The 56,327-nt window shown below is 68.4% G+C and carries 57 protein-coding genes and 1 tRNA gene (2 of these 58 cut by a window edge); 37 read left to right on the top strand and 21 right to left on the bottom strand.

Going from position 1 to position 56,327, the window contains the following annotated elements; translation table 11 throughout:
* From VGC47_06790 to VGC47_06775, 4 genes are all read left to right on the top strand, one after another.
* Positions 1-521, top strand: the final stretch of a protein-coding gene (locus VGC47_06790; protein HEX9855002.1) for a phosphotransferase family protein. 529 nt of this gene lie to the left of the window's left edge; only the last 521 of its 1,050 coding nucleotides appear in the window; its start codon lies off the left edge, out of view; its stop codon occupies positions 519-521.
* A 57-nt stretch (positions 522-578) separates the two neighbouring features.
* A complete protein-coding gene (locus VGC47_06785; protein HEX9855001.1) occupies positions 579-1,064 on the top strand; it encodes a flavin reductase family protein in 486 nt (161 codons plus the stop codon).
* A 47-nt stretch (positions 1,065-1,111) separates the two neighbouring features.
* On the top strand, positions 1,112-1,609 hold the full coding sequence (locus VGC47_06780) for a hypothetical protein (protein HEX9855000.1): 498 nt from the start codon (positions 1,112-1,114) through the stop codon (positions 1,607-1,609).
* Positions 1,610-1,840: 231 nt separating this feature from the next.
* Positions 1,841-2,905 carry a bifunctional 3-deoxy-7-phosphoheptulonate synthase/chorismate mutase gene (locus VGC47_06775; GenBank protein HEX9854999.1) on the top strand — a complete coding sequence of 355 codons (1,065 nt, stop codon included), beginning with the start codon at positions 1,841-1,843 and terminating at the stop codon, positions 2,903-2,905.
* 20 nt (positions 2,906-2,925) lie between these two features.
* Here the strand turns inward: VGC47_06775 and VGC47_06770 are convergent, their stop codons facing one another.
* The gene (locus VGC47_06770; GenBank protein HEX9854998.1) at positions 2,926-3,525 is read right to left on the bottom strand and encodes a DNA-3-methyladenine glycosylase I; all 600 of its coding nucleotides are present in this window, start codon (positions 3,523-3,525) and stop codon (positions 2,926-2,928) included.
* Positions 3,518-4,531, bottom strand: a complete 1,014-nt coding sequence (locus tag VGC47_06765) for an NAD(P)H-dependent glycerol-3-phosphate dehydrogenase (protein HEX9854997.1) — start codon at positions 4,529-4,531, stop codon at positions 3,518-3,520. Before VGC47_06765 ends, VGC47_06770 begins: the two co-directional genes overlap by 8 nt.
* Before the next feature lie 121 nt (positions 4,532-4,652).
* Between VGC47_06765 and VGC47_06760 the strand changes: the two genes are divergently transcribed.
* Positions 4,653-5,015, top strand: a complete 363-nt coding sequence (locus tag VGC47_06760) for a hypothetical protein (protein ID HEX9854996.1) — start codon at positions 4,653-4,655, stop codon at positions 5,013-5,015.
* 84 nt (positions 5,016-5,099) lie between these two features.
* Positions 5,100-6,404, top strand: coding sequence for a hypothetical protein (locus tag VGC47_06755; protein HEX9854995.1), 1,305 nt, complete (start codon positions 5,100-5,102; stop codon positions 6,402-6,404).
* A gap of 15 nt (positions 6,405-6,419) precedes the next feature.
* Here the strand turns inward: VGC47_06755 and hflX are convergent, their stop codons facing one another.
* Positions 6,420-7,736: a GTPase HflX gene (hflX, locus tag VGC47_06750; protein ID HEX9854994.1), complete on the bottom strand. Its 1,317-nt coding sequence runs from the start codon at positions 7,734-7,736 to the stop codon at positions 6,420-6,422.
* A gap of 187 nt (positions 7,737-7,923) precedes the next feature.
* On the opposite strand from hflX, the gene VGC47_06745 reads away from it, so the two are divergent.
* The 6 genes from VGC47_06745 to VGC47_06720 all read left to right on the top strand — a co-directional run bounded on the left by VGC47_06745 (position 7,924) and on the right by VGC47_06720 (position 14,633).
* Positions 7,924-9,324: an ABC transporter substrate-binding protein gene (locus VGC47_06745; GenBank protein HEX9854993.1), complete on the top strand. Its 1,401-nt coding sequence runs from the start codon at positions 7,924-7,926 to the stop codon at positions 9,322-9,324.
* A gap of 85 nt (positions 9,325-9,409) precedes the next feature.
* Positions 9,410-10,690, top strand: coding sequence for a branched-chain amino acid ABC transporter permease (locus tag VGC47_06740; protein HEX9854992.1), 1,281 nt, complete (start codon positions 9,410-9,412; stop codon positions 10,688-10,690).
* Entirely contained in the window at positions 10,690-12,519 is a 1,830-nt protein-coding gene (locus tag VGC47_06735) for a leucine/isoleucine/valine transporter permease subunit (GenBank protein HEX9854991.1), read from the top strand. The genes VGC47_06740 and VGC47_06735 overlap by 1 nt, the downstream gene beginning before the upstream one ends.
* A complete protein-coding gene (locus VGC47_06730; protein HEX9854990.1) occupies positions 12,519-13,331 on the top strand; it encodes an ABC transporter ATP-binding protein in 813 nt (270 codons plus the stop codon). The genes VGC47_06735 and VGC47_06730 overlap by 1 nt, the downstream gene beginning before the upstream one ends.
* 2 nt (positions 13,332-13,333) lie before the next feature.
* On the top strand, positions 13,334-14,065 hold the full coding sequence (locus VGC47_06725) for an ABC transporter ATP-binding protein (GenBank protein HEX9854989.1): 732 nt from the start codon (positions 13,334-13,336) through the stop codon (positions 14,063-14,065).
* A gap of 133 nt (positions 14,066-14,198) precedes the next feature.
* Positions 14,199-14,633, top strand: a complete 435-nt coding sequence (locus VGC47_06720) for a CBS domain-containing protein (GenBank protein ID HEX9854988.1) — start codon at positions 14,199-14,201, stop codon at positions 14,631-14,633.
* Between the two features lie 49 nt (positions 14,634-14,682).
* Here VGC47_06720 and VGC47_06715 read toward each other — a convergent pair whose 3' ends face one another.
* On the bottom strand, positions 14,683-15,003 hold the full coding sequence (locus VGC47_06715) for a ferredoxin (GenBank protein HEX9854987.1): 321 nt from the start codon (positions 15,001-15,003) through the stop codon (positions 14,683-14,685).
* 110 nt (positions 15,004-15,113) lie between these two features.
* Between VGC47_06715 and VGC47_06710 the strand changes: the two genes are divergently transcribed.
* The 11 genes from VGC47_06710 (at position 15,114) to VGC47_06660 (ending at position 23,790) form a co-directional block, all read left to right on the top strand.
* Positions 15,114-15,208, top strand: a tRNA-Sec gene (locus tag VGC47_06710).
* 267 nt (positions 15,209-15,475) lie between these two features.
* On the top strand, positions 15,476-15,721 hold the full coding sequence (locus tag VGC47_06705) for a DUF1778 domain-containing protein (protein ID HEX9854986.1): 246 nt from the start codon (positions 15,476-15,478) through the stop codon (positions 15,719-15,721).
* 23 nt (positions 15,722-15,744) lie between these two features.
* Positions 15,745-16,236, top strand: coding sequence for an N-acetyltransferase (locus VGC47_06700; GenBank protein HEX9854985.1), 492 nt, complete (start codon positions 15,745-15,747; stop codon positions 16,234-16,236).
* Between the two features lie 91 nt (positions 16,237-16,327).
* Entirely contained in the window at positions 16,328-17,479 is a 1,152-nt protein-coding gene (locus VGC47_06695) for a helix-turn-helix domain-containing protein (GenBank protein HEX9854984.1), read from the top strand.
* A gap of 82 nt (positions 17,480-17,561) precedes the next feature.
* A complete protein-coding gene (locus VGC47_06690) occupies positions 17,562-18,407 on the top strand; it encodes a hypothetical protein (protein HEX9854983.1) in 846 nt (281 codons plus the stop codon).
* Positions 18,408-18,518: 111 nt separating this feature from the next.
* Complete coding sequence (coxB, locus tag VGC47_06685; GenBank protein HEX9854982.1) at positions 18,519-19,634, top strand: cytochrome c oxidase subunit II; 1,116 nt, start codon at positions 18,519-18,521, stop codon at positions 19,632-19,634.
* Positions 19,635-19,695: 61 nt separating this feature from the next.
* Complete coding sequence (ctaD, locus tag VGC47_06680) at positions 19,696-21,582, top strand: cytochrome c oxidase subunit I (GenBank protein ID HEX9854981.1); 1,887 nt, start codon at positions 19,696-19,698, stop codon at positions 21,580-21,582.
* Positions 21,582-22,190, top strand: coding sequence for a heme-copper oxidase subunit III (locus tag VGC47_06675; GenBank protein HEX9854980.1), 609 nt, complete (start codon positions 21,582-21,584; stop codon positions 22,188-22,190). The genes ctaD and VGC47_06675 overlap by 1 nt, the downstream gene beginning before the upstream one ends.
* Before the next feature lie 2 nt (positions 22,191-22,192).
* Positions 22,193-22,486, top strand: a complete 294-nt coding sequence (locus VGC47_06670) for a cytochrome C oxidase subunit IV family protein (protein HEX9854979.1) — start codon at positions 22,193-22,195, stop codon at positions 22,484-22,486.
* Between the two features lie 15 nt (positions 22,487-22,501).
* Positions 22,502-23,329, top strand: coding sequence for a cytochrome c oxidase assembly protein (locus VGC47_06665; GenBank protein HEX9854978.1), 828 nt, complete (start codon positions 22,502-22,504; stop codon positions 23,327-23,329).
* 89 nt (positions 23,330-23,418) lie between these two features.
* Positions 23,419-23,790: a hypothetical protein gene (locus VGC47_06660; GenBank protein HEX9854977.1), complete on the top strand. Its 372-nt coding sequence runs from the start codon at positions 23,419-23,421 to the stop codon at positions 23,788-23,790.
* Positions 23,791-23,812: 22 nt separating this feature from the next.
* On the opposite strand, the gene VGC47_06655 is transcribed toward VGC47_06660, so the two are convergent.
* From VGC47_06655 to VGC47_06635, 5 genes are all read right to left on the bottom strand, one after another.
* Entirely contained in the window at positions 23,813-24,550 is a 738-nt protein-coding gene (locus VGC47_06655) for a hypothetical protein (protein HEX9854976.1), read from the bottom strand.
* Positions 24,551-24,643: 93 nt separating this feature from the next.
* On the bottom strand, positions 24,644-25,525 hold the full coding sequence (locus VGC47_06650) for a hypothetical protein (GenBank protein ID HEX9854975.1): 882 nt from the start codon (positions 25,523-25,525) through the stop codon (positions 24,644-24,646).
* A 97-nt stretch (positions 25,526-25,622) separates the two neighbouring features.
* Positions 25,623-27,518, bottom strand: a complete 1,896-nt coding sequence (locus VGC47_06645) for an LCP family protein (GenBank protein ID HEX9854974.1) — start codon at positions 27,516-27,518, stop codon at positions 25,623-25,625.
* A 112-nt stretch (positions 27,519-27,630) separates the two neighbouring features.
* Complete coding sequence (locus VGC47_06640) at positions 27,631-28,596, bottom strand: hypothetical protein (protein ID HEX9854973.1); 966 nt, start codon at positions 28,594-28,596, stop codon at positions 27,631-27,633.
* 6 nt (positions 28,597-28,602) lie between these two features.
* The gene (locus VGC47_06635) at positions 28,603-30,624 is read right to left on the bottom strand and encodes a thioredoxin domain-containing protein (GenBank protein HEX9854972.1); all 2,022 of its coding nucleotides are present in this window, start codon (positions 30,622-30,624) and stop codon (positions 28,603-28,605) included.
* Positions 30,625-30,985: 361 nt separating this feature from the next.
* Between VGC47_06635 and VGC47_06630 the strand changes: the two genes are divergently transcribed.
* Entirely contained in the window at positions 30,986-32,035 is a 1,050-nt protein-coding gene (locus tag VGC47_06630; protein HEX9854971.1) for a sigma-70 family RNA polymerase sigma factor, read from the top strand.
* Positions 32,036-32,127: 92 nt separating this feature from the next.
* Entirely contained in the window at positions 32,128-32,499 is a 372-nt protein-coding gene (locus VGC47_06625) for a CBS domain-containing protein (protein HEX9854970.1), read from the top strand.
* Between the two features lie 22 nt (positions 32,500-32,521).
* On the opposite strand, the gene VGC47_06620 is transcribed toward VGC47_06625, so the two are convergent.
* From VGC47_06620 to VGC47_06605, 4 genes are read right to left on the bottom strand one after another with little or no spacing between them, the layout of a single operon-like run.
* A complete protein-coding gene (locus tag VGC47_06620) occupies positions 32,522-32,905 on the bottom strand; it encodes a hypothetical protein (protein ID HEX9854969.1) in 384 nt (127 codons plus the stop codon).
* 31 nt (positions 32,906-32,936) lie between these two features.
* A complete protein-coding gene (locus VGC47_06615; GenBank protein ID HEX9854968.1) occupies positions 32,937-33,089 on the bottom strand; it encodes a hypothetical protein in 153 nt (50 codons plus the stop codon).
* A 59-nt stretch (positions 33,090-33,148) separates the two neighbouring features.
* Positions 33,149-33,694: an LOG family protein gene (locus tag VGC47_06610; protein ID HEX9854967.1), complete on the bottom strand. Its 546-nt coding sequence runs from the start codon at positions 33,692-33,694 to the stop codon at positions 33,149-33,151.
* Complete coding sequence (locus VGC47_06605) at positions 33,691-35,160, bottom strand: DUF4328 domain-containing protein (protein HEX9854966.1); 1,470 nt, start codon at positions 35,158-35,160, stop codon at positions 33,691-33,693. Before VGC47_06605 ends, VGC47_06610 begins: the two co-directional genes overlap by 4 nt.
* Positions 35,161-35,219: 59 nt before the next feature.
* Between VGC47_06605 and VGC47_06600 the strand changes: the two genes are divergently transcribed.
* A complete protein-coding gene (locus VGC47_06600; GenBank protein ID HEX9854965.1) occupies positions 35,220-35,363 on the top strand; it encodes a hypothetical protein in 144 nt (47 codons plus the stop codon).
* A gap of 160 nt (positions 35,364-35,523) precedes the next feature.
* Here VGC47_06600 and VGC47_06595 read toward each other — a convergent pair whose 3' ends face one another.
* Together VGC47_06595 and VGC47_06590 are read right to left on the bottom strand one after the other, a co-directional pair.
* Positions 35,524-35,973, bottom strand: coding sequence for a hypothetical protein (locus VGC47_06595; protein HEX9854964.1), 450 nt, complete (start codon positions 35,971-35,973; stop codon positions 35,524-35,526).
* A 3-nt stretch (positions 35,974-35,976) separates the two neighbouring features.
* The gene (locus VGC47_06590; protein ID HEX9854963.1) at positions 35,977-37,377 is read right to left on the bottom strand and encodes a mannose-1-phosphate guanylyltransferase/mannose-6-phosphate isomerase; all 1,401 of its coding nucleotides are present in this window, start codon (positions 37,375-37,377) and stop codon (positions 35,977-35,979) included.
* Positions 37,378-37,477: 100 nt separating this feature from the next.
* Here VGC47_06590 and VGC47_06585 point away from each other — a divergent pair, with 100 nt between their 5' ends.
* Positions 37,478-38,695 carry a cysteine desulfurase-like protein gene (locus VGC47_06585; protein HEX9854962.1) on the top strand — a complete coding sequence of 406 codons (1,218 nt, stop codon included), beginning with the start codon at positions 37,478-37,480 and terminating at the stop codon, positions 38,693-38,695.
* 16 nt (positions 38,696-38,711) lie between these two features.
* Here VGC47_06585 and VGC47_06580 read toward each other — a convergent pair whose 3' ends face one another.
* Positions 38,712-40,763, bottom strand: a complete 2,052-nt coding sequence (locus VGC47_06580) for a chloride channel protein (protein HEX9854961.1) — start codon at positions 40,761-40,763, stop codon at positions 38,712-38,714.
* 94 nt (positions 40,764-40,857) lie between these two features.
* Here VGC47_06580 and xseA point away from each other — a divergent pair, with 94 nt between their 5' ends.
* A complete protein-coding gene (gene xseA, locus VGC47_06575; GenBank protein HEX9854960.1) occupies positions 40,858-42,264 on the top strand; it encodes an exodeoxyribonuclease VII large subunit in 1,407 nt (468 codons plus the stop codon).
* Positions 42,261-42,470, top strand: coding sequence for an exodeoxyribonuclease VII small subunit (xseB, locus tag VGC47_06570; GenBank protein ID HEX9854959.1), 210 nt, complete (start codon positions 42,261-42,263; stop codon positions 42,468-42,470). The genes xseA and xseB overlap by 4 nt, the downstream gene beginning before the upstream one ends.
* Positions 42,471-42,516: 46 nt before the next feature.
* Here the strand turns inward: xseB and VGC47_06565 are convergent, their stop codons facing one another.
* The 3 genes from VGC47_06565 to VGC47_06555 are packed head-to-tail and all read right to left on the bottom strand — an operon-like array spanning position 42,517 to position 44,838.
* Positions 42,517-43,122: a hypothetical protein gene (locus VGC47_06565; GenBank protein HEX9854958.1), complete on the bottom strand. Its 606-nt coding sequence runs from the start codon at positions 43,120-43,122 to the stop codon at positions 42,517-42,519.
* A gap of 4 nt (positions 43,123-43,126) precedes the next feature.
* A complete protein-coding gene (locus VGC47_06560; GenBank protein ID HEX9854957.1) occupies positions 43,127-44,053 on the bottom strand; it encodes a conjugal transfer protein in 927 nt (308 codons plus the stop codon).
* Entirely contained in the window at positions 44,050-44,838 is a 789-nt protein-coding gene (locus VGC47_06555; protein ID HEX9854956.1) for a hypothetical protein, read from the bottom strand. The genes VGC47_06560 and VGC47_06555 overlap by 4 nt, the downstream gene beginning before the upstream one ends.
* A 125-nt stretch (positions 44,839-44,963) precedes the next feature.
* Here VGC47_06555 and VGC47_06550 point away from each other — a divergent pair, with 125 nt between their 5' ends.
* Genes VGC47_06550 through VGC47_06540 form a run of 3 tightly spaced genes read left to right on the top strand, consistent with a single transcriptional unit; the run spans position 44,964 to position 49,705 of the window.
* Positions 44,964-45,236 (top strand): WXG100 family type VII secretion target, encoded by a 273-nt coding sequence (locus VGC47_06550; protein ID HEX9854955.1) that lies wholly within the window; start codon positions 44,964-44,966, stop codon positions 45,234-45,236.
* Positions 45,237-45,278: 42 nt separating this feature from the next.
* Positions 45,279-45,605: a hypothetical protein gene (locus VGC47_06545; protein HEX9854954.1), complete on the top strand. Its 327-nt coding sequence runs from the start codon at positions 45,279-45,281 to the stop codon at positions 45,603-45,605.
* On the top strand, positions 45,602-49,705 hold the full coding sequence (locus VGC47_06540) for an FtsK/SpoIIIE domain-containing protein (protein ID HEX9854953.1): 4,104 nt from the start codon (positions 45,602-45,604) through the stop codon (positions 49,703-49,705). Before VGC47_06545 ends, VGC47_06540 begins: the two co-directional genes overlap by 4 nt.
* A gap of 22 nt (positions 49,706-49,727) precedes the next feature.
* On the opposite strand, the gene VGC47_06535 is transcribed toward VGC47_06540, so the two are convergent.
* Positions 49,728-51,179: a YibE/F family protein gene (locus VGC47_06535; protein ID HEX9854952.1), complete on the bottom strand. Its 1,452-nt coding sequence runs from the start codon at positions 51,177-51,179 to the stop codon at positions 49,728-49,730.
* Positions 51,180-51,226: 47 nt separating this feature from the next.
* On the opposite strand from VGC47_06535, the gene proC reads away from it, so the two are divergent.
* The 5 genes from proC to VGC47_06510 all read left to right on the top strand — a co-directional run bounded on the left by proC (position 51,227) and on the right by VGC47_06510 (position 55,727).
* Complete coding sequence (proC, locus tag VGC47_06530; GenBank protein HEX9854951.1) at positions 51,227-52,045, top strand: pyrroline-5-carboxylate reductase; 819 nt, start codon at positions 51,227-51,229, stop codon at positions 52,043-52,045.
* A gap of 2 nt (positions 52,046-52,047) precedes the next feature.
* A complete protein-coding gene (locus tag VGC47_06525) occupies positions 52,048-52,965 on the top strand; it encodes a proline dehydrogenase family protein (protein HEX9854950.1) in 918 nt (305 codons plus the stop codon).
* A gap of 77 nt (positions 52,966-53,042) precedes the next feature.
* Positions 53,043-54,239: a hypothetical protein gene (locus VGC47_06520; GenBank protein HEX9854949.1), complete on the top strand. Its 1,197-nt coding sequence runs from the start codon at positions 53,043-53,045 to the stop codon at positions 54,237-54,239.
* Positions 54,240-54,299: 60 nt separating this feature from the next.
* Positions 54,300-55,022, top strand: coding sequence for a PspA/IM30 family protein (locus tag VGC47_06515; GenBank protein HEX9854948.1), 723 nt, complete (start codon positions 54,300-54,302; stop codon positions 55,020-55,022).
* A 180-nt stretch (positions 55,023-55,202) separates the two neighbouring features.
* A complete protein-coding gene (locus VGC47_06510; GenBank protein ID HEX9854947.1) occupies positions 55,203-55,727 on the top strand; it encodes a DUF5698 domain-containing protein in 525 nt (174 codons plus the stop codon).
* Positions 55,728-55,788: 61 nt separating this feature from the next.
* On the opposite strand, the gene VGC47_06505 is transcribed toward VGC47_06510, so the two are convergent.
* A protein-coding gene (locus VGC47_06505) for a hypothetical protein (protein HEX9854946.1) crosses the window boundary here: on the bottom strand, positions 55,789-56,327 show its 3' portion. It continues 466 nt past the right edge of the window; only the last 539 of its 1,005 coding nucleotides appear in the window; its start codon lies off the right edge, out of view — the gene reads right to left on this strand; the stop codon is at positions 55,789-55,791.

Raw genomic sequence — 56,327 nt, 5'->3', positions numbered from 1 at the left:
GCTGGGCGGCGCGCTGGGAGGACGCCAAGACCCGAGACGTCCCGGACGTCGGGCCGGTCCTCGACGCCCTCCGCGGCGGTGTGCCCGAGCCGCAGGCCTCCGTGGTTCTCCACAACGACTACAAGCTCGACAACACCATGCTCGACGACGACGGCGAGGTCGTGGCGGTCTTCGACTGGGACATGGCGACGCTCGGTGACCCCCTCGTCGACCTGGCGACGCTCGTCGGATACTGGGCGGATGCCTCCGACCCGACATATCTCGTGTTCGCGGAGAGGGCGGTGACGCTCACCCCCTACATGACGAAGGACGAAGTGGTGGCGCGGTACGCCGCCGCGGCAGGCTTCCGCCTCGACGACTTCGAGTATTACCTGGGGCTGGCCTACTTCAGGATCGCCGTGATCATCGAGCAGATCTTCGCTCGCTATGCGAGGGGGCAGACCACCGATGCACGGTTCGCCCGCTACGAGGCGCTGGCGCCGCTCCTCGTCGCGGCGGCACGCCGGGTGCTCGCAGCGTGAGGGATGCCGGAGGATGCGGTGGCGGCGCTGCCTAAGCTCCCACGCCGAGGTGGCTGGTTGGAACCCGTACGGCTCGACCGCGAGACATTTCGATCGACCCTGAGTCGATTCGCCAGCGGAGTGACTGTCGTCACCTCGGCGCTCGGTGGTGACATCGGTGGGATGACCGTGTCGGCGTTCTGCTCGGTAGCCCTCGAGCCGCATCTCGTGCTGGTCTCTCTGGCGGTCGACAAGGAGACGACCAAGCTCGTGGCAGAGTCGGCCATGTTGGCGGTGAACATCCTCTCGGCCGGCCAGGAGCGACTGTCGGAGCGATTCGCCTTCGTCGATCACGGGGAGCGCTTCGACGGTGTCGACTGGAGCCGGGGGGTCACCGGCCTCCCTCACCTCGCCGGGGCCCTCGCAGTGCTGGAGTGCCGCGTGACGGCGTCGCTTCCGGCCGGTGACCACGTCATCTATGTGGGCGAGGTCCATGCCGCCTGGATCGCCGACGGCGAGCCACTGGTCTACAGCCAGGGTGCATACCGGCCCCTGAAAGACTGACTCGGAGGGGCTTCCCATGGGTTGCGGCACGATGTAATCTTGTAATCATGCAGCGACCGACCGTGGAACAGGCAGAGTTGGATGAGTTCTTCGCCGAGCGGATCCCGGACTGGTTCGAGGGCGAGGTCCAGGTCACGTTCGACGACGCAGAGATCCTCGTGGTGGGGAGGCTCCCCGCCGCCGACGACCCGCTGGTCGCCATCGACGAGCACAGGGAGGAAACGAGAGCTGCCAGGATGCACATCGCCGCCGAAGCGGAGGGCAAGTACCTGCGCAAGGTCGGCTGGGGCGCCAGGTGCGGCGATACGGGGGTGCTCTTCACGCATCTCTCGATCCCGGCGATGACCCGGCTCCGGCTCTCGGAGCGCCGGGTGCTCGACACGCTCGTCGACGGTGGCGTCGCTCGAAGCCGCAGCGACGCCCTCGCGTGGTGCGTTCGGATGGTCGAGAAGAACCTGGATGTCTGGCTCGCCGAGCTGAGAGAGGCGCTCGTGCACGTCGAAGAGGTACGGAGGCGCGGTCCCGGACAGGCTCCGACCCCCTAGTCGTCGCCCGATCCCGTGACGGCGAGCCCAGATCCCAGGTTGCCGGGCCCTCGAGTGAGCGGTACATTGCCCGAGATGCCAGCCACACGCTCCTACGCGTACGTCTTTACCGGGTCGCCGGCCCGGGCCGAGGAAGCGCGCTGACGAGCAGCTGACGCATCACCACCAGCCCGAAGCCGGACGAGGCTTCGGGCTTCTTGTTGTCCGGGGCCTCCAACATCAGGAGCATCCATGAGCGAGACCCCGCAACTCAAGAGCCACAGGAAGTCGACGGCCGAGACGACGATCGTCGTCGCCGGGAACGTCCGCTTCGGTGACGGCTCGTACCCGGTCATCGCGGGTCCGGTGGCGGTCGAATCCGAAGAGCAGATCGATGCGGTCGCCGCCGCCGCCGCAGAAGCCGGTGCTTCGATGCTGAGGGGCGGCACCTACAGGGCGGAGACGTCCCCGTACGGGTTCAAGGGCCTCGGTGAGGACGGCTTGTGGAAGCTCGAGCACGCAGGGCGCACCAGCGACCTGCCGACCGTGACCGAGGTACTCGAGCCGAAGCACGTCGACCTCGTGGCCGAGCACATCGACATGATCGAGATCGGCCCGGACAACATGCAGAACTTCGTCCTGCTGCGAGTGGCGGGCGCGACCCAGAAGCCGGTGATGCTCCACCGGGGCCAGTCGGCCACGATCGACGAGTGGCTCATGGCTGCCGAGTACATCCTCAACGAGGACAACGACCAAGTCGTCCTCTGCGAACGAGGCTCCCGCGGATTCGATCCGCGCACCTCCGACACCCTCGACATCTCGACCGTTCCCGTCGTGCAGCGCCTCTCTCACCTCCCGATCGTGATCGACCCGGGAACGGGGCGGGCCGGCTCAGAGCTGATCCGACCGCTGGCGCTGGCCGGTCGGGGGGCGGGCGCCGACGGCCTCGTCGTGTCGGTGCATCCGTCGCCGGCATCTGCGATGGCAGGCAACGGCGGGCAGATGGACATAGCCGGCTTTCGCGAGCTGATGCATTCGCTCGGCATCCCGACGCTGCGCGACGAGATCGACAGGATCGACCGCGAGCTGGTGAGGCTCGTCGCCGCCAGGCTGCACTCCTCGGTCGAGATCGCCAGGATCAAGTCCGCCAGGGGCCTCCCGATGCGCTCTCCCGAGAGGGAGGCGGAGCTCGTCGCAGAGGCGCGAGCCGACGCCGTGTCGCTCGGCGTCGACCCCGATTACGTACAAGCCCTGATGGAGGTCGTCCTGGCGCACAGCAGGGCTGCACAACAACTGGCCGTCGGCGACCCGGCCTGACGTCCACAGCGCCGGCGGCGTCACGCCGGCCGGGTGAACGCCGATCGCTCCCGTTCGACCTCGGCGTACGCATGACACGCCTCCAAGTGGTCGTTCACGATCCCCATCGCCTGCATGAAGGCGTACACGGTCGTCGGCCCGACGAAGCTGAATCCTCGTTTCTTGAGGTCCTTGGCGAGCGCCGTCGACTCCTGGCTCGTCGGTTCGAGCTTCGGGCGCGCCCCAGGCGGCTCCCACGGCCAGAAGTATGCGGCCAGCGACCCGCGCTCGGCCCGGATCTCGACGGCCCGCTTGGCGTTGTTGATGGTGGACTCGATCTTCCCCCTGTGGCGGATGATCGACTCGTCACCGAGGAGGCGGGTGACGTCACGGTCGGTCATGGCGGCGACCCGTTCGAGGTCGAATCCGTGGAAGGCGGTGCGGAACCCTGGGCGGCGACGGAGGATGGTCAACCAGCTGAGACCCGACTGGAAACCTTCGAGGCACAGCTTCTCGAACAGCAGGCGTTCCTCCGCCACGGGACGTCCCCACTCCCGGTCGTGGTACTCGGCGTAGTCCGGGGTGGAGGCGCCCCACCAGCATCGGGCGGTACCGTCATCTCCGATCACGACCTCATACACCGGGGATCCCTTCGTGCTCGGAGCGAGCCTCGCGTGCCATCAGCGACGTCAGCGCCTCTGTCGGGGTTGCGCCCTCGTAGAGCACCCGCCCGACCTGCTCGGCGATGGGCATCTCGACCCCGTGCCTCGCCGCCAGCGCCAGCACTCCCTCGGTGGACTTCACGCCTTCCGCCACCATCTTCATCTCGGCCGTGACCTCGTCGAGGGATCTGCCCATCCCCAGGCCGAATCCGACCTGGTGGTTCCTCGATCGCGTGCTGACGCACGTGGCGATGAGGTCGCCCATCCCAGCCAGGCCCGAGAAGGTGATCGGCCGGCCACCCATGGCAACGCCGAGCCTCGTCAGCTCGGCCAGTGCCCGCGTGATGAGAGTCGCCGTGCTGTTGTCGCCGAAGCCGAGCCCGTGCGCCATTCCCGCCGCGATGGCCATCACGTTCTTGACCGCACCCGCCGACTCGGAGCCGATCACGTCCGTGTTGGTGTAGACGCGGAATGTCGGCGACATGAACAGGCCCCGCAGCTCGTGGGCGACGCCCTCGGCCTCCATGGCGATCACGGAGGCGGCCGGCTGGCCTTCCACGATCTCTCTCGCCAGGTTCGGCCCGGTGAGCACTCCGATCGTCTCCACCGGGTGCTCGGGCAGCACGTCTGAGATGACTTCGGTCATGCGCATCAACGTGCCGTGCTCGATGCCCTTGGCGAGGCTGATGATCGGGACGTCGCTTCTCACACCTGCCGCCGCCGACGAGAGCACCTCCCGCATCCCGTGCGACGGCACTCCGAGCACGAGGACATCCGCCTGCGCGACCGCCTCCTCGAGGGAGTCGGTGGCCGCGATCGGGTCGGGGAGCGCCAAGTCGGGCAGGTACGCCGGGTTCCGGCGCTCCGTGTTGATCGCATCCGCCAGGTCGCGGCGCCGCGCCCAGAGCGTCACCGGCGCCCGGGCGGACACCATGGCGGCGACGGCCGTCCCCCAGGATCCTGCGCCGACCACGGTGACGTGCATGGATCGATAGTACGGGGGACGTGACCTGCCGTCCCCTAGGGACGGCGGGCCTTCACCTGCCGTCCCCTAGGGACGGCAGGCGTTGACTCCAGTGCCTGGGCGAATGTCCGATAATCAACCCGTGAACTTCATGTGGGGATATCTGATGGGAAGCCGCGACCAGTCGCTCAACCGCGCCGCGGCGTCGTCCATGAGCGCCCCGAGCACGCCGGAGGCGAAGGTCATGGCGCTGCACGACCGGATCGACCGACTCGTGCTCGTCGTGCAGGCCATGTGGGCGCTCCTCGAGGAGAGCGGCCTCAGCCCGGAACAGCTCGAGGCGAAGATCGGCGAGCTCGACATGCTCGACGGCCACGAGGACGGCCGGGTGACGAGGTCGGCGACCGAGTGCCGCCACTGTGGCGCCGCCGTCCCGCCCCACCGGACGACCTGCCAGTTCTGCGGCGGCGACATTGGAGATCACGATCCGTTCGCTCAGGTGTGACCTGCGCCGGCTCTCAGGAAGCCCCCGAGCGTCAGGCTCGCCTACTTGCTGTGAGTCAGGTCGGCTCCTGATACCTTGGACACCGTGACGGAGGCGCCTCGTCCTGCAAGCCGGATGCGACGAGCGGTTCGCAGCGGATCACGGCGCACCGCCGAGCGCCTCCGCCTCCTCTTCTCGTCACGTGGCGCAGGTTTCCGTCGACTCGGCCAGGCACACGCAGGCTCCGTGGCCGGGGACACCCTGGTAGCGATGGCCTTGGCAGGGACGCTCTTCTTCCAAGTGCCGTCGACTCAGGCGCGCGAGCGGGTCGCCCTCTACCTCCTCATCACACTGGCGCCCTTCGCCGTGCTGGGGCCCTTCCTCGGAAGGATCTTCGAGAGGTTCCCGACTGCGTACCGCAGCGGAATGGTCGCCAGCGCCGGACTGAGGGCCTTCACGGCGATCGTGATGGCCTTCCAGCTCGACTCGATCGTCCTCTTCCCGCTGGCGTTCGCATTGCTTGTCATGTCCCGCTTCCACGGCATCGCCCGCTCGAGCGTGCTCCCCGTCGTCCTCTCGGGACCTCACGAGGTGATCACGGCGAACGCCCAGATCGCCAGGATCGGCGTGCTCGGAACGGCCGCCGTCGCCCCCTTCGGCTTCCTCGGGATCTGGGGCATCGGCGCCGAGTTCGTACTCGTGCTCGCAGCCGGTGTGTTCGTGGCCTCCGCGGTTGCCGCTCGGGGCCTGCCACAGCTCGACGTCGTGCTCGACGCCGCCGCCCGGCGGAGCCCGATGCCTCGTCCCGTCCGTCTCGCTCGCTTCGCAACCGCGGCGGTCCGGCTCCTCAACGGCTTCCTGCTCTTGCTGGTCGCCTTCGAGCTGAAGGAGGTCGACGCACGAGCGCTCGACTTCTCGGCCGTGCTGGCGGCAGGAGGTGCCGGGTTCTTCTTGGCGGCTCTGCTCACGCCGGCCTTCGATCGTTACCTCTCCGAGGAGCCGATGGTCGTCGCCGGCCTCGCCGTCGAGGCTGCAGCTGCGTTCGTCGCCGCCCAGGTCTTCGGTCTCGGCGCGTCGGCGGTCCTGGCGCTCGCCGCCGGCTTGGCGTGGGGCACGGCCAAATTCGGCTTCGACGGGCTGCTCCAGGCGACGATCCCGACGGCCGCCCGGGGCAGGGCCTTCACGAATGCGGAGACCTTCTTCCAATTCGCCTGGGTTCTCGGTGCGCTGGTCCCCGTCGTCCTCAGCGTGCCGATCGGGCTCGGCCTGACCCTCGCAGGACTCCTGGCGCTGTTCATCCAGGTCGTCTACATCTCCGCCGTACTGGTACCGGTCGTCGCCGAGCGCAGGAGAGAGTCGGGGCCTGCCGAGGAGGCAGACCTGTCACGGGACATCATGGATCTCATGTGAGCGGCGCCGAGCCCGTCAGCCGTGGATGGCGAAATCGGAGAAACGGTGGGCGGCGTGCTGCGGGATCTTGGCGTGGACCAAGGTTCCTCTGTCCTCGTGCACCGTCTTCGTGACCTCACCGACCCGGTGCAGCGTCGCCAGAGCGTCGCCGCTGTCGTACGGGAAGAGAAGGTCGAGCTCGACCTTGCCGACTGCGAGCCGGTCGAAGATGGCATCCTCGAGCCGATGACGGCCTTCCCCGGTGAGGGCAGACACCGCCACCGCTCCGGGGTAGAGCGCCAGCAGCCGGTCGACTGCCGCCGGGTCGGCGGCGTCGATCTTGTTGACGACGATCAACTCGGGCAGATCGGCCGCGCCGATCTCGCTGAGCACGGTCCTCACCGCGGTGATCTGTTGATCGGGGTCGGGGTCCGATGCGTCGACGACGTGGACCATGAGATCCGCCTCGTTCACCTGCTCGAGCGTTGAGCGGAACGCCTCGACGAGCTGGTGGGGGAGTCGCCTGACGAACCCGACCGTGTCCGACACGAGGATCTCGTGGCCGCCGGGCATGTGGACCTTGCGCACCGTCGAGTCGAGCGTTGCGAAGAGCTGGTCCTCGACGAGCACGTCGGCGCCGGTGAGGAGGTTGAACAACGTCGACTTCCCGGCGTTCGTGTAGCCGACGAGCGAGACGAGCGGCAGCTTGGACCTTCGGCGAGCCTTGCTGCGCGTCTCCCGCCCCCGGCCGAGCTCCTGGAGCTCGCTCTCGAGCTTGCGGACCCGATCGAGGATGCGGCGCCTGTCTGTCTCGAGCTGGGTCTCGCCGGGGCCCCTCGTGTTGATCCCGGCGCCGAGCCGGGACATCTCGATCCCTCGGCCGCGTAGTCGGGGCAACCGGTAGCGGTGCTGAGCGAGCTCCACCTGGAGCATCCCCTCCCTGCTCGAGGCGTGCTGGGCGAAGATGTCGAGGATCACGGCCACCCTGTCGACCACGTCGCACTCGAAGAGGTTCTGGAGGTTGCGTTGCTGCGCAGGCGTCAGCTCGTTGTCGAACACGACGACGTCGATGTCGAGCGCCTTCGTCGAACTGGCGATCTCTGCCGCCTTTCCCTTTCCGATGAACAGCGCCGCATCCGGGCGATCGCGGCGAACGAGGGTCGCCTCGACCGGCTCGGAGCCTGCGGTCTCGGTGAGCAAGCCGAGCTCGTCGAGCGACCCGTCTGAAGCGCTTGCCTCGCGATCCCGTGTCACGACGCCGACGAGGTAGGCGCGTTGCCTCACCACCTCGACGTCTGTGACGGTGGCGGTCAGGCGAGGCCGCTGCCTGCCGGAGCGTGGTCCATCGGTCATCAGAGGCGATGGTATCCCCCGCCGGGGCGTTGCGGTCACTCCGGGCCCGGCTCACATGCACGGCACGGCCCCATGTGTGTATCTTGAGGGAGCGTGCGAGCCCGGAATGCGTGTCTCCCCGGTGCTTCGTTACACTCACGCGTCACTGCCTGGCTCAGGCCCGGCAATACATGGAGGAATGCAACTGATGAGAAACAAGCGATTCCGCTATCTGCTGGCGGTCCTCGCTGCGTTTGCGCTCCTCGCAGCCGCCTGCGGAGACGGCACGAGCGAGACGACCGCAGCGCCAGGGGACACCACGACGACGTCGGCGGCGCCCGACACCACGGCGCCCCCGGAGACGACGGCGCCCCCGGAGACGACGGCTCCCCCGGAGACCACGGTCCCGCCCTCCGAGCTCGGCACCGTCGAGGTGGCGGCAGGCGAGGCGATCCAGATCCGGTCGCTCCAGGCGATCACCGGTGACGTGTCCTTCCTCGGCATCCCGAACCAGAGGGCTACGGAGCTGGCAATCCTCGACTACGGCCAGATCCAAGGACACGACGTCAACATGGGCCAGGGCTTGGACGACCTGTGCCTGAACGAAGGCGGTCAGGCAGCCGGTCAGACCATCGTCGCCGACACCCAGGTCGTCGGCGTCATCGGCACTTCGTGCTCCGGTGCGGCCGTTGCCGCGGCGCCGTTGATCTCGGCGGCCGGCATGGTGATGATCTCGCCGGCCAACACGTCGCCGGCCCTCACATCGGATCTGCAGGGCAACCCCGGCACCGACTTCAACGTCGGGTACTACCGAACCGCCCACAATGACCTGTTCCAGGGAGCCGCGGCGGCCAAGTTCGTGTTCGAAGAGCTCGGGCTGACCACGGCGGCGGCGATCCACGACGGCGACCCGTACACCAACGGTCTGGCGTCGGCGTTCCGCTCCGCATACGAGGCGCTCGGAGGAACCGTCTCCGTGTTCACTGCGGTCAACAAGGGTGACACCGACATGACGCCGGTTCTCACCGAGGTCGCCGCGGGAAGCCCGCAGCTCATCTTCTTCCCGATCTTCCCGCCGGAGGGTGACTTCATCGTTCAGCAGGTCGGGGGCGTGTCCGGCCTCGAAGACGTCGTCCTCATGGCGGCGGATGGCCTGCTCGTGTCGAACTTCCTCGCCCTGCCCGAGTCGACGGGGATGTACTTCTCCGGCCCGAACACCAACTTCGCAGCGGAGAACGCCAGCGTCACCGGTGTGACGCCGACGGACTTCCTGGCGACGTACGAGTCAACGTATGGGGAGGCGCCGAGCGCGCCGTTCTGGGCCCACTCGTATGACGCCACGATCATGTTGCTGTCTGCAATCGATGCGGTTGCCGTCGACAATGGAGACGGCAGCCTGACGATCGACCGGCAGGCGCTCCGAGATGAGCTATCTGCGACGTCCGGTTTCGCCGGGCTGATCGGTAGTTTGACGTGCGACGAGTTCGGCGACTGCGGCTCGCAGGAGATCTCAGTCGTGCTGCACGAGGGCGACGCCGACGCCACTCCGACGAACGTGCAGTTCAGCGCCGGCCGGGAGGACTTGCTGCCACTGATCACGGGCGGCTGACCCGGTCCGAGAGACGAACGAGACGGCTCGGCGCCGGGGTTTCCCCGGCGCCGAGCCGCGTTTTACGCTTGAATCCCTCGGAATCATGGCAACCGTCACCGAGCGAGCGCCGGCGAGCAATGGGCTCCGAGTCGGGTGGACCTTCGACTGGGTCGAGTCATTCCTCTTCGTCGTCAAGGCGTTCTCGGCGTTCGTCATCCTCTGGGGACTCATCGGCTACATCGCCCTGGCGAGCAGCGGCGAAGCCCTCACCGGCGAGGCGCTACGCGACCTGATCGTCGCCGGCGTCGCCCAAGGATCTATGTACGGGCTCATCGCCCTCGGCTACTCGATGGTCTACGGCGTACTCGGGTTCATCAATTTCGCCCACGGCGAGGTGTTCATGTCGGGCGCCATCGTCGGCTACTTCACCGCGGACGCCTTCTTCCGGACCGGCATGTGGACGAACAACTTCTACGTGTCGATCGTCGTCGTCCTCCTCGCCGCGGTGGCCACGTCGACGGCCCTCGCGGTCTTGATCGAGCGGATCGCCTACCGCCCGCTGCGCGGCGCTCCCCGGCTCATACCGCTCATTACGTCGATCGGGGTGTCCTTCTTCATCCAGAATGCAGTGCTCGGCCTCACGGGCCCGACCGTGAAGACGTACCCCCCACTGACCGAAGTGGGTCTGCCGGAGTGGGTCACGGGTCGCGTGAACTTCGGAATCTTCGCCATCGACGGCACCAAGCTCATCGCCGTCGTAGTCGCCCTCCTTTCGATGCTCGTGCTCTACCAGTTCGTCACCCGCACGAAGACGGGACGGGCGATGCGCGCCGTCGCCGAGGACAAGGAGATCGCTGCCCTCATGGGGATCAACGTCGATCGCACCATCGTGACGACGTTCGCAGTCGGCGGATCGATGGCAGGGGTGGCGGCGCTGCTGTGGGCGATCCTCTTCCGCGGGGTCAACTCGTTCACCGGGTTCCTCCCCGGTATCAAGGCGTTCACCGCCGCCGTGCTCGGCGGGATCGGCAACCTGGTCGGCGCCATGATCGGGGGCATCGCTCTGGGCGTGTTCGAGGGCGTCGGACCGCAGACCATCCTCTTCGGGCTGCGCTGGGAGGTCCCGTTGTGGTTGGGCCTCGTCCTGCTCGCGACAGGGGTGCTCGCGGTCGTGTCGGGACGAGCCAGAGGAACGTCGCGGCTGTACCTGCCGGGTGCCATCGCGATTCTCGGGGGCGTTGCCGGGGTCCTGTCGTGGAGTCAGACGATTCCCGGCCTCTTCCAGATCAAGGATGTGGTTGCGTTCTATGCGCTCTTCCTGGTTCTCATCTTCAGACCATCCGGCCTGCTCGGTGAGCGCCTGGCGTTGGAGGATCGCGCCTGATGGCGACGTCGACGAAGCCCTCCATCGAATCTGCCGGCGAGGCCGCCCGCCCGAACAGGCCCGCCTCCCGCATCGACTGGCGGAAGACCGCCAAGCTCGGGTTCATCGGTGGGCTCACGACGGTGTTCATCGTCGCCATCGGGATGCTCGAGGCGTTCGACAGGAGAATCCTCATCGCTCCGATCCTCAGCCTCGGGTACCTCGCCGTCGGGTGGGTGCCGTTCGGCTCCGGCTACATGGCCTCGAAGCAGGACGTGGTCGAGGGAGCGATTGACTCTCAGAGCGCCATCTCGAAGCTGCTCGCCGGTGCGTTGACGGGCGGCATCACCGCGCTCTTCCTGTGGCTCTTGGCTGTTGCGGTGGATGCGTGGGACATGAGGGGCATCTTCGTGAAGCTCTCTCCCGGCGTCGTCGAGCTCCTCACGTTCGGACGGGGACTGGGCTCGGCGCTCGCCATCCTCGTTGGGGGGTCGTTGTTGCTCGGAGCGCTCGGTGGGGGAGCGTCCATGCTCTCCGAACGAGCCCGCCGCGGCCTCTTCGGGGCCTTGTCCTGGGTGTTTGTCGTCGCCATCCTCCAGGTGGTCGTCAACGACCTGAACGGGTGGTTCCGCACACACCTGTACGACATCAACGGAGGGTTGACCGTCCCCGGTGCGATGGTTGTGGCGGGGGGTGCCGGATTCGTGGCGTATCGTTTCGCAGGCGCCGTCGGGCGCACCCGAGCCCGCCTGCACTCCGGAGAGGCGACGGTGCCGAGCCGGTACCGCATCGTCCTCGGCGTGGTGCTCGTGGTGCTGGCACTCGCACTTCCCGCGTTCTTGGGGACCATCGTGAACGAGCTGCTCGCCAATGTCGGACTGTTCTTGTTGATGGGGCTGGGCCTCAACATCGTCGTCGGTTACGCCGGGTTGCTCGACCTGGGGTACGTTGCGTTCTTCGCGGTCGGGGCGTACACGACGGCGGTCCTCACGTCGCCGATCTCGCCGCGGTTCAAGCCCATGTTGACGGTCGACTTCTTGGCAGCCGGGGGATGGATCGTGCTCGGCGTCGTCGTCCTCGCCGCCATCGTCGCCGGCATCCTGGTCGGCACGCCGGTGATCAGGATGCGGGGTGATTACCTGGCGATCGTCACGCTCGGCTTCGGCGAGATCGTCCGCATCCTCTTCTTGTCCGACTGGCTGTCTCCGACGTTCGGGGGAGCGCAGGGTGTTCGCCAGATCCCGGCCGCCAAGCTCGATGTCCTCGATGTGACGATCACGGGAATCAACCCGAAGTCGATCTTCTACATCGTCATGGTGTTCGTTGCGATCGCCATCTACGTGTCGTGGCGGTTGTCCAAGTCACGCATCGGCCGGGCGTGGGCGGCGATGCGCGAGGACGAATCGGTCGCCGCAGCCATGGGCATCGACACCGTGAGGGCCAAGCTCCTCGCCTTCGTCGCCGGCGCCATCCTTGCCTCCTTCGGAGGGATGATCTTCGCCATCAAGGTCGGCTCGGTGTTCCCCAACAGCTTCGAGCTGCTCGTCTCGATCATCGTGTTGGTCGTCGTCATCGTCGGAGGGATGGGCAACATCCCGGGCGTGATCGTCGGGGCGCTCGTGCTCATCGGCGTGCTCGGCGGGCCCACCCAACCCGGTGTGCTCGCAGAGTTCGCCGAGTTCAAGCTGCTCATCTACGGGGCGATCCTCGTCTACATGATGTTGCAGCGGCCCGAGGGCTTGTTGCCGAGCGTGCGGCGCTCGCGCGAGCTGCACCAGGAGGAGTTCCTCCAGGATGCCTGGATCGTCTCGACGCAGGTAGCCGATGAGACGGCGGAGGCGACGCGCTGATGCCGCTGCTCGAGATCGACCGGCTCGAAAAGGCCTTCGGCGGCCTCAAGGCACTCGGAGGCGTTGACTTCCACATCGACGGCGGCGAGATCGTCAGCGTCATCGGGCCGAACGGTGCCGGCAAGACCACGTTCTTCAACGCCATCTCCGGCATGCTGCCGTCGACCGGATCGTCAGACCACCGCCCGGTACCCGACGCCGGCTCGATCCACTTCGTCGGCGAGGACATCACCGGCCTGGCGCCATCGGAGATCACCCATCGCGGCATCGCCCGCACGTTCCAGAACGTGCGCCTCTTCCCGAACATGACCGTTCTCGAGAACGTGATGGTGGCGAGGCACTGCCGGACGAAACAGGGCCCGCTCGGGGCGATCTTCCAGACCCCGGCGTTTCGGAAGGAAGAGAGGGAGATCGAGGAGAAGGCGAAGGACGTGCTCTCGTTCTTCGGAACGCGGCTCGTCGGTTACCGCTTCGACCAGCCGGCCTTCGCCCTGTCCTACGCCAACCGCCGCCGCCTGGAGATCGCCAGAGCGCTGGCGACCGATCCGACTCTCCTCCTCCTCGACGAGCCGACCGCCGGCATGAATCCGCGTGAGACCTCTGAGCTCACCGGCCTCATCACGAAGATGCGGGACGACCTCGGCGTGACGATCGTCGTCATCGAGCACGAGATGCGCGTCGTCCGCGACGTCTCCGACCGGGTCGTAGTGCTCGACCACGGAGTGAAGATCGCCGAGGGGACATACGGGGAGGTCTCGACGAACGAGCAGGTGATCGAGGCGTACCTCGGGCGCGAGACGGAGGAGGGCTGACGATGGCGGAACACGGCCAGCCGCTGCTCGAGTTCCGCGGGGTGAACACTCACTACGGACCGGTCCACGTCCTCAAGGATGTCGACCTCGTCATCAACTCGGGGGAGATCGTCTGCCTGCTCGGGGGGAACGCCTCCGGCAAGACGACCACCCTGAAGACCATCCTCGGCATGGTGAAGCCGACGGCGGGCGACGTCGTGATCGACGGAAAGATCATGACGGGCGCAACGACGACGAAGATCGTGTCGAGCGGCGTCACGATGGTCCCCGAGAACCGGCGGCTCTTCAAGCGCATGACCGTCAAGGAGAACCTCGAGATCGGCGCCTATCTCCGCGACTCGGAAGATGATCTCGAAGAGGACTACGAGCACATCTTCGCCATGTTCCCGAGGGTGAAGGAGCGGCTCCACCAGAAGGCAGGGACGCTCTCCGGCGGCGAGCAACAGATGGTTGCCGTCGGCCGTGCCCTGATGGCACGCCCCAAGGTGTTGCTCATGGACGAGCCGTCGATGGGGCTGGCGCCGATCCTCGTTCAGCAGAACTTCGAGATCATCCGCCAGATCAACGAGGCGGGCACCACCGTCTTCGTGGTCGAGCAGAACGCCAAGATGGCGCTGTCCATCGCAGACCGGGGCTACGTCCTGATGACGGGACGGATCGTTCTGGCCGACTCGGCGCAGTCGCTCATGGAGAACCCGGACATGCGCCGCGCTTATCTGGGCGAAGTGGAATGAGCGGCTTCGGCTCGGACGCGGCAGTCGACGAGACACGGTGATGGGCTGAGACCTCACCCCGATGGTCGATCCTGCGAACTAGGCCGGGTCCGATTGGTAGGTTTGGGTCGGGAAGGCCGAGAAGGGAGGGACGGTGCAGGGCACGGTTGCGCATCTGCTCGAGACGAAAGGCTCCGCCGTGTGGACGGTCGAGCCCGGCGCCACGGTCTATCGAGCGCTCGAGCTGATGGCGGAGAAGGCGGTCGGCGCACTCGTCGTGACGGACGGTGATCTGCTGGCAGGGATCATCTCCGAGAGAGACTACGCCCGCAAGGTGATCCTCCTCGACCGGGGATCGAAGCAGACGGCGGTCTCGGAGATCATGACGGCGGACGTGGTGACGGTCACGTCGACGAGCACGCTCGGCGAATGCATGAACCTGATGACCGACAAGAGGATCCGCCACCTCCCGGTCGTGGATGAGGAACGCCGTGTCGTCGGTCTGGTCTCCATCGGCGACGTCGTGCGGGCGATCATCGAGTGGCAGCAAGCGATGATCCAAGACCTCGAGAGCTACATCACCGGCTGAGGTCGAGGGAGCTCAGTCGAAACGTGCCGGGCGACCGGACGCGTATCGGTCAGGCGCCCCGGCCGGCGACGATCTCGGCCGAGTACGGCTCGATCATGATGCACTCGCCGGGGCATTCCTCGGCTGCCTCCACCACCACGTCGATGAGCGAATCGGGGACTCTGGCGACCCCGCGGGCCCCCTCCGGCCCGTGTCCATCGCCATCGACACCGTCGAACACGATGGTCGTGCCGAAGTGGGAGGCCTCCTCCTTGACGACCCAGAGGCCGTCATCCCGACCGACGAACACATCGGGCGCGATCTCTTCACAGATCCCATCGCCCGTGCAGAGATCCTGGTCGATCCACACCATCAGTTTCGTTTCGGCCATCACAAATCCCTGGCACAGTCGTTGGTCCCTGCCGCCATCAACTTAGCGGATGTGGCTGGTGTACCAGTAGCTCGCCGAACAGGGCGAATCTCACGGGTACGCTCCCACCCGGAGGCGTCAGGATGCCTGGTGGGTCCCGCGGTCTTCAAAACCGTAGAGGGGGTGAGAGCCCCCTGGCGGGTTCGATTCCCGTCCGCCTCCGCCATTCTCGGTTCGTCCATCGGGTCGCAGTCGCCGAGCCCTTCGGGGCGCGCCCGGGCGCGATAGGGGCGCGCGCGGGAGAATCACTCGAGCAAAATCAGGCACGTCGGCGCTCGTTGCTCGGCGGCTGTCTGGAAGTGAGCCGGGGCGCAGACAGTCGACGACTCGGAGGAGTCGGCGTCGACAGGATGAGTAAGTGGCCGTACATTGGCCGTACACAAGGAGCAGTATGGCGCCCGAAACAAGGCGAACACGGAGTGAGCGTCTCGAAGTGCGAACGACCCCCGAGGAACGTGCCCTGATCGACCGGGCGGTGGCGTTGTCGGGAACCGATATCACGGAGTTCGTCATCACCAATCTGACCACCGCGTCGCTGCGAGTGTTGGCCGATCGCACCGAGTTCAGCTTGGGAGCAGAGGCTCAGCAGGCGTGGGAGGTAATCAACCGGCGTCCGGCGCGTAGCCTCGCCGGGCTCCGTGAACTGATGGCCCGGCCGTCGCCGTTCACCGACGAGTGACGCCACCGTATCGACCTCCGAGGATGCTCGAGGCCGATGACGTCGTCGATGACTTCGAGTGCCGGTCCAACGGGCACACGGAGTGGATGCGTCACCACGCCCGCCAGGCGCATGCCGCCGGCACGGCCAAGGTGCTCGTCGTCACCCCGGCGGGCAGCGATGGGGTGGTGGCCTACTACGCCTGGTCGATGGCCAGCATCTCCATCGAGGACGCTCCGACCCGAGTTCGCAGAGGCGCCGGCCGCTATCCGCACCCGGTGGCGCTGCTGGCTCGCCTCGGGGTGTCGATCGAACACGAAGGCCGCGGGCTCGGCGCCGGTCTCCTCGCCGACGCCATCAGCCGGACGGCGCAACTCGGCACCGAGATCGGATGCCGGGGCTTGCTGGTTCACGCCGAGACACCGCAGGCCCGCGACTTCTACCTCCATCTCATCCCCGAGTTCGAGCGGTCACCGACGGACGACCTCCATCTTGTCTTGCTCATGAAGGACATCCTCGGAACCCTCCGCGACTGACGCCCGGGCGGAGAGCGGCGAGCAGTCTTCCGCATCGCGGGGCGCCTGACCCGTGATACTCGGCCGCTTCGGATATCCTGCCCAGGCTCCCATGGAAGACACCCAGACACTCGGTGACCTCATTCGCGAGAGCCGGCTCGCCCGAGGCTTCTCGCTCGGCCAGTTGGCGACGAAGCTCGGGCAGACCGCAGCCGCCGTGCGCTCTTGGGAGCGCAGCGCCGCATTACCGGGGAGCGACATGCTCGAAGCGCTGGCGGAGGCGCTCTCCCTCGATCGCTCCGACCTGTCCGGCCTGGCTGCCCTCGAGGCCGCCGCGCTGGAGGATGCCCCGTCCGAGGATGCCCCGTCCGAGGATGCGCCGCTCGAGCCTGCCGCGCTCGGGCCCGTCGAGGCAGAGCCCCCGGCAGCCCCGGACGCGGCTGCCGAGGCGGACGCCGGGGCGGCCGAGGTGGAGGCCGAAGTGGAGGTCGAGGCCGAGGCCGGGCAAGCCGGTGAGCCTGAGCCGGATACCCAGGCGGACTCCGAGGTCGATGTCGAGGCGGATGCCGACGCGGAGTCGACTGTTGAGGCGGAGGTTGAGGCGCAAGTCGACACGGAGTCGGCCATCGAAGCCGACGACGCCGGCGAGGCCGGCCCGGAAGCCGATGACATCGAGTATTTGCACGACGGCCTGGATCTGATCGAGCTCGCCGAGATCCAGGCGTACGCCGGCCATGCCGAGGCTGAGGGAGCCGAGGCCGACGAGGACGCTGCAGAGCCGGCATCGTTGGCTGACGACGCCGAGGCGAGGGTCGACGAGGAGGACGTCGCCCCACCTGTGGAGGCGGCGGTCGACACGGTCCCCCCGTACCCCGGGGCGGACGAGATCGTGGTGCACTCGGCGTCGGCGGCGACGGCCGACACCCCTCTCGCAGACCTGCCCACGGAGACCATCGGACCGCCGATCGCCGCCGCTCACCCCGGCAGCGCCGTCGCGGCCGCCAGCGGAAGCCCTTCGACGGCCGTCGCCGTCGAAGAGACACCCGACACCGATCCGAACTTCAGGCTGACGAACCCGTTCCACCTGCTGTTCGACCCGACGAAGAACTGGCTGTACTGGATACGGGCCGCCCTCACCGTGGTCATCCTCCTCGTGCTCCTGCGTGTGCTCTTCTGGGCCGTCGTCGAGCTATGGGAGGCGATCACGGACGTCCTCGGGTCCTTCCGGTCGACGGACGAAGTCGATCAGCTGATCAACACCTGACGCCGTCGCTGGGATCGGTCGGACCGGCGTGCGAACCTCACCGGCGGCGGAGGGCGCCCGGGTGGTCACCTATCGTCAAGCCGTGCACCGTATGAGGTCGATGCTCGGCGCCCTCCTGGCGACCGCACTCGTCGCAGGGGCGTGTGGCGGCTCCGGCGGCGGGCCGTTCCCGGAAGGCTGGTTCCCGGTCCAAGCGGCGTCCGATGTCGGGATCGGCCATTACCGGGTCCTGGTCGGCGTCGTAGGCCCGGACAACTCGCGGCTCGGGTCGGAGGGCGATCCGGTCACGATCGAGGTGGCGCCCGAGCAAGACTCGGATGCGACGCAGCGCGCCGAAGGGATCTACACGTCGATCGTCCCGGGGGTCGGCCTCTACCGGGCCGAGTTCGACTTCGACGTCGTCGGCACCTGGACGGTGACTGTGATCCCGAGCTCCGGGCCGTCCGGGGTGACCGCGCTCACAGTGCGGGAACAGACCCAGGCACCCGCTTTGGGCTCAACGGCTCCGTCCGTCGCCAGCCCGACGCTCGATGACCTGCCGATCGACGAGTTGACGACGGATCCCGAGCCCCTCGATCGGCTGTACGAGCAGTCGATCGATGAAGCGCTGGCGTCGGGTCGCAAGAGCGTGATCACGTTCTCGACTCCTGCGTTCTGCAGGACCGAGGCGTGTGGCCCCCTGCTCGAGGTCGTGAAAGGCGTCGCCCCGCAGCACCCAGACGTGAACTTCGTCCACGTCGAGGTGTACACCGGGTTCGACGACGCGGCATTCTCCCCGGACGACCCGAGCTTTCTGGCGCCCTCGGTTGTGGCGTTCGGCCTGCCATCCGAGCCTTGGATCTTCGTGACCGACGAGCAGGGGACGATCATCGGCCGCTTCGAGGGTGTCGTGGCGTCCGAGGAGCTCACCGCCCTGCTGGCGCCCTGACAGGCCGCGGGGGCTTCGTTTCCGCCTGCGGAGGGCGGCGGGCGATGATTTCATTCACGTCACGGCCATAGGTACGATTCCCGCCGGCTCAGCGCGGCGCCAGGAGAGGATTTGAGCGAGCACAGGACAACCGGGTCGCCTCGCCGCCGCTCGGCAGCCCTCGGAGTCACCGCCCTCGCCGCAGCCGTCTCCGCCTGCTCCGGCTCCGGTCCCCAGTCGTCGCTCGAGCCACAGGGCCCGGTGGCGCGCCAGATCGACGACCTGTGGAAGCTCGTCTTCGTGCTGGCGACCGTCGTGTTCGCGATCGTCATGGCGGGGATGCTCTACTCGATGATCCGTTACCGGGAGCGCAAGGGGGACGAGCGCGAGCCGAAGCAGGTCCACGGGAACACCGCCCTCGAGATCACATGGACCATCCTGCCTGCGGTTCTGCTGGCGGTGCTCGCCGTGCCGACGCTGCAGGTGCTCTTCGAGGTCCGGGCCGTGCCGCAAGGCGACGACGTCCTGCAGATCACGGTGACGGGCCACCAGTGGTGGTGGGAGTTCGAGTACCCGAACGAGGTGACGGATGACGGCAGGACGCTCATCACGGCCAACGAGCTGCACATCCCCGTCGACACGGTGGTGAACCTCACGATGACCTCGGCTGACGTGATCCACTCGTTCTGGGTGCCTCCCCTCAATGGAAAACGCGACGTCGTCCCGGGTCGCATCACCACGCTGACACTCGAGGCCGACGAGCCGACCCCCCCCGGCGAGCCGATTCCCGGGCAGTGCGCCGAGTTCTGCGGGCTGGCCCATGCCGACATGCGGGTCAAGGTGTTCGTCGACGACCAGGCGGGCTACGAGGAATGGGTGGCTCAACAGCTCGAACCGGGCGTCGTCCCGGCGGACGAGCTCGGCGCGGCGGGCTACGAGACGTTCACGCAGGTGTGCACGACGTGTCACCAAGCCACCGTCGTCGACGCCGATGGCCTGCTCAGCATCCAGGGAGCGAGACTGGCCCCCGACCTCACGCACTTCTCGAGCCGCAGCTACTTCGGCGGGGCGGTCTTCGAGAACACCGACGAGCAGCTGCGCCGGTGGATCGACGACCCGAGCTCGATCAAGCCGATGCATCCCGAGTTCAACGACCTCGAATCCGGCCGGATACTCGGAATGCCCGACTACGGCCTCACCGAGGCGCAGATCGACGCGTTGGTGTCGCTCCTGCGAGCTTGGGACTGATGAAGACCGGAGGCCTGAACCGTCTCGACCGGCGATACCATGAGGAGGAGGTGATCTGCACATGGCGGTGACGACCGAAGCGGTCGTGCTCGGCTCACAGGGCCCGAAAGGGGTCTGGGCCTGGATCACGACCGTGGACCACAAACGCATCGGTCTCTTGTACGGGGTCACCGCCGGGGTCTTCTTCTTCATCGCCGGCATCGAGGCCTTGCTGATCCGGCTCCAGCTGATCGGGCCGAACCAGAGCATCCTCACGGCGGAGGCCTACAACCAGCTGTTCACCATGCACGGGCTGACGATGGTGTTCCTGGTGATCATGCCGATCGCGGCGGCCTTCACCAACTACTTCCTCCCGATCCTCCTCGGCGCCCGAGACGTCGCCTTCCCGCGCCTCAACGCCTTCTCCTACTGGCTGTTCCTGTTCGCCGGGCTCCTCATCTACTCGTCGTTCCTGCTGGGAGGGGCGCCGGACGGGGCTTGGGTCGGGTATGCGCCGCTGTCCACGGAGCTCACCGAGGTCGTGCGCATGGACTTCTGGGCTGTCGGGCTGCAGCTTCTCGGTGTCGCCTCGATCGCAGCGTCTGCGAACTTCATCGCGACCGCATTCACGATGCGGGCTCCCGGGATGACCATGCTGCGCATGCCCGTGTTCGCGTGGATGTCCCTGGTCGTGGCGTTCCTGCTCATCTTCTCATTGCCCGCCGTCGGGATCGGGCTGTTCCAGTTGTTCCTGGATCGCAACTTCGGGGCGGTTTTCTACCAGGCAGCCGCCGGCGGTGATCCTCTGCTCTGGCAGCACCTGTTCTGGATCTTCGGGCATCCGGAGGTCTACGTGCTCGTGCTCCCCGCGATGGGGATCGTCTCCGAGGTCTTGCCCGTCTTCTCACGCAAGCCGCTCTTCGGGTATCCGTTCGTGGTGTTCTCCGGCGCCGCCATCGGCTTCATCGGGTTCGGCGTCTGGTCGCACCACATGTTCACCTCCGGGATGGGCCCCATCGCCGAGGCCGGGTTCGGTATATCGACCATGATCATCGCCGTGCCGACGGGCGTGAAGATCTTCAACTGGATCGGGACGACGCTCGGGGGACGAATCCGGTACTCGACGCCGATGTTGTTCGCGCTCGGCTTCATCGCGATGTTCGTCATCGGGGGATTGTCCGGCGTCACCCATTCGATCGTCCCCACCGACTCGCAACAACACGACACGTACTACGTCGTCGCCCATTTCCACTACGTGCTGTTCGGGGGGGCCGTGTTCGGGTACGTGGCCGGCGTCTACTACTGGTTCCCGAAGTGGACCGGCCGCATGCTCGACGAGCGGCTCGGCAAGGTCCACTTCTGGCTGATGCTCATCGGCTTCAATCTCACCTTCGGGCCGATGCACATCCTCGGCCTCAACGGGATGCCGAGACGCACTTATCGGTACGGCGAAGGCCTCGGCTGGGACTTCTGGAACCTGATCGCCACCATCGGGGCGTTCACGATCTTCGTGGCGTTCGTCGTGTTCGCCGTGAACATCGTCAGGAGCCACTTCCTCAAGAAGGGAGAGATCGCAGGGGACGACCCATGGGACGGGAGGACGCTCGAGTGGTCCATCTCCTCACCGCCGCCGGTCCACAACTTCGACGAGATCCCGGTCGTGCACTCCCTCGACGACTTCTGGCACCGCAAGTACGCCGAGGACGAAGACGGGAGAGCGGTGCCGATGCCGGCGGTTTCGGGAGCGGAGGCCGCCGTCGATACGGGAGGCGGCGCCGAGCGCGGGTCCATCCACATGCCGTCGCCGTCCTACTACCCGGCGCTCTCGGCCTTCGGGCTGATCATCACGGGAGCGGGGCTCGTCTACATCCCATGGGGCTTCATCGCAGTCGGGCTCGGTTCGCTGATCACGGTGTGGGGCTTGTTCGGGTGGTCGCTCCAGCCCGTCGCCAAAGAGCCGGGGCACTGATGTCGACCCAGTCGGCCGCCGAGCATCTGCCGGGGGCGCACGACGCCGACCACCACGACGTCCATCCCATCCGCAAGACCGCCATGTGGGTGTTCCTCGGGTCGGAGTGCGTGTTCTTCGGTGCGATGATCTCGACGTTCCTCCTCTATAGGAACACGACGGGAGAGGGCCCGGGAGCGGAGCTCTTCAACGTGCCGTTCACGTCGGCCAGCTCGTTCATCCTGCTGATGAGCTCGCTGACGATGGTGCTGGCCCACAACGCCTTCGAGCGCCGCGACATGCGCCAGGCGCGCATCTGGCTGGCGGGGACCGCCCTACTCGGGTCCACCTTCCTGGCGGGCCAGATCTTCGAGTTCACCGAGTTCGTCCACGAAGGGCTCACGCTGACGACGAGCCCGTTCGGGTCGTCGTTCTTCATGCTGACCGGGTTCCACGGCGCCCATGTCGCCATCGGGGTCATCCTCCTGCTGGCGATGTTCTTCCTGTCGCTGAGCGGGCGCCTGTACGCCGATCGAGGGCTCAACGTCGAGCTGATCGGGCTCTACTGGCACTTCGTCGACATCGTCTGGATCGTCATCTTCACCGTCGTCTACCTGCTCCAGATCTGACGATGACGAGCGAGACGACCACCCATCACCCGACCCCGGCGCAGTACTGGATGATCGCGGCGATCCTGGCGCTCATCACGGCCATCGAGGTTACGGTGCCGTACCTGTCTGCGTTCGACGGCACTCCAAGGATCCTGCTCCTCATCGTTCTCGGCTCGGTCAAGTTCGCGGCCGTCGTCGCCTTCTTCATGCATCTCCGCTTCGACAAGCCGCTCTATCGCAACCTGTTCCTGGTCGGCCTCTTCGGGGCTCTCACGATGTTCATCGTGGTGCTGCTCACGTTCACGGCGTTGTGAGCGATGAGGGCTCAGATGATCGCTGCGGCTGAGGCCTCCTTCGGCGACATCGCCCCCTTTCACGTTCATCTCGACATCGTCGGAGTCGCCTTCGCCTTGATCATCGGATACGAGCTGGGCCTGAAACGGCTGCGTGCACCGCTCGCCCCTCGCGGTGAGGTGGCCGTGACGACCTGGCAGCGCTTCTTCTTCTACGCAGGGGTGGCGTCGTTGGCGCTCGTCTCGGCGTGGCCGGTGCACGACATCGGCGAGCGCTCCCTCTTCATGTTCCACATGACCGAGCATCTCGTGCTGAGCCTCGTCACGCCACCGCTCCTCCTGCTCGGGACCCCGTGGTGGCTGTTGCGGGCGCTGCTGCGTCCTGCGCTTCCCCTTCTCCGGGTTCTCACCAAGCCGATCGTCGCCCTCGTCGCCTTCAACGCCACCCTCGGGCTTCTCCATGCACCGGGCGTCGTCGACGCCATGCTGGCGAGCAGCGCCTTCCACTTCGTCGCCCACGCCGCCCTGTTCACCACCGCGGTGCTGATGTGGTTCCCCGTCATCGATCCGATCCCCGACCTGCCAGAGCTCCAGCCTTTCGGGAAGATGGGCTACCTCTTCCTGCAGTCCCTCGTCCCGACGGTTCCGGCCTCGTTCCTCACTCTCGGCGACTCGCCCCTGTATCGCGTCTACGAGACGTTCCCGAGGCTCTGGGGGATCTCGGCTCACACGGATCAGGTCATCGCCGGGCTCATCATGAAGCTCGGCGGCGGGCTCATCCTGTGGACCGCCATCGCCTGGGTGTTCTTCAGCTGGTACGCAGAGGAGCAGCGGTTCTCGTCTCCGCGCAGGGTGGCAGGCTAGTGCCGAGACTCGTCGATCGAGCCCGTAGCGACGGCCCGTGACGTCGCATCCAGGACGCGATCGCCCGCAGGTCAAGTGAGCGCAACGCAGTGAGCCGTCGACGTCTGTTCGTCCTGGTCGGTGCTGCGGTGGCGGCGCTCTCTCTCGTCGTGTGGCTCGTCGTAGCCGCCGCGGGCGTCGACGACGCGGCGGACGTCGTCGCCGCCCGCGGCGCCTCGCCTGGAGCGGCCGAGGGGATAGTGGTCGACGTCGTCGGTGACATCACGAGCGTCGAGTCCTTCACGGTACGGTCCGCCGACGGCACGTCCCGCTCGTTCGTTCCCGATGACGGGCTTCTGTTCGGCCACGGCGGCTCGATCGGGCACCTTCGCTCCCATCTCACCAGCGGGGAGCCCGTCCGGGTCAGGTACACGGAGCGTGGAGGAGCACTCGTAGCCGTCGAGGTCGATGACGCCTCGTAGCGCCCCCCTGCGGAGGGCTCGATCAGCCTCTCGGCCGATCCCAGGGTCGATAGGCGGCGAGGGTGGCCCCTGCGAGCACGACGGCTCCGACCACGGCGAAGAGGGCAACGGCGGCGGTCCCCTCGATGGCGAGCAGCAGCTGAGAGAGGCCGATGGCGAACACGGCGAGGACGACGACGGACACCATCGGGCTTCCGACGGCGCGTTGCATCTCACCGAGAAACGCCCCGAGGCTCTGGGGCAGAGCCTCTCCTTCGAGGCCCAGCGTCGCCGGCCTGGCGAGTGCATCGACGACGTTGGCGGTCACTCCGCCTGTGACCACGCCGGCGATCGAGATGACAACAGCCATCCGGTAGGTGGAGACGGTCACGATGCCGAGGTCGATGTCGGCAACCGCCCCCAAGCCGGCTCGCATCGTGCCGTAGCCGAACACGGCGCCTGTGACGGCCGCGACCGGCAGCATCGACGCCAGCGAGAATCGCCTTGCCATCGGCTCGGACTCCCGCCCGAACGCATAGATGATCCCGGCGACCGCGAGCGCTCCTGCAACCGCCGCCACCACGATGAGGAGGTAGAGGCCCCCGCTGCTGACGACGAACTCGGGTCGTGCTCTGGGCCCGGATCGATCGAGGAGCACCGCATCGATCGAGCCGATGGCGAACTTGCCTGTGAACAGGACCATGAGGCTGAGGCCGAGGAGACCTCCTGCGAGCGCGCCGTAGACCGTTGGACGCAGGCGGCTGCGTTGGGCGCCGTACATGACGGCCGAGGATAGTCCGGGCTCTCCGGCCCCAAGTTCCCTGCCGGGAGCCTGATTCGTGAAGCTCCGCCGCCGGCGACCTCCGGCTTCCCGCTACTGGAACCTGTCGCAGGCGTCCGGCGAGAATATCCCCCTCACGACCCCCGTGTCCGGCTGGGTGATGGGACCCCACAAGAGCAGGCTTCCGGATGTGCCATACAGCTCGAAGGCGTCCCCCACCTCCGGGTCGACGACGAATCGTCGGTCGAACTCGGAATAGACCTCCTCGATCCTCCTGATGGAGTTGCCGGGTCTGAGGCCGGACAACGTCTCGAGATCGGCCGTCTCGGAGCTGAATGCGTCCTCGTAGGCGAGGTCGACCCGATACCCGGCGAAGATCTCGTCGCCGTTGTCATCGATGACCACGACGGCTGCGAGGGCGCCCCACCGCACGATCCTCACCATCGATCCCTCGCACGTCCCGTAGGCGCCCGTCGAGACGATCGGCCCAGTGTCCTCATCCGGATCGCCGAGCGACGCGACGAGTCGCCCGACGGCACGCTCGGCTGCTTGACCGAGCTCGATCGGCCCGATGGCGTCGGCTGCCAGGGTCAGGTTGTCGAGCGTCAGCGGCTCACCTCTCGGCTCGTACGGGGTGACCGCACCTGGGGCGCCTGTCGTGGTGGTCGTGTCGCCGCCTGTCGTCGACGTCGCCTCGGTCGTCGTCGTCTCGCCCCCGCTTCCCGACGTATCCGGGGACCCCGTCGTAGTGGTGGAGCCTGCCGCGGCGCCCTCGCCGTCGTCACCGAGGAGCTGGAAGAGGGCGACCGTGACGACCACGAGGAGCAGGGCGACGATCAGCCCCGTGAGGAGCGGCGAACGCGGTGGAGCAGCCGGGGGGACGTGACCAGGCTCGAGCGACGGGAGGGGCTCGCCGCCCGTCAGGTCGGTCAGGCCCTCGTACGGGTCGAAACCCTCGAAATCGTTGTCGCTCATGTGTTCCGGCTCCGCGGGGTCCGACTCGGGGCCCGTATCTTATGACATCGGGGCGGAGTGGGCCGGTTCGGCAGGTCCTCCGGCCACGACGGCGCCGTCACAGGGCCTGGAGGTCGAGGTCGGGGAAGACGGGTGCCAGGAGCTCACGGAAGGGCGTCGTCGGGACGAGCACGCTCGCTCCCCTCGAGGTCGTGAAGTCTCGCACCGGGATCTCGATTCGCGTGACCGTCCGGGGATCGATGCCGCGCAGGCTCCAGGCGAGCGAGATGGCGTCCGAGATTCCGAGCTGGGTGTCGAGCGTGAACGTGTTCGTGAGGCTCCGCACCGTCCTCGTGAGGTCCGAGATCGACCCGAACGTCTTCATCTTGGAGAACATCGCCAGGATCACGTCCTGCTGCCGCAAGTTGCGCGTGAGGTCGCTCACTCCCTGCATCCTGCGCCACGCGCCGTCCACCAGCTCTTCTGTTCTCCTCGACCGCACCCAGCTCAGCGCTTGGGCGCCGGAGGCGGTGGTGCACCCCGCGGGGAGGTCGAGGAACGAGCGTGAGTCCCGCACCTGGTGGTCGACACAGATCTGGACGCCGCCGACGGCGTCGATGATCCGTTCGAACCCGTCGAAGTCGAAGAGGGCGAAGTGGTCGACCTCGATCCCGGTGTAGTCCTCGACTGCGAGTGCCAGCATCGTCGGGCCGTTGATGGAACCGCACGCCGCCAGGCTGGCGTTGATGCGCTCGTACCCCTGTGTGCAGCGGTTCGGCAGGTAGAGGTCGCGTGGGATCGAGACGATGGCAGGGTCGCCGTCCGGAGGGACGAGCAGCAGGGTGATGACATCGGCCCTGACCCCGCCGGCGTCGCTCCCGACGACGAGGAATGACTGGAAGACCTCTGGCCTGGTCGGCTCCCCGGTCACGATGGCAGCGATGTCCCCGCCCACCTCGTCGTGGACTGCCCCCCCGCCGGGGAGCGGCAAGACTGCGGCGGCCGCGGCGACGTCGAGCTGGTCGCGCGCCACCGAGCGCCACGAGTCCCAGATCTGGAAGGCGTTGTAGGAGATGAACCCGAGAAGGGCGACCGCGAACGTCGCCGTCACCCGCTTGGCGACCCTGCGCCACGGCCAGCCGAGGCCTTCGGCCGTCTCCTCCGCCTTGTTGACCAAGAACCCGGCGACCGGGGCTCCCGCCTCGGCGAGCCGGGACGCCGTGCTGCTCACGGTCGAGGGAGCCGTCCGTTCGGTCACGACGAGCACCGTCCCGTCGGCGTGTGCCGCCAGCGGTCCGACGTTGCCGTCCCACGAAACGGGGGGAGTGTCGATCAGCACGAGGTCCGAGCCTTCGCTGAGCACGTCGATGGCCTCCGCCATCTCCTTGCTGCCGAGCGTCGTCGGGGTCAGCCCGACCGGGCTCCCCGCCGGGATGAACGGGAGCCGCACGCCGGGGGCCAGGTCCCACATCCGAGAGGCCTCGACGAGCGACGCTCGCCCGGCCGCCACGTCGATGAGCCCGGGAGCGGCCCCCGTGTGTCCGAAGCGGGACAACCCGCGTCGGGAGGGATCGCCGTCGATGAGCACGACACGACGCCCTCCCTGGGTGGCGGCGATGGCGAGGTTCATCGCGACCGTGGTCGCCCCCTGACCCGGAGCCGCCGCCATGACGAGGATGACCTGGCCGTGCGTCATCGCCTCGAGGCGCTCTGCGGCCTCGTGGTATGCCTGGGCGACGTCCGAGTCCTGGGCAGAGAGGGTCGGCGCGGGTCCGTGGTCCCACCTGCGAATGATCCCGAGCGGCGGCGTTTCGAACTCGTCGGCGATGCGCGCCCCGGAGGCGTATCGCCACCAGGCGAGCCATGAGAGAGCGGTGACGATCCCCCCGATGGCTGCGGCGGCCGCGGCGCCCACATGCGATTCCCAGTACGACGCGAGCAGGAAGCCGACGAGCAAGCCGAGCGCGACGGAGAGAACGTTCGGGAGCCGAAACATTCGGTGCCAGCGCGGCATGTGATCAGCCAATCTCCGACTTCTCAACGAAAGAGGAGCGTCCTGGCCGGAGGACGCCCGGGAGGCATCATATCCGCCGTCGGGTCGTACGCGCCGAGCCCGGAGCACCCCGTCACGGCGTCGGGCCGCCGTCACACGGCCTCGGTGAGTGGATACCCGTCACGAGTGCGGTCGAACCGGACTCAGCCAGGCTCCCCCAGATGAGGGTGATGCCGTCGCTCGAGCGGGACACGATGAAACCGGGCGCACCGCCGATGTCGACCCCGGTGGCGGTCGGGTAGATCGCCTCGACCTGCTCCCACGTGTCGCCGAGGCCCAGCCCGGAAAGGGTTCGCAACCCGTTGGTCGGCCCGTCGTCCGCGTCGAGCTCCAAGCGATAGCCGGCGAATGCCTCCGCCTCGCCATCGCCGGCGAGCACGAGTCCGAGTCCACCCCACGAGACCAGCCGACCCGCGACACCGTCACAGAGCCCGACCGAGGCGTCGAGAGTCTCTATCACGGCGTCGGGTTGACCGAACGTCGCGACGAGCCTTCCGACGGCGTCGTGGGCCGGCGAGCCTATGTCGAGGGGCCCGAGCGCGAATGCCCCCAGCGAGAGCTCATCGATAGGGATGGCGTCGCCCACGGCTTCGATGGGTGCCAACGTGGTCGCCGTCGTGGTCGGAGGCACGGTCGTCGTCGGCGCCGCCGTCGTCGGCGCGGCCGTCGTCGACGGCTCGGACGGGCTCGCCGTCGCCGGCGAGGTCTCTTGGGAGGGCAGCGTCGTTTGCGGTGCGGCGTCCTCGTCGGGAGGGCCGCCGTCGAGGATCAGCCCGAACAAGACGAGATACGCACCGAGGGCCGCCACCGCGACTCCGACGGGCACCCAGATCCGGGCCGCCCGCTTCGGCGCCGGCTGCTGCGGCACGGGCCCGGCCCCGGCGCGCACCTGTTCGGCCTCCGAGACGTCGTCGAGGTCGATCCGGATGGCCGTGACCGTCCTGTCAGGCCACATTCGTTCGCAGTGTGGGCAGCGCATGGCGTCGCGGCGCCTCTCGGCGCCGCAATAGATGCACTGGCCGGTGGAGATGTCGATCACGACCGATCACTCTACGAGCGGTGTGCCACTCGCAAGCGCATCTTCGTCGAGCTTGGCGGCGAGCTCGCCCGGATCGGACACGGGCAGGTCGCACACGAAGTCCCGGCAGACGTATGCGGACGCTTCGGCGTCGACCGGCGTCCGGCCCTCGAGCAGGGGCACGGACGTCGGCGATCTGGCGTCGCCGATGGCGACGACGCAGTCTGGTCTGAAACGGGACCAGACGACGGCGGCGAGGCGGGCCCTGAGCCCTCCGGAGCCGACGATCGCCACCTCACGTGGCGGGTCGCTCGACATGACGGCGAGCAGGTGCCCCGCCGCCGACGGGTACCTGGCGGCGACGTGGCCGGCGGCTCGCAGCGCCCCTTCGTACGATTCCCGCATGGGCGCCTCGCCCGTGTAGGCGGCCATGAGCTGCAGCGCCTCGGCGGCGAGCGTGTTGTCCGAGGGCGTTGGGTTGTCCATCACGTTCTTGGGGCGTGTGATGAGCGGCTCTGCATCCGTCCCGGTCGCGTAGAACCCCCCATCCGGGTCCTCGAAGAGGCGGACCATGTCATTGGTGAGGCGCTGCGCGTGTGTGAACCATCGCTCTTCGCCGGTCACGGCGTACAACGTCAGCATCCCGATGGCGAGCGCGCCGTGATCGTCGCAGAACCCGGCGGGCCCCCGTCTTCCTGCTCGCCACGATCGTGCCAGCCTTCCCTCCCCGTCGACGAGGTGGGTCACTGCGAACTGTGCGATCGACTCAGCCGCATCCACGTACCGATGCTCGTCGAGCACGGCGCCCGCCTCGGCGAAGGCGCGCAGCGCCAACCCGTTCCATGCGGCGATCACCTTGTCGTCGAGGCCGGGCTTCACCCGGAGGCTTCGCGCTTCGAAGAGCCGCTGCAGCGATTCACCGAAGGCAGTGCGGCTCATCGTGACGTCCCGGAGGTGGAGGATGTTGGCGCCCTCGAAGTTGCCCGAGGTCGTCACGCCGTACGCCTGGGCGAAGGCGGTGGCCTGTGCGCCGAGGACCTCGGCGACCTGCTGCGCGCTCCAGACGTAGAACCTGCCCTCGACACCCTCCGAGTCTGCGTCCTCGGCGGAGTAGAGCCCCCCTTCCGGGTGCCGCAGGTCCCGCAGCAGATAGTCGAGGGTCTGGCGGGCAACGTCTGCGTAGCGGGGCTCCGCCAGCACCTGCGAGGCCCTGACATACACCCTGGCGAGCATGGCGTTGTCGTACAGCATCTTCTCGAAGTGGGGAACGAGCCAGTTTCGGTCGACGGCGTAGCGGGCGAAACCCCCGCCGACGTGGTCGTAGATCCCGCCCCCTGCCATCGCATCGAGGGTGGTTCGCAACATGGGCGCCACCGCCGGGCCGCCGCCGATCCCGAGCGCGGCCGCTCGCAGGAGCAGCTCCAGGCTCGGCGCCTGCGGGAACTTGGGGGCCCCCCCGAATCCGCCGTGCTCGGCGTCGAAGGACGCCTCCAGCTCCTGGATGCCGCGCTCGACGATCTCGGTGCCCGGGGTTTCGGGGGCGGCCGGGATCGCAGAGCGGACCGCCCTCGTCAGCCGGTCGGCCTGCTCGCCCAGCTCCTCCCGGCGGTTGCGCCAGGCGTCGTCGATGGCCGAGAGCACCTGCATGAAGGCCGGATGGTGTCCCATGGGCCGCTTCGGGAAGTACGTCCCGGCGAAGAAGGGCCGCCCTTCGTGGTCGAGGAACACCGTCATCGGCCAGCCGCCCTGGCCGGTCATCGCCTGCACGGCGTCCATGTACACCCTGTCGACGTCGGGACGCTCCTCACGGTCGACCTTGACGTTCACGAAACGCTCGTTCATGAACTGCGCCGTGGCGTCGTCCTCGAAGGATTCGTGCGCCATGACATGGCACCAGTGACACGCCGAGTACCCGATCGAGAGGAGGAGGGGACGACCGCTGTCCCTGGCCTTCTGGAACGCTTCGTCGCCCCACTCGTGCCAATCGACCGGGTTGTCCATGTGTTGCAGCAGGTATGGACTCGACGACAGCGCCAGACGGTTCGGCATGTGTCCACCGTAGCCATGGGCGTCCTCGCCGACGGACTGTGGACAACCCGCCATGGTTCCCCCAGGTCGGCGGGCAGCAGGACGCCTGGGGCGGAAGAGATCCCCAGTCTGCGGCGTTGTGTTGACGAGCCTGTGGACAACCCAGGTCGATCGAAGGGCCAATCGTTCGACCTCAGGCCCTTTTCTCGTCGGGTTTTCGGCAGATGAGGGGTTCACAAAGCCCGGGGAATGTGTGATATTGGGACCGAACCGGGCTTTGTGACGCCTTTCACAATGTTGCATGAAGCGGGAGTGGTGGCCGCATCGGACCATGGGCTGGTCGTCATGCAGAGGCGTCGAAGAAATCTTGGAGGATCTTTAGATGGCATCGAGTGGCAAGACGCGTGACAAGGTCCTCGACCGCGCCCAACGGGAGCGGGCCGAGGCGAAAGAGCGCGTCGAGCGGGACACACTCACTCGATCTCGCCGCGATCGGGACCGCAACAAGCTGACCGACGAACGCGGCAGGCTGACGACCGACCTGGTCAGCCAATACCTCACCGCCATCGGCGAGTACGAGCTCCTCACAGCGGAGAAGGAAGTCGACTACGCCCAGAAGATCGAGGCGGGCCAGGATGCGCTCGCCAAGCTCGACGCCGGAGCATTCAAGACCAAAGCCGAGGAGATGGCGCTGCGCCGCAAGGTTCGCCACGGTCGCGAGGCGAAGGACGCCTTCCTCACCGCCAATCTCCGTCTCGTCGTCGCCAACGCTCGGCGCTACGCCAACACCTCGGGGATCGACTTCCTGGATCTCATCCAGGAGGGCAACCTCGGCCTCATCCGCGCCGTCGAGAAGTTCGACTGGCGCAAGGGATTCAAGTTCTCGACGTACGCCACGTGGTGGATTCGGCAGGCCATCACGAGGGCGATCGCCGACAAGTCACGCACCGTGAGGATCCCGGTGCACCTCCACGACACGCTGGCGGCGGTGCGCGCTGCCCAGGCGAGCCTCAAGGCAGAGCTCGGTCGTGAGCCGCGGCCCGAGGAGATCGCCGAAGAGGCGGGCGTCAACGTCGACAAGGTCGAGCTGGCGCTCGGTGTCGCCGACACGGTGTCGCTCGAGCAGCCGGTCGGCGAGGACGGCGCTCAGCTCGGCGACTTCATCGAGGACGAAGACGCCGTCGACCCGGTTCGGGTCACCGAGGAACTGGACATCGCAGACAGCCTGCGCAAGTCGATCGAACGCCTCCCGGAGCGCGAGGGGCGGATCCTCGCCCTTCGCTACGGCTTCTACGACGGCGTCCCGCGCACCCTCGAGGAGATCGGCGAGGAGTTCAACCTCACCAGGGAGCGCATCCGGCAGCTCGAGAAGCTCGCCCTGTGCAGGCTGCGCCACCCGTCGTTCGGAATCAGGGAGCAAGACCTGCTCTGACGGTGCCTCGGGCGGCACCGCGTGCGGCCTTTCGACTCTGACACCGCCTTCGCCCGCCAACTAGTGTCCGCGTCGCGCGATCGGGAGGCGACTTGCAGCTCCAGGCTCTCGTCGGTGGCTCGGCCGAGGTGATCGGCAGCGAGGCGACTCTCGCCGAAGCTGCCCGGCGGATGGTCGAGGCCAGGGTGGACTGTCTCGTCGTCGTCGACAAGCGGAACCTCGTCGGGATCATCACGGAGCACGATCTCGTCGACGCCGTCTCCCGCGACGCCGACCTCGACGACGAGGCGGTCTCCTCATGGATGTCGGAAGCCCCCGACACGGTCGCCCCGACCGTGTCCGTCGACGAGGCCGTTGCGTGGCTCCTGGAAGCCGGGTATCGACACCTCCCCGTCGTCGACGGAAGCGAGATCCTCGGGATCGTCACGGTGCGCGACCTCCTGTGGGCGCTCGCCGAAGAGTGAGCGCTCCGGCAGTAGGCGTTCCCTAGAGCTCCCGCTCGAGCCGGCGGTTGATCGCGTCGAGAACTGCCTTCACCGTCGCCGCCACCTCGTCGTTCTCACCGACCATGGCGCTGCCGACGAGCCGCTCGTCGGTGCCGTCGAGCGTCACCTGTGCCATGGCGATCTGGCCCTCGCCGAGGTCGGTTGTCGCGATGGCGTCGAGGCTCAAAGTGATGCTGTTGTTGGTGACCGCCTCGACGGCGCGCAGAGTCGCCTCGCCGATGATGCGAGGCCGGTGCGCCGCGTCGGACAGGCCGGCGGCCTCGCCGGTGAACTCCTCGTCCTGCCAGGCGAGCGTCACGGCGATCCGCGTCGCATCGGCGCCGGGGGTCTCGAGGATGCGAACGATGGCGGGGCGCTCACGCATGTGCCGGGAGGTTAACCGGCGCCGATCGGGCTCAGCGTGGTATCCAGGCGATCGACACCTCGGCCACCGTGATGTCGGCCTTCTCGAGCCCGACCTCGACGTCCTCGGCTTCCAGCGCCCGCATCTCCCACTTGTCGTTGAGGTCTGCCGGCTCGGCTCCGAGGTAGAACCCGCCGCTCGTCATCGTCGCGTCTCCCCTTCGCTGTGCGACGGGCGAGTGTAGGAGGCGCCCCCCTGCCTCCTTCAAGCCGACTCCGTGGCGGCGACGACGTAGGCGACGGCTGCGTCGACGTCGCCAACACAATGGACGATGGCGTTGTCCGTTGCGAGCTCGGTGGCGATGTGGGCGACCAGGCGGGTCCACGTGTCGCCCACGGTGACGACGGGTCGAGGCATCGAGCCTGAGAAACGGGTGACGAATGCAGTGTTCCAGGCCATCACGAGCTCGGTGAGCGTGCCGATGCTGCCGGGGAGGGCGATGACCGCGTCGCTGTCCTCGATCAGCCTGGCGACACGCTGAGGGAGGGTGTCCGCCATCCGCTCCTCGAGGACGTGAGCGTTGGCGCCCGGCCGATCGGGGAAGACCAGGGGCGCCGTGACACCGATGACGTGCCCTCCCGAAGCTGCCGCACCCGAGGAAACCGCCTCCATGATGCCTCCATAGCCTCCGGTCGCAACGGTGAAGCCCCGGGCGGCGAGCAGAGCACCGCAACGATGCGCGGCCTCCCAGTCCTCGTGGTGGGGATGGGTGGCGGAGGCGCCGAAGACTGCAACGATCCGCCCCGTCATCGCAGGGCTTCCTCGGCAGCCGCGTTCTGGCGAGCCGATGTCGCCGAGATCATCCTCACTCCGGCGAGGCAGGACACGATCAGCGACCCGTAGCTGAGGATGGCCCACCCGTTGGCGTCGAGGGCCGTCTCCGGCGTCGACCCCGTGAGCCGCCACCCCACGAAGGAGAGGGCGAGCGCCGCCATCAGCGACCACCAGAATGTGTTGGTCCACATCAGCCCTTGCCGCAGCCGCCAGTCACGATCTCGCCACGCTTCCGGGTCGGCGCCGCGCCATGCATCGTCGATGAGGCGCTTCGGCATCGCCAGGTTGTAGCCGGGCACGGCCCAAGCCCAGACGGCGCCCCCTCTCGGGATCCTGAGGTCCTTCACGCCGAGGGCGACGAGATTGGAGTAGACGACGAACGTCCACGCGATGACGGCGACGAGTCCGACGACCGACGTAGCCGCCAGAGGGCGGATGACCCAGACACCAAGCAGATCGGCGATGTCGCCGGCTCCGTCGAGAGCCTCGGGGACCTGGCGGGCGACATCCTCGATTCGGTTGTTCAGGGCGACGAGGCCGATCGTCGCGGTCGTCGCCAGGGTGGCGACGGCGAGGAGAACGAGTTGGGCCAACCTGCTGGTCACGTATGGATCCCGGTAGCGGGCCAGATCGACGCCGGGCCGCTGCACCGGGATCGTCCGACCGGTGGGTCGGGGGATCAACCCCTGTCCCTCCGTCTCGGGCCCCCCGACGTGGTTCTCGACGGCATGCTGCGGCTCGGGGGCGCCAATGGTGCGGGGATCCGCAGCCTCCGGCCGGGGTGCGCCCCGGGCGGGCGGCTCTTCCGGGATCACGGCGGCCGCCGCGTCGGCTGCTTCGCCGGGAGGCACCTCGGCCGCCGGCATCCCACCCTGAATCGGCTCGGCCGGTGGAGTCGCGCCGGGAGATGACGCGAGCGGGGGGCTCCAATCATGCTCCTCGACGAGCCTCTCCAACTCGATGACCTCGTCATCGATCACGGCAGCTGGGCGAGGATCTCGCTGGCGACTGATCAACTCGGGGTCCCCCGGCTCGTCGACGATCTCGCCGCGGACGACCTCGCTCTGGTGACGCCGATGGCTTCCGTGCCGGTCGGCGACGTCGGCGAACGTGCCGGGAAGCAGGTGCTCCGAAGGCCGCGGCGCCTCGACCGGTTCGAAGCGCTCCGCCTGTCGGCGGGGCGCCTCGACCTCCGTCGGCGCAGTCGTCGGGTCATCGATGACCACGCGTTTCGATCGAGAGAGATTGGCGACGGGCGTCTCGTTGCCGCACCTCGCGCAATACCGCCACCAAGGAGCGAGGCCCGAGGCGCAGCGGCCGCATTCGCCTTCGTTGGCGGCCGTGCCGTCGAACGCCAGCGTGCTCCCGCAGGCTTCGCAGAACCTCGCGTCGTCGGCTCGTGCCGTCCCACAGTGCGCGCAGAACTGCATGAGATCCTCCATCAGAGCCGCGACGATACCCGGTGCCGGTGCCGCCGGGTGGGGCCGGTACCCTGCCGGTCGTGAGCGATGCGACACCCCGTCACGATCGGCTGGCGACGTTCATCTCGGTCGTTTTCGTGGTGGTCGCCGTCGTAGGGATCGGTGCCGCCCTCATCGGGGCCTTCCTGTTTTTCCCAGGGACCAACCAGGTTCCAGGGCCGTGACGCGGGCAACGCGCCCCCAGAAAGGGGTGTTGCCCGCGACAACGCCCCTCAGAGAGGGGCGTTGGAAGGGAAAGAGCCTGAGAGAAGGTGAGGTCCCGGTGGGAGGTCCGGGACCTCACGTTCGTCCTTGACTCCTATCTGAAACGCCGCCGAGCGCCGATCAGTTCCCGGAATCGTCTCTCGGGCTGTCGCCTAATCGTGGGTCGAGGCAGATCAGGTGGACCTGGTCCTCTGTCGCCGCAGAGGGCTCGACGCCGGCGGCGATCTCGAACCGCACCCCCGTCGTGCACGCCTCTCGCACGAGCGCGTCGCGTCTCCAGACCCTCAGCTTGATGGGCACCTGGATGCCCTCGCCCCCAGGTACCTCGTTGACACCGGTCTCCTCGGCCTCCTGCTGCATCAACTCGATGATGGACGGGATCTCGGGATCGGGGTTGGCCGCACGGTAAGCCTCGAGCTTGCGCTGCCGTCGCGATGCCGGCTTGCGGGGCAGCGGCACCTGGTCAGGCTGAGCGTCGACGCCGCCACGCTTCGTCCGTGAGGAGGAGAGCCTGGCGAACACCAGGAAGACGAGCGCGATGACGACGACTGCTGCGATCGTTTGAGGCATGGGTCAGCTCCTTCCGTAATCGTCCTCGAGCCGCTCGATGTCGTCCTCGCCGAGATAGCTTCCTACCTGCACCTCGATGATCTCCAGGTCCGTCTCACCATCGTTCATCACCCGGTGGACCGAGCCGACGTCGATCGAGACCGTGTCACCGCGCGAGACGGCGGTGCGCTCTTCGTCGACCGTGACGACACCAGTTCCTGCGACCACAGTCCATTTCTCGGCGCGATTGCGGTGCCGCTGGAGAGACAACCTGCGACCAGCCGAGACGGTGAGACGCTTCACCTGGTACCCCGAACCCGTCTCGAGAACCTCGAAGGATCCCCACGGGCGTCGCTCTCGCCGGTTGCGCTCCGCCTCGGGGCGGTCGCCGGCTCGGAGACGGTCGACGACGCCCTTCACGTCCTGGGAGCGTTCCTTGGCCGCCACGAGCAGCGCATCCGGCGTGTCGACCACGACCACGTCGTCCAAGCCGATGGCAGCGACCAGCCGGCCTCCCGCCCTGACGTACGAGCCGGTCATGTCGATCGCGATGACGTCGCCGATCGTCACGTTTCCCGAGGAGTCGGGGCTCGACAGCTCCCACAGAGCCAACCACGACCCGACGTCGCTCCACCCGGCATCGAGGGGAACGACCACCGCGGCGTCGGTGTGCTCCATGACGGCGTAGTCGATCGAATCGCTCGGCGAGGAGCCGAAGGCGGTGGCGTCGAGGTGGATGCCGTTGTCCCTCACGGCGCCCGCCACCGCATGGCGCACTGCGGCGACGATGTCCGGGCGCCGCCTCTCGAGCTCTTCGAGGAATCGGTCGGCTCTGAAGAGGAACATCCCGCTGTTCCAAAGGTGATCGCCCCCGGCGACGTACCGCTCGGCGGTGGCGAGATCCGGCTTCTCGACGAAGGCGGCCACTTCCCTGATGGATCCCGAGAGCGGCTCGCCCATCTCGATGTAGCCGTAGCCGGTCTCGGCGCTGCGAGGCACGATCCCGAACGTGACGAGGCGACCCTCCTCGGCGAATGGCACGCCGGCTGCAACTGCTTCCCTGAAGGCGGGCTCGTTCTCGACGACATGGTCGGCCGGGAGCACCAGCAGCAGCGACGCCTGGTCATCGACGAGCAGAGCCGCGGCTGCCAGCGCGGGTGCTGTGTTCCTGCCGATCGGCTCCAGCACCACCCGGTCGGGGTCGTGTCCCGCCGCGGCGAGCTCGGTGGCGACGAGGTGATGGTGGTCGGCGTTGCAGACGACGATGGGTGGAGCGGCCTCGGCAACCCCGACGAGTCGGTCGATGGTGGCTCGCAGCATCGTCCGGTCGTCGACCATCGCCAACAGCTGCTTCGGGTGCGCCGGCCGCGAGAGCGGCCACAGGCGCGTGCCGCTGCCTCCGGAGAGAATCACCGGGACGATCATGCCGCCACCGTACCCGCTCCGCGAGCCGCGTCCGCGTGTCTCGCTCGTCGAATCGGGTTGCCTCTCGGGGCCCCGGCTGCCGTGATACGTTCCCTCCCCAATGGGCTTCGACGTCGCCGCGGTTCGGTCACGATTCCCGGCTCTGGCGCGTCTCGTGGACGGTGTCCCAGCCGTCTACGTCGACGGCCCGGGAGGCACCCAGGTCGTCGAGACCGTGATCGAGGCGATGAGTGCCTTCATGCGGCGCGGGGGGTCGAACCTCGGAGGCCCGTTCGTGACGAGCACCGAGACGGAGGCGGCGGTCGAAGAGGCCCGAACCGCTGCGGCCGATCTGTTCGGCGCGGCGTCTTCGAGCGAGATCGCCTTCGGCCAGAACATGACGAGCATCACGCTGTCGGTTAGCAGGGCGCTCGCCGCCACTTGGCGGCCCGGAGACGAGATCGTCGTGACGAGGCTCGACCACGACGCCAACGTGTCGCCGTGGCTGATCGCAGCGGAGCACGCAGGTGCCACGGTCCGCTTCGTCGACTTCGATGCCTCCGACGGGTCACTGACGCCGGCCATGTTCGACAGCGTGCTCGACGACCGCACCCGGCTCGTCGCCGTGACCCATGCGTCCAATGCGATCGGCACGATCGTCGATGTCGCAGGAGTCGTCGAGCGTGCCCACGAGGTTGGTGCCCTCGTGTACGTGGATGCCGTCCATCACGCCCCGCATGGGCTGATCGACGTTGCGGCGAGCGACTGTGACTTCTTGGTGGCGTCGGCGTACAAATTCTTCGGGCCCCACACGGGCATCCTCTACGGGAAGCTGGCATTGCTCGCCTCCGTGCCGGCCGTCAGGATTCGGCCTGCCCCTTCCGACCCGCCCGGCAAGTGGGAGACGGGAACGCAGAGCTTCGAGAGCCTCGCCGGCGTCACCGCGGCGATCGACTACCTCGCCTCACACGGACCGCCCGGTCGGCGGCGACCCGCCCTCGTCGGTGCGATGGCTGCCATACGGGGTCACGAAACGGCGCTCGGTGACCGGTTCGTCGACGGGGTGGCGGGATTGCGGCGCGTTCGCCTGTACGGCGCACCGACGATGGAGGGGAGGGCACCGACGTTCGCCATCGGGGTCGAGGGGAGGAGCGCCCAAGACGTGGCGCGGGCCCTCGGCCGCCAGGGGATCTTCGTGTGGCACGGCCACTACTACGCCCTCGAGGTGATGCGACACCTAGGCGTTCTCGACAGCGGGGGTCTCGTCCGGGTCGGGCTCGCCCACTACAACACGCCGAGCGAGGTCGATCGCGTGGTCGCGGCGCTCGGCGCCTTGTAGCGGGCGGCGGCGGCTGTCAGCGGACGGGATCGTCGCTCGGCTCGAGCACGAAGGCAAGGTCGATCCTGGCGTCCCCCGAGCCGAATGCGGTGATCGTGTCCCCGACCGACAGCGTGGTGTCACCGTGCGGAATGAGCACGGATCCGCCCCTTCTGATCGACACCAGGGTGGCGTCCTCGGGCCACACCAAGTCACGAATCGCCTTGCCGGCTGCGGGGCTTCCCGCCGGAACGGGCACCTCGAAGAATGACGCCCCGGGAGCCAGGCGGGCCTTGAGCCGCTCCCGGTACACCCCGCGGTCCGTGGCGGTCCCGAGAGCGTGGTGGTACGCCCTGACGACGCTCTCTCTCCGGAACATGCCGACGAGTTGGGAGGCATCGGATTCGGCGACCACCGGCATCCTGCCGATCCCGAGGGCGGCCATCCTCGCCAGGGCCGCCGACACAGGCATCGACGGGGTCACGGTCACGGGCCTGGCGACCATCACCTCCTCGACGGGGACGTCCTCCGAGGCGCCGCCCGCCCGCTGGATGTCGTGGAGGGTGATCAACCCGACCAGGCGCTCGCCATCGGCGACCGCCAACCCGTGATGGCGCTCCTTGGTGAACACGTCGAGCACGTCGGCCGTGCTCATGCCGGGGCGCAGCTTCGTCGTCGCCGGGGACATCACCTCGCCCACCGTCACCATGTCGAGGAGGTCGATGTCCTCATGGCGCGGCAGATGGATGCCGCGCCTCGTGAGCGGCAGGCTGTAGACGCTGTCGCGGTGCACCCGTTCCGAGATGAAGGTCGCCAGCGAGGTCGTGAGCATGAGTGGCAGGACCAGCCCGTAGTCGCCCGTGATCTCGAACACGATCAGGATCGCCGTGAGCGGTGCCCTCCCCATGGCGGCGAAGGCCGCCGCCATGCCGACGACCGCGAAGGCGCCCGGATCGAGCGAGGAGAATCCCCACACCGGTGCGACGAGGAGAGCGAGGGCGGCTCCCAGGTGAGAGCCGACGAAGAGGCTCGGCATGAAGGCTCCTCCCGATCCTCCCGAGTTGATGGTGACGGCCACTGCGGCCGTCTTGCCGATCGCCACCGCGATGAGTGTCACCCACAGCAGCTCCGAGGTCGCAGTCAGTCTGACGAGCGACGTGACGACCGCCTGGCCCGTGCCCAGCAGGTCGGGCTCGGCGACGGCGAGCGCCGCCACGAGCAGCCCGCCGATGACTGGTCGACGCCACGGTCGCCCCACCCGGCGCGCGGCCATCTTCCCAGCGGCGCCGATGGCGCGTAGGAACAGCACACAGACGGCTGCGACCAGCAGCCCGAGCGCCACGTAGAGAAGCAGCTCCTGGGGTGCCTTGAGCGAGTGCGCCGGAGCGGACAGGAGCTGTTCCTCGCCGACGAGGGTGCGGGTCGTGACGGCCGCCGAGACCGAGGCGACGACGACGGCATTGAGGTGGCGTACCGAGAAACCGCCGAGGATGACCTCCATTGCGAACAGCATCCCGGCGATCGGCGCGTTGAAGCTGGCACCGATCCCGGCGCCGGCCCCCGCCGCGATCAGGCTGCGGATCTGGTCGTCGCCGAACCGGGCGTATCGGGCGAATGACGACCCGATGGTCGCCCCGACCTGCACGACGGGACCCTCGCGGCCCGCCGATCCGCCGAAACCGAGGGTTGCCGCCGTCGCCGCGATCTTGGCCCCGATCGAGCGGGTCGGCAGGTAGCCACCATGGAGGGATAGCCCCACCATCGTCTCGGGCACGCCGTCGCCCTCGATCTCCTTGCCGAATCGTGCCGCGATCGCCCACGCCACCACGAGGCCGAGGGGCACGAGCAGCAGGGGAGCGAGCCGGGTCGACCCGAGTGCGTCGCCGATCTCGCCGGACAGGTCGGCGACCACCTCGATCGCCGTCACGAGGAGCGAAGCGCCCAGGCCGACGAGGACGCCGACCGCAACGGCGGCGACGAGGAATGCCGCCGTCCCCCTGTAGGGCGGCCTCAGCGCGATGAACCGCTGGAGCGCCGTACCGAGGGATGAGAGAGCCGTCCTGACCCTTCCGAGCACCCTGGACCACATGCTCGAAACCTAGTGCCGCCCGGTCGACACTCCGCGACCCTCCTCGGCGAGGCCCCGGGTCATGGTGTCCGCCGCGTCAACTACCTTCACCTCCGTGATCGAGCCGACCTACACGGTGCCGGAGCTGAACCGGGCCATCGCCCGGGTGGTCGCACGCGCATTCCCGGAGCAGGTCTGGGTCCAAGGGGAGATCCGCGACATCACGCGCGCCGCATCCGGCCACGTCTACTTCACACTCGTCGACGCCGATGCGGGCGAGCCCGGCAGTGTCCCCGAGAGCATCCTCCCGGTGACGTTGTTCGCCTCCGACAAGGAGGCGGTCAATCGCATGCTCAACCGCTCCGGGGCGATGAGGATGACGGACGGCGTCGCGGTGCGCATCAGGGGCTCGCTCGGCCATTTCGCCGCCCGCGGCACGGTGCAATTGCGCATGACGTGGATCGACACCGAATACACGCTCGGGCGGCTGGCGACCAGTCGGGATCAGCTCATGCGAGCACTGGCGGCCGAAGGGCTGGTCGACTCCAATGCCGCCCTCCCCGTGCCGCTGGTGCCGCTGCGCGTCGGGCTGCTCACCAGCGTGGGGAGTGCGGCATACGCCGACTTCGTGGACGAGCTGGCGGCGAGCGGGTTTGCCTGGTGCGTCGAGCCGGTCGACGTCAGGGTGCAGGGCCAGGAGGCCGAGCAGTCGATCCTGGCGGGCCTGGCGACGCTGTCGGGCCGACCCGTCGACGTGATCGCCATCGTCCGCGGAGGAGGGGCGCAGACCGACCTCGCCGTGTTCGACGGTGAAGCGATCGCCAGGGCAGTGGCTGCCTGTCGGCGGCCGGTCTTCACCGGGATCGGCCACGAGGTCGACGAGACGGTTCTCGATCGCGTCGCCGCCAGGTCGTTCAAGACGCCAACCGCTTGCGCGGCGGGACTCGTATCCATCGTCACCGGTTTCGTTGCCCTGCTCGCAGATCGGGAGGCCAAGGTGTCTCGGGTGGCACTGCGAGTGCTCGGTGCCGAGGAGCGTCGTCTCGATGATCGGGCGGCGCGGGTGACCGGCGCGGCGCGGCGCCGCATCTCGCAAGCCATCGTCGAGGTCGGTGCCGTGCGTCACCGCGCCGCCACGACGACCCGAGCCGCCGGGCGGTCCAGCAGAGAGCGGCTCTCCGACGCCGGGCACTCGGTGGTGGCGGTTGCCGGCCGTCGCGCCGGCATCGAGCGAACTGCCGCCACGGACATGCGGAGACGCCTGGCAGCGGCCGCACCCGAACGGATCGCCAGAGCGACTGCGAGACTCGGAGACATCCACGGCCGGGTGGAAGGGCAGAGCCCGACCAGGCTCCTGGCGCGCGGCTGGTCGGTGACCACCACGGAGGCCGGCAGGCTCGTCACCGACCCGATCGACGTCGCCTCGGGCGATGTGCTCTCGACGCGTGTTGCCGGCGGCTCGATCAGGAGCATCGCAGAGCCCTTGCCGCGACGACTGCCCGACGGGAGAATCGGGTCATGAGCGAGCCGGCCAGCTATCGAGACGCCATGGAGGAGCTCCAGTCGATAGTCGGCGACCTCGAGCGCGATGACGTCGACATCGACGTCCTCTCGACGAAGGTGCGGCGGGCATTCGAGCTCATCGAGTTCTGCAGGTCCCGGATAAGCGCCACCGAGTTGGAGATCAGCCAGGTCGTGGCGGCGTTGGAGCGTGAGGACCCGGATTGAGGCTCGACCGGCGACCTCGACGGACGCCGAGACCTGGTGGGCTCGCTCATCTCTCCGGCAGAGCCGCGGCTATGGCTCGCACCACGGTGCCCGTCGACGCCCCCACCAGCTTCCCGTCGCCGGCCAGCCAGTAGCCGAGCGCTCCTCCGTCGACGGCGTCGACCGTGCAGTCGTGTATCGAGTCGTCGCGCCAGCGCGCTCTCACGCTGAAACGGCCAGGGGAGGCGTCGTACACGAGCCGCTTCAGGCCATGCGACTGCCGGGCGGTGGCGTCGAGCACGACGCCGGTCAGCGGAGAAGGACGCATGCGGACCCCGGCGAGGTCGGCGATGTGGAACGTCAGCGCCGAGACCCTCGCATGACCGAGCTCGTACGCTCCGTCGGGTCTCGACCGTCCGACGACGGCGGACTCGGGCGTCGCCCACACGGTCGCCTTCGATCGCCTTGATCCGGCGACGACGTCGACTCGGACGATGAGGGCCGGGTCATCGAGGATCTCGGCGAGGTCGGCGGCGACGGGGTGGAGGCGGCCGCCGACGAGCAGCCCGGCATCCTCGAGCCTCTCCACGGTCGCCGCGTCGAGCCCGGCCGGCGTCCTGCCGTAGCGAATACGAAGCGCCTCCGGCACCAGGTCGGCGGGCACGACGATCACAGGGTCACCCACCTTCCGGCCCGCCCACGACGGGCACGCCCGGCAACACTGCCGACACCAGCCACACGTCCGAGTTCCGCTCGATCTCCACGGTGTAGTCGAGCACCTCGGTCGCCCCCGCGGACGTGGTTCCCGTCACCACGGCCCTCATCAGCGTCGCTCCCTCGATCTCGGCCACGCGGAGGTCGTCGACGTCCACCGACTCGAACGGGTGAGGGACGACAGCGACGATGCGCGAGCTCGGTGTGACGTATCGCCCGAGCTCGGATCCACCCACGAGCAGCGCATCGAAGAACCCGTTTGCGAGGGTGGCCATCTCGGGATCGGCAGGTCCTTCGACCAGAGCGAGTGGGGCTTGGGGCGCCGCTTCGGGGCCTGCCACCCTGGCCGGCAGGGCAGGGGCCGTGAGGCGGCCCTCGGCCTCGATCACCCCCACCTGGAAGTACTGGATCCCTGCCGGGACGTAGCCGTCGTCGCCGAGGTCGAGGACGTCTGCGGCAACGGTCACCGACCAATAGCCGGCGTCGACCTCTTCGACGGCGATGGCGGCCGTCCCGGTCACGTAACGGGTGTTCGGCGCCATCGCATCCTCGGGGAGACGGCGTGGCGTGAAGGCGTCAAGCGTTCCGCCGCTCCCGGCTGCCGTGAGGAACGTCGCCACGTAGAGCTCGGCGAATCCGGCGACCGCCACCGTCGGATGTGATGGTCCCGGAGGCGCCTCGACTGCGCGTCCCGACCGGGCGAGCCACGCTCCGGCTCCGGCGACGGCCAGGATCGCCACCGCCACCCCGATCGCCAACACCCGCGGCGGGATGGATCGCTCATGAGGAGCGGCGGGACGGGCAACCATCGGCGCCGGGCGCCGCGGTTCGGAGCCGTCGAGGACGAAATCATCCTCGTCTTTCACCGGCTCGAGGTGGGACATCGTCATGAGGAGGTCCCTTCGATCACCGGCAGACGGACCTTCTCGCCCGGATAGATGAGATCGGGATCGCCCGAGCGGAGCCGATCTCGGTTGGCGTCGACCACCCGCAGCCAGTAGTCGGCGGTCTCGGCCGCACTCCGCGGCTCACCCTTGACCGCCTCGAGGTGCATCTCTGCGATGGACCAGAGGTTGTCGCCGGCGACGACGTCGTGGATCGCCGGGCCGTGATCGACGCGGCGGCCGCCTCCCGGACGGGAAGATCGCTCGGCGGTTCCAGAATCGTCATGGGTCGAGGTCGGCGTGTATCCCGGGCCTCCGGCGCCGGGGGGCGCCACCCCGTCCGGGCGACCGGACTCGGGGGCGACGGGGATGGGCAATCCGTCACTCCCGATCTCGAAGATCACCGGCGGGGGCGGGCTCGCCATGGAGGCTGCCGGGGCGGCGAGCGTCGCCGCGGTCAGCGTCACGGCTGCTGCTCGCTCGACCGCCCTGCGAATCACCGGGAGCGTGCCCGGCCTCGCCAGCCGCACGACGGCGCCGATCCGACCGACGACGGCGCCGAGGTAGAGCACCGTCGTCGCCGCCACCCAGTAGGCGACCGCCAGCGCCGACACCCGCAAGGCTGCAGCCAAGACGTCCTCCGGGTGACGGGTCGCCGACCAGGCCGGGAGGTCGGTCCAATCGATCTGGAAGAGCTCGATCCGGCCCAACCGATGGAGTGTGGCGATCGTTGCCGCCTCGAACGTGAGGAGGGCGACGAGGTTGCCGAGCCTGCGAGCCGATCCGAGCATGTCCGTACGCTACGCATCTCGAAGCGCCTCTGTCAAGCGTCAATATCGTTTGACAATCGTAGAACAACGTCATATGGTCTGCGCCGCAGTGGACGGGGAATCCGCCCGAGTGGAAAGGAAAGGCCATGTCGGCGATGTTCGGAGCAAACCTCGGCGATCTCGTCGCCCTCAAGTCGTTGTTCGACGGCAAGGCGACGGAAGTGGGGTCGTTGAGCAGCACGCTCAGCGGGAAGCTCGCCCCAGGGGCGACGGCGTGGACCGGTCCGGGCGCCGAAAAGTTCAGAGCGGCCTGGAGCAACGACTTCAAGCCGGCGCTCGGCAAGCTCGAGGAGGCGCTTCGTGAGGCGTCGGTCGCAGTCGGCAAGTATCACGACAACATCGAGATCGCCACGCGATAGTGCGTCCCGCTCTGCCGGAGGGCGCCCCGACGAACACGTCACGTGACACCCGAGCAACTGTACGGGCTGGCAGCCGACAAGCGCGTCGAGGCGGCGGGTCTCGAGGGAACCGCCGGCCGCCTGCGATCGATCGCCGCCACCATCCGCGGGTCGCTGGCGGACATCCCGGCGATGTCGAGGCGGGTGTGGGAGGGTCCCGCCGCTGACCAGCTCGAGGACGAGGCGGCGACCAGGAGCGCAGCCGTCGATGCCCAGGCGGACTCCATGGTGCAGGCGGCTGCCGAGCTCGAGGCGCGTGCGAGGGTCCTGCGGTCGGACGCCGCTCGCCTCGACGGAGAAGCCCTGGGCATGGGAGCCGCCTTCCCGTGATCCGGTCGAAGTTCGAGGTCGTCCTGCGGGTCGGCGGCGTGGAGTACGAGGTGACGCTCGACGTGCGGGACGGTGATCTCAGCGTCGCCGGGCTGCTCGCCGAGATCGGCGTCGCAGGCCCGCTGGTCGTGGACGGCATGCCTGCCGACTCGGGTTCACCGTTGCTCGGCTGTGGGGTTCATCGGGGGTCGATCCTCGAGCTGGGGGGTGGCCCCACCCGAGCACCGGTGATCTCGCTCGTCGGAGTCGCCGGACGTGTCACGGGGCGCCGGCTCGATCTCCCACCCGGGGCCTACGACGCCCTGGCCGGTCCGTGGTGCGAGCTGACCGCGCACGCCGGGCTGGTCGTCGACGCGTCCGGCCGACTCGACGTCCTGCCGGTCGTGACGCCCGTGTCAGTCGACCAGGCGGCTGCCGAGGCGGGCTCCGCGGTGGAGGCCCGGTCGACGATCGCCTGGGACGGAGGCACCGCCGTCGTGATCCTCCGGCCCGCCCAGCCCTCCACCACGTCCGGTGGAGCCGTGGTCTTCAACCGTCCGCCGCGCGCCGAGTTCCCCGCTGAAGTGCCTCCCTTGAGGCTTCCGGACGAACAGCCGTCCTCGCCGCCCAGCCCTCGCTTCGGCTGGGCGGCGTTCGCGGCTCCCGTTGTGCTCGGGCTGGTCCTGGCTCTTGCGTATGGCCCGATGATGGCGATCGTCGCCCTCGTCGGCCCGGTTGTCGCGGTCGCCGGCTGGGTCGAGGACAGGCGGCGATCGGCCCGAGAGACGGCACAGGCTCGCCGCGCCGTCGATGGGGGTCTCGCCCTATTCAGGGAGCGCCTGGTGGAGGCGGCCTCGGCCACGATTCGCAGCAGGGTGCGGGCTTCGCCGGGCCCGGAAGCGGTCGTCACGGCCGTCGTGCGTCGCGACCCGCGTCTCTGGGAACGGCGACCGTGGCACGACGACTTCCTCGAACTCGGCATCGGCACCGGTTGCGTGCCGTGGCGTCCGCCGCTCGGCAATGCCTCCCCTTCGGCGGCCGTCGCCGGCCTCGTGGAGGAGCTCTCTGCCCTCCACGACGCGCCGGTCGTCGTGTCCCTCAGGAGGGAGACCGTCGTCGGGGTGGCCGGACCGAGGAGGCGCGCCCTCGGGATGGTCCGCTTCGTGATCGTCCAGGCGGCCGCCCTCCACGGTCCATGCGACCTCGGGATCGTGATCGCCACCGACCGGCCGGGCGATTGGGACTGGCTGAAGTGGCTCCCGCACCTCTCCGTCGCCGGCGGTCTGCGAGCGGTCGTCACCGAACCGGGCGACGCGCTCGCCGTGCTCCACCCTCTCGTCGTCGCCGACGACGAGGGCCCCTCTCGCAGGACGACCCTCGTCGTCGTGGACGTCGGCGACGCTTCATCGCCGGAGCACACGATCCTGCGCGACGTGCTGGCGGCGAGCTCCGCAGGCCGGCTCTGCGGTATCGCCATCGCCGACGCCGTGTCGAGCCTGCCATCGGCGTGCGCCGCCATCGTCGAGGTCGACGAAACGGGCTCGGCCGTCTTGCGAATCCCCTCGCGTGGCGAGCGAGTCACCGGCGTCGACACTTGGTACTACTCGACGAGCGCGGCCCGGGCGTGTGCCCGGTCACTCGGCGAGCTGGCCGATCCCGACTCGAGGACGTCGACCGACGTGCCGGACAGGGTCGATCTCCTCGATCTGCTCGGGATCGAGACGCCGACCGCGGACGAGATCGGTAGCCGCTGGGCGAGCCGTGACTCCGCCGACGCCGTCCCGATCGGAGCCGGCCGGGAAGGGGTCGTCGTCGTCGATGTGGTGCGCGACGGCCCACATGGTCTCCTCGCCGGGACCACCGGTTCCGGCAAGTCCGAGTTGTTGCGATCCCTCGTCGCCTCGCTGGCGGTGTGTCACGGACCAGACGACCTCAACTTCGTCCTCGTCGACTACAAGGGTGGCAGCGCCTTCGACGCGTGTGCTGCGCTGCCCCACACGGTCGGGATGGTCACCGATCTCGATGGTCATCTGGCGCAGCGGGCACTCACGTGTCTCGAGGCCGAGCTCCTCTATCGAGAGCAGAGGCTGCGAGAGGCAGGAGCAGGCGACATCGACGCCTTTCACGCGCTCGATCGAGAGGAGGCCCTTCCACGCCTGCTCGTCGTGATCGACGAGTTCGCCGCCCTGGCGAAGGAGCTGCCCGACTTCATGGCGGCCCTCGTGGACGTGGCACAGCGGGGGCGCTCGCTGGGGGTGCACCTCCTCCTGGCGACCCAGCGGCCCGGGGGAGTCGTCAGCGACAGCATCAGGGCGAACACGAATCTCCGCATCTCGCTTCGCGTCCACGACGGCGCAGACTCCGCCGACGTCATCGGGATCCCGGATGCCGCCGCGATCGGGCGCCACCAGCCCGGGAGGGCGTTCATGAGGCGCGGTCCCGGCGACATCCTCGCCTTTCAAGCCGCCCAGGTCACCGGCGTCACGGCCGGTGGCCGGGGAGGGAGGCTCGCCATCGAGCCGTTCGTGCTCGCCTCGAGGCAGCCGCGTCTGGCGACCGCCCCACAGCAAGATCAGCCGAACGACCTCGAGCTCATCGTGGCGGCAGCAGGCGAAGCCGCCAGACGTCTCGGAATCCGCCAACAGAGGCTCCCATGGCCCGAACCTCTGCCCCGGGTCGTCAGCGACGCCGATCTCGACGCCGGGGACTCCTCCGAAGGCCGGATCGCGACGCCCATCGGGCTCGCAGACGAGCCGCACCGTCAGCGCACCGCGGTCGCCTGGTGGTCGGCGGACGACGGCAACCTCATCGTCTACGGAGTGGGCGGCAGCGGCACGTCGACGACACTCGCAGCGCTCGTCGTCGGCCTGGCGCGCCGATGCGCCCCCGACGACCTGCACGCCTACGTGATGGACTTCGACGACCAGCTGCTGGCGCCGCTGGTGGACCTGCCGCACGTCGGGGCGGTGATCGGGGCCGGAGAGCGCGACAAGCAGACCAGACTGCTCAGATACGTGCTCGATGAGATCGCCAGGCGGCGGGCGTTGGCAGCGAGCGGCTCGCTCGGCGCCAAAGCACTCCCGGTCGTGCTCCTCGTCGTCGACAACTACGCCGGCCTGGCGGCCGCCTACGACGATCCGGCGGACATGGCGATCAAGGGGACGGTCGCTCGCATCGTCGCCGACGGCCCGGGTGTCGGGGTCTGTGTCGCCATGTCGGCCAAGCAACCGGCGGACGTGCCGGCACAGATCGCCGGGCAGGTTCCTGTGAAGCTCGCCATGCGGCTCACCGATCGCTACGACTACACCAGCCTCGGAGTGCCGGCGGTCGAGCCGCCGGACGCTCCCGGCAGGGCGTTCGAGTCGGGGTCAGGACGAGAAGTGCAGGTCTTCCTGCCGGGGGGCGGCGACCTGGCCTCTGCGGTGGCCGACGTCGCTCATCGGGAGGCCTCCGTCAGACCATGGGTGATCGAGACCCTGTCGAGCGAGGTGAAGATCCCCGAGATCGTCGACCGCGGAAGGATCTTCGACCTCGAGTGGATGATCCCGGTCGGCATGGGCGACTCCGATCTCATGCCTGCCGGATTCGTGCTGCGGGACGCCGACCACGCGCTGGTGACGGGCCCGGCCAGGTCGGGGAAGTCGACGGCGCTGGCGACGATCGCCTGTGTCGTGAAGCGAGCTCGGAGGGAGGTGTTCGTGACGGCCATCGCACCACGCAGGTCGGCGCTGGCGGACTCACCCGACATCGACGTGCTCCTCACAGAGGCGGCCGAGCTCGAGCGGCTCTCCGACGTCGCCGGACTCCACCTGGTGCTTGTCGACGACGCCGAGTCGGTCGATGACGCCCACGGCCACATCGCCTCGCTCGTCGCCCGGCGCGATCCGGCCGTCCACGTGGTTGCAGCAGGGTCTGCGGACCTGCTGCGCTCGGCGTACGGCCATTGGACCAGCGACGTGAGGAGGTCCCGGATCGGAATCGCCCTGCGACCGAACGTCGCCAGTGACGGCGACCTGTTCCAGGTGTCGCTACCGAGACGGGGTCCAGCGCACTTCCCGCCGGGGCGTGGCTATCTCATCGGTGACGGAGCCACCGAGCTCGTCCAGGTCGCCTGGCAGTGACGGGGCGTTGCCCGGGGGACCGTCATCGGTGACCGCCTGCCTGCCTGACCGGTCTGTTCGAGGCCACCAGGGCCGCCAGCCACGTCGTCAGCGGCACCGCCGCCACGAGGCCGATGCTGCCGACGAGCGTACGGACGACCTCGATCGCGACCACCTCTCCGTTCACTGCCGCTCCAAGCGACTGCCTAGCCAACACGAACAGGATCATCAGGGGAAGGGCCGCTCCTGCGTATGCGAGCAGCAGCGTGTTCACGGTCGCAGCGATGTGGTCTCGGCCGATGGCGATCCCTCTGCGCCACAACTCCACCATCGAGAGCGAAGGGTTGGCGGCACGGAGCTGCCAGACGGCCGCCGCCTGCGTGATCGTGACATCGTCGAGGGCGCCTGCCGCCCCGAGCACGATTCCGGCCAGCACGAGCCCGGGAACGTCGATCCCCTCGAAGATGCTCAACAAGGTTGCCTCTTCGGAGGCGAATCCCGAGAAGCGGGACAGGGATACGACCACCCACGAGAGCACGGCCGTCAGCCCGAGCGCTGCGATCATGCCGAGGAGCGCCACGGTCGTCCGCGGACCGAACCCGTGAGACCCGTAGAGGGCGATGACGGCGATGGCGGCCGCGCCGAAGACGGCCACCAGGACCGGGTTGCGGCCGTCGAGTATGGCCGGGAGGACGAACAGCAGGAGGACTGCGATCGAAGCGAGCAGTCCTCCGATGGCGGCGACGCCCTTCCAGCGGCCGAGGGCGACTACGGCGACGACGAAGACGATCGCAAGCCACAGCAGCACGCTGCGCCGCTGGAAGTCGGCGAATTGATACTGGGTCGCCACGGTGGGCCGGGCTGCCGACGTGACCACCAGGTCCCCACCCTGGTCGAGGTATGTCACGTCGACGCTCTCACCGGGCAGCAGGAACGAAACGGGATCGTCGTCCAGCACCTCGACGACCGCAGGTGACCCGCCTTCGATCGCCACGGACACCGTCCAGCAGGTCGAGGCGTCGTCGAAGCTGCAGGGATTCTCGACGGAGCCGAGCACGGTGGCATTCGGCGCCCGGTACGAGAGGATGGCGGTGTCACCGACTGCGAAAGGCGGGGTCAACGGGCCCTCGACGAAAGCCTGCTCGTAGACCGACCCGGCGTCCGGGCCGGCCCGCAAGGTGAACGACACGTCGGAGCAGATGGCGGCCTCGTCGAACTCGCACGGAGCCGAGGCGACGCCGGTGACGGCGGCGGCGTGGAACTCCGTCGGGATACCGAGCTCGGAGACCGCACGGGCCGCGGCATCTCGCGACTCGCCGGTCGGGCGGAGGAGGACGATGCCTACGACGATCACGACTGCTATCACGACCGGGGCGACGGCCAGGCCCCGACCGCGCGATCTTCCGGTTGGGGGCGGCGGCTCGTCGGCGAAGGCGAGCCAATCGTCGAGATCGCGCTCCGCATCGTCCTCGGACCGCCGCGGCGTGTCGGCCATGACGCGCAGGGTACCGGCCAGCCGGCGGCGAGCCGTATCATCGCTCCGTGCACCCGACCGTCGCCATCCTCGGCGCTGGCTCGCTCGGCGAGATCATTGCTTCCGGGCTCTTGCGCGCCGGCTGGCCCGAGGAGAACGTGACCCTCGCCGCCAGACGCGAGGAGCGCGCCCGCGAGACCGAGCGGCGTACCGGGCTCGTCACCCTGGTCGACGCCGGCAAGGTCGCGCAAGGCCGCCAAGTCCTCGTGATCGCGGTCAAGCCCAAGGACGTTCCCGGCCTGCTGGCGGAGTTGCAGGGGGTCGTCGACGAGAGCCAGGTGGTGGTGTCCGTTGCCGCGGGCGTACCGATCTCGGTCTACGAGGCCGCCCTCCCGGGCGTGCCCGTCGTTCGCTCGATGCCGAACACGCCGGCGGCCGTCGACGAGGGCATGACCGCCTATTGCACGGGAACGCACGTCGATCTGGGGGCGGAGGAGAAGGCGGCCGCGGTGCTGGGCGCCGTCGGCAAGACGATCCACCTCAGCGAAGACCTCCTCGATGCCGTGACCGCCGTGTCCGGGACGGGCCCGGCATACGTCTTCCTGCTGGCGGAGGCCCTCACGGAGGCGGCGATCAGGGAAGGTCTGCCCCACCACGCCGCCGAGTTGCTCGTCGACCAGACCATCCGCGGCGCTGGTGTCCTGCTGTCGGAGTCCGAGAAGAGCGCCTTCCGCCTGCGTGGTGAGGTCACCTCGCCGGGCGGAACCACCGCGGCGGCGATGCACGTGCTCGAGGACGGCGGCTTTCGAGCGCTCATGGAGGATGCGGTGCGGGCCGCGGCGCAACGGTCGCGCGAGATGGGCGAGGCGGCCAGGGGCGAGGCCTGACGGTGCCCGGGAGGCTCGGCAAGGCGCTGATGATCGTCACCGAGAGGCCCATCGTCCGCAAGATGTTCACCGAGACACGCCCCGGACGAGCACTCGCCGCCAGGTTCGTCGCGGGCGAGTCCCTCGACGAGGCCATCACGGTCGCCAAGCGCCTCAACGCCGAAGGCTTCAGCGTCTCGCTCGACCACCTCGGCGAGCACGTCGAGGACGCGGCAGCCGTTGCGGCAGCTCGCGACGACTACCTGGCGGCGCTCGACGAGATCGGAGACAGCGGCCTCGACGCCAACGTGTCTGTGAAGCTGACGCAGCTCGGGCTCGGCCTCAGTGACGGCCTCGTGGCGGAGTCCCTGGCTGCGCTGGCGCGGCGTGCCCAGGCGGTCGGCACCACGGTCACAGTCGACATGGAGGAGAGTGCCTACACGGCTGCCACCATCGACCTGTACTCCGCCGCCCAGGCGGACCACGGCAACCTCGGCGTCGCCGTGCAGGCCTACCTGAGGAGAACGGCGTCCGACCTCGAGAGGATCATCCCGCTCGGTGGCCACATCCGCCTCTGCAAGGGGGCGTATCTCGAGGCGGAAGGTGTCGCGTTCCAGCAACAGGAAGAGGTGGACGAGAGCTACGACCGGCTGCTGACCGTGCTCATGGCGGCGGAGAGCGTCAGGCCGGCCATCGCCTCCCACGACGACGACAGGATCGCCCATGCCCGCCGGCTGGCAGAGCGGCGCCCGGGGAACTACGAGTTCCAGATGCTGTACGGCGTGCGAGGGCCCTTGCAGCGCGACCTGGTGGCTCGTGGTTATCCGGTTCGGGTCTACGTGCCGTACGGTGTCGCCTGGTACCCGTATCTCACGCGGCGGCTCGCCGAGCGACCCGGCAATCTCCGGTTCTTCCTGAGGGCCGCCGCCGGCAGGCGGTGACGGTTGCGGCTGCACCCGCCGGGTGACTCTGCTGCCCCGAAGGATGGCGAACGCCACCCGGCATCTAACCTGCCCGCATGACTCTGCGTCGTGCCGGGGTGGCCCTTCTCGGCATCACCTCGTGGCTGGTACTCGCCGGATCTCCGGCGCTGGCGGCGGAGCCGGACGAGGTGGCCGCCGAGGTCGTCGATCAGGGGTTCTACGTCGAGGACGGCTCCTCCGCCACGGCCGCCGACATCGGGCGAGTCGTCTCCGACGTGCGCAGCGAGGGAGAGAACCTCACGCTGGTCGTCCTCGCCAGAGAGCCGCCCGCCGGCGCAACGACGTTCGCCGGTGCCGTGTTCGAGCGGCTCGGCTCCTCGATAGTCGTGGTCCTGGCGCCCGAGACGGTCGGCTTCGACGGGATTCCCGAGGTGTACACGGACATCGAGATCCAGGCGGCGCTCGAGCGAGCCGTCGACGTCGGAGGCGACGACGCAGCCGTCGCCGCCACGTTCGCATCGACCCTGACCGAAGCGCCGATCGACGACGCCGGGGAGGGTGGTGGCGGAGGGGCCGGCCTCCTGTGGCTCCTCCTCCTGGCGGTGGGCGTCGTCGGCCTGTTCGTATGGCTGGCGGTGCGAAGCAGGAGGAGATCCGCCGCCGATGCAGCAGGGCAGCTCTCCAAGGCGCGCCACGCAGTCGAGCAGCAGATGAGCGCACTCGCCAACGACATACTCGACATGGAGGACGAGGTCCGTTCTGCAGACGACGTCGGAGCCGACGGCTTCTATGAGGAGGCGGCCCAGACGTACAGCGAGGTGTCCGATGCGTTCCCGGCCGCCGAGACGCCGGAGCAGCTGATCGGTCTGTCCAACCGTCTCGACACGGCCATCTGGCAACTCGACTCGGCCGAGGCGGTCCTCGACGGCAAGCCCCTCCCGGCCCGCCCCGAGTCGAAGCGGCTGGAACCGGCCGCCCGGGTGCCGTCGCCAGGCGAAGCAGGCAGCACAGCCGGCGAGCAGGTCCAGTACGAGAGGAGGCCGACGAGGCGCAGCTCGTACTCGGGACCTTCGATCACCGATCTGCTGATCGTGGTCGGGGGCGCGGTGATGAGCGGCAGGGGGCGGTCGGGACGCCTCAGCGGGATGGTCGGCAGAAGGACACCGCCGGGGCGGACGAGCTCCTCGGGTCCGGTGCCGACCCCGTCGCAGCTGGACCGTCGGACCGCCGGCGGGGAACGCCAGGGCAGCGGCGGCCGACGGGTGAGAGGCGGCAAGCGCCGCAGGGGTTGACGGCAGAGAGCACCGCTCCACCCGCCGTTAGACTCCGCCTCCCTGCGAGGAAGGACACACATGGGTTTCTTGAGGCGGTTGTGGGGCTACATCGCGGCTCTGTTCAGGACGAGCGCCGAACGGGCGATGAATCCTGAGATCGAGATCGAGCAGGCGATCACCGAGGCTCGCAGGCGCGACCAGGAGCTTCGCAACCAAGCAGCCAAGGTCGTGGCACATCGCACCCAGCTCGAGAGCAAGATGGAGCGTGCCGCAGGAGATGTGGGCGAGGCCCGCGAGATGGCCAAGCAGGCTCTGCTGCGCGCCGAAGGGGGCAGGTCCTCCGGCGATGCCGCCGAGCAGGCGAAATGGACCCAAACGGCGCAGTCCATCGCCATGAAGCTCCAAGCGGCGGAGAACAACTTGGCGACGCTCAGGACCCAGTACGAGACGGCAACCGGCCAGGCCGAGAGTGCCAAGGAGGCGGTCCAGCAGAACGCCATGCGGGTTCAGGAGCTGGCGGCGCGACGCATGGAGCTGCTCGGGAGCCTCGAGGCAGCCAAGATGCAGGAGTCGGTCAACAAGGCTGTCGACACCCTCTCGAACACGATGGACTACGACGCCCCGTCACTCGACAAGGTCGAGGAGAAGATCGAAGCCCGCAAGGCCGAGGCCATGGCCAAGGCCGAGCTTCGTGAGGCCACGCCCGACGGTGCCGAGGCCGAGCTCAAGGAAGCGATCAACGTGGTGCAGGCGGACGCCAAGCTCGAAGAGCTCAAGGCGGAGCTCGGACTCACGTCCTGACGGATCACCGACCGGGCACTCCGCCGTCTCCCCGAGCTTCCACTCGAGCCGATCCTGGTTCACCGGGTCGGCTGCGGAGGAGGCTCCCTCAAGTTACGCATCCACCCAACCGATGAGGGGCGCGACCGCTCCGTCGGTCTCGTGCACAAGTCCGTCACCTCGTTAGGGTCCCGCCCGGCCATGGTCGTCTTACTCACCGTCCTCGGAATCATCGCGCTGCGCCTGCTCGACGTCTCGGTCGGCACGCTGCGCATCACGAACCTCGTTCGCGGCAAGCGCTTCGTCGCGGGCATACTCGGCTTCTTCGAGTCGCTCTCCTGGGTGGTTGCCGCGGGTCTCGTTCTGAGCGACCTCGACGAGTGGTACAAGGTGGCGGCCTATGCCGCGGGCTTCGGGCTCGGAACCGCCCTCGGGGGGTCGATCGACAGGTGGATCGCCGACGGTCAGGTGATGGTGCGGATCATGGCTCCCATCGAGACACCGCCGGTCGCCGGCCGGATGCGAGATGCCGGGTTCAGGGTCACCGTGGTGAACGCCGAGGGGCGCGACGGCGAGGTACGTCTCACGATCTCGGCGATCTCGCGCAAGCGACTTCCCGAGGCCCTCCAGCTCGTCCATGCCGCCAACCCGGCCGCTTTCGTGACGGTCGACGAGGTCGAGGCGGCTCAGGTCACCACCATGAAGGCTGCCCGGATCAGGAAGTGAGCCGCCTCGGCCTCCGGTGGCCGAGGCGCTGCGGCTTCACCGGGACTCTGTCGGGCGAAGCTCACACGTCGCCGATGACGCGCGCGACGTGCCGCGTCAGCGCTGCCACCCCGGACTCGGCGGCGTGGCCGAAGTCGTAGTAGCCGGTGTCCGGCAGGCCGAGCGCGGCCAGCGTCGTTCCCAGGTCGACCGTGGCGACACCCGGGACGTCTTCGAGCACCCGGGCGAACTGCTCCATCGCGTTCGGGAGCCTGCGCTCGAGCTCGGGGAGGAAGTCGGACCGGAGAGGAAGGTGCACGAGGATGACCTGCATGCCGTCGGCCTGGAGCGTTGCAACGAGCTCGGCGAGGTCCGCCCGGTGGCTCGATGAGTCGAAGGCTCCCGGCTCCTCGAGCCTCCCGAACCTCTCGTCGAACTGCTCCGCGGCGTTGATGGTGGCCGGGCCGTCGGCATCCGCAGCGAAGAACTGCAGGCGCCCGTCGGGAGCCACCGGCCCCGTCTCCGCTCCGCCGGCGATGATGTTGGAGATGAGCTGGGGGAGGATCCGCCGGATGGCGTACGTCTTCCAGGTCGCACCGATGAGGAGCGAGATCTCGTCCT

This window comes from Acidimicrobiia bacterium, assembly GCA_036396535.1.
In the GTDB taxonomy this organism is placed as follows: domain Bacteria; phylum Actinomycetota; class Acidimicrobiia; order Spongiisociales; family UBA5794; genus DASWKR01.
Note: the sequence above shows the minus strand (reverse complement) of the source record. Positions and strands in the feature narration are given on the sequence as shown.

Excerpts from the sequence above, each read along its gene's own strand:
- VGC47_06605 (HEX9854966.1), bottom strand. The coding sequence starts at position 35,160 with ATGGAGGATCTCATGCAGTTCTGCGCGCACTGTGGGACGGCACGAGCC.
- VGC47_06675 (HEX9854980.1), top strand. The coding sequence starts at position 21,582 with ATGTCGACCCAGTCGGCCGCCGAGCATCTGCCGGGGGCGCACGACGCC.
- VGC47_06615 (HEX9854968.1), bottom strand. The coding sequence starts at position 33,089 with ATGACGAGCGGCGGGTTCTACCTCGGAGCCGAGCCGGCAGACCTCAAC.
- VGC47_06775 (HEX9854999.1), top strand. The coding sequence starts at position 1,841 with ATGAGCGAGACCCCGCAACTCAAGAGCCACAGGAAGTCGACGGCCGAG.
- VGC47_06520 (HEX9854949.1), top strand. The coding sequence starts at position 53,043 with ATGACTCTGCGTCGTGCCGGGGTGGCCCTTCTCGGCATCACCTCGTGG.
- VGC47_06595 (HEX9854964.1), bottom strand. The coding sequence starts at position 35,973 with ATGCCTCAAACGATCGCAGCAGTCGTCGTCATCGCGCTCGTCTTCCTG.
- VGC47_06715 (HEX9854987.1), bottom strand. The coding sequence starts at position 15,003 with ATGGCCGAAACGAAACTGATGGTGTGGATCGACCAGGATCTCTGCACG.
- VGC47_06780 (HEX9855000.1), top strand. The coding sequence starts at position 1,112 with ATGCAGCGACCGACCGTGGAACAGGCAGAGTTGGATGAGTTCTTCGCC.
- VGC47_06740 (HEX9854992.1), top strand. The coding sequence starts at position 9,410 with ATGGCAACCGTCACCGAGCGAGCGCCGGCGAGCAATGGGCTCCGAGTC.
- VGC47_06730 (HEX9854990.1), top strand. The coding sequence starts at position 12,519 with ATGCCGCTGCTCGAGATCGACCGGCTCGAAAAGGCCTTCGGCGGCCTC.
- VGC47_06695 (HEX9854984.1), top strand. The coding sequence starts at position 16,328 with ATGGAAGACACCCAGACACTCGGTGACCTCATTCGCGAGAGCCGGCTC.
- VGC47_06725 (HEX9854989.1), top strand. The coding sequence starts at position 13,334 with ATGGCGGAACACGGCCAGCCGCTGCTCGAGTTCCGCGGGGTGAACACT.
- VGC47_06735 (HEX9854991.1), top strand. The coding sequence starts at position 10,690 with ATGGCGACGTCGACGAAGCCCTCCATCGAATCTGCCGGCGAGGCCGCC.
- VGC47_06610 (HEX9854967.1), bottom strand. The coding sequence starts at position 33,694 with ATGACGGGGCGGATCGTTGCAGTCTTCGGCGCCTCCGCCACCCATCCC.
- VGC47_06555 (HEX9854956.1), bottom strand. The coding sequence starts at position 44,838 with ATGCTCGGATCGGCTCGCAGGCTCGGCAACCTCGTCGCCCTCCTCACG.
- VGC47_06510 (HEX9854947.1), top strand. The coding sequence starts at position 55,203 with ATGGTCGTCTTACTCACCGTCCTCGGAATCATCGCGCTGCGCCTGCTC.
- VGC47_06635 (HEX9854972.1), bottom strand. The coding sequence starts at position 30,624 with ATGCCGAACCGTCTGGCGCTGTCGTCGAGTCCATACCTGCTGCAACAC.
- VGC47_06535 (HEX9854952.1), bottom strand. The coding sequence starts at position 51,179 with ATGGCCGACACGCCGCGGCGGTCCGAGGACGATGCGGAGCGCGATCTC.
- VGC47_06670 (HEX9854979.1), top strand. The coding sequence starts at position 22,193 with ATGACGAGCGAGACGACCACCCATCACCCGACCCCGGCGCAGTACTGG.
- VGC47_06700 (HEX9854985.1), top strand. The coding sequence starts at position 15,745 with ATGCTCGAGGCCGATGACGTCGTCGATGACTTCGAGTGCCGGTCCAAC.
- VGC47_06630 (HEX9854971.1), top strand. The coding sequence starts at position 30,986 with ATGGCATCGAGTGGCAAGACGCGTGACAAGGTCCTCGACCGCGCCCAA.
- VGC47_06645 (HEX9854974.1), bottom strand. The coding sequence starts at position 27,518 with ATGCCGCGCTGGCACCGAATGTTTCGGCTCCCGAACGTTCTCTCCGTC.
- VGC47_06515 (HEX9854948.1), top strand. The coding sequence starts at position 54,300 with ATGGGTTTCTTGAGGCGGTTGTGGGGCTACATCGCGGCTCTGTTCAGG.
- hflX (HEX9854994.1), bottom strand. The coding sequence starts at position 7,736 with ATGACCGATGGACCACGCTCCGGCAGGCAGCGGCCTCGCCTGACCGCC.
- VGC47_06585 (HEX9854962.1), top strand. The coding sequence starts at position 37,478 with ATGGGCTTCGACGTCGCCGCGGTTCGGTCACGATTCCCGGCTCTGGCG.
- VGC47_06580 (HEX9854961.1), bottom strand. The coding sequence starts at position 40,763 with ATGTGGTCCAGGGTGCTCGGAAGGGTCAGGACGGCTCTCTCATCCCTC.
- VGC47_06765 (HEX9854997.1), bottom strand. The coding sequence starts at position 4,531 with ATGCACGTCACCGTGGTCGGCGCAGGATCCTGGGGGACGGCCGTCGCC.
- VGC47_06650 (HEX9854975.1), bottom strand. The coding sequence starts at position 25,525 with ATGAGCGACAACGATTTCGAGGGTTTCGACCCGTACGAGGGCCTGACC.
- xseB (HEX9854959.1), top strand. The coding sequence starts at position 42,261 with ATGAGCGAGCCGGCCAGCTATCGAGACGCCATGGAGGAGCTCCAGTCG.
- VGC47_06560 (HEX9854957.1), bottom strand. The coding sequence starts at position 44,053 with ATGACGATGTCCCACCTCGAGCCGGTGAAAGACGAGGATGATTTCGTC.
- VGC47_06550 (HEX9854955.1), top strand. The coding sequence starts at position 44,964 with ATGTCGGCGATGTTCGGAGCAAACCTCGGCGATCTCGTCGCCCTCAAG.
- ctaD (HEX9854981.1), top strand. The coding sequence starts at position 19,696 with ATGGCGGTGACGACCGAAGCGGTCGTGCTCGGCTCACAGGGCCCGAAA.
- VGC47_06620 (HEX9854969.1), bottom strand. The coding sequence starts at position 32,905 with ATGCGTGAGCGCCCCGCCATCGTTCGCATCCTCGAGACCCCCGGCGCC.
- VGC47_06665 (HEX9854978.1), top strand. The coding sequence starts at position 22,502 with ATGATCGCTGCGGCTGAGGCCTCCTTCGGCGACATCGCCCCCTTTCAC.
- VGC47_06655 (HEX9854976.1), bottom strand. The coding sequence starts at position 24,550 with ATGTACGGCGCCCAACGCAGCCGCCTGCGTCCAACGGTCTACGGCGCG.
- VGC47_06590 (HEX9854963.1), bottom strand. The coding sequence starts at position 37,377 with ATGATCGTCCCGGTGATTCTCTCCGGAGGCAGCGGCACGCGCCTGTGG.
- VGC47_06745 (HEX9854993.1), top strand. The coding sequence starts at position 7,924 with ATGAGAAACAAGCGATTCCGCTATCTGCTGGCGGTCCTCGCTGCGTTT.